The organism is Peribacillus sp. NPDC097284, assembly GCF_044761765.1.
Lineage (GTDB): Bacteria > Bacillota > Bacilli > Bacillales > DSM-1321 > Peribacillus.
Map to the genome: position 1 here is coordinate 1 of NZ_JBIWCZ010000010.1, position 57,671 is coordinate 57,671.

64 protein-coding genes and 1 pseudogene (1 of these 65 running past the window's edge) are annotated in these 57,671 nt (G+C 38.8%); 56 read left to right on the forward strand and 9 right to left on the reverse strand.

Going from position 1 to position 57,671, the window contains the following annotated elements; all coding sequences use genetic code 11:
* The first annotated feature begins 432 nt into the window (after positions 1-432).
* From recA to ACIQXU_RS16110, 7 genes are all read left to right on the forward strand, one after another.
* Complete coding sequence (recA, locus tag ACIQXU_RS16080) at positions 433-1,476, forward strand: recombinase RecA (RefSeq protein WP_402868461.1); 1,044 nt, start codon at positions 433-435, stop codon at positions 1,474-1,476.
* 342 nt (positions 1,477-1,818) lie between these two features.
* On the forward strand, positions 1,819-3,378 hold the full coding sequence (gene rny / locus ACIQXU_RS16085) for a ribonuclease Y (protein ID WP_402868463.1): 1,560 nt from the start codon (positions 1,819-1,821) through the stop codon (positions 3,376-3,378).
* Positions 3,379-3,505: 127 nt separating this feature from the next.
* The gene (locus tag ACIQXU_RS16090; protein ID WP_402956361.1) at positions 3,506-4,303 is read left to right on the forward strand and encodes a TIGR00282 family metallophosphoesterase; all 798 of its coding nucleotides are present in this window, start codon (positions 3,506-3,508) and stop codon (positions 4,301-4,303) included.
* Between the two features lie 247 nt (positions 4,304-4,550).
* Complete coding sequence (gene spoVS, locus ACIQXU_RS16095; protein ID WP_191095538.1) at positions 4,551-4,811, forward strand: stage V sporulation protein SpoVS; 261 nt, start codon at positions 4,551-4,553, stop codon at positions 4,809-4,811.
* A gap of 90 nt (positions 4,812-4,901) precedes the next feature.
* On the forward strand, positions 4,902-5,819 hold the full coding sequence (locus ACIQXU_RS16100) for a dipeptidase (RefSeq protein WP_402990797.1): 918 nt from the start codon (positions 4,902-4,904) through the stop codon (positions 5,817-5,819).
* Positions 5,820-6,051: 232 nt separating this feature from the next.
* The gene (locus ACIQXU_RS16105) at positions 6,052-7,809 is read left to right on the forward strand and encodes a 2-oxoacid:acceptor oxidoreductase subunit alpha (RefSeq protein ID WP_402956365.1); all 1,758 of its coding nucleotides are present in this window, start codon (positions 6,052-6,054) and stop codon (positions 7,807-7,809) included.
* Entirely contained in the window at positions 7,796-8,662 is an 867-nt protein-coding gene (locus ACIQXU_RS16110; RefSeq protein ID WP_402868470.1) for a 2-oxoacid:ferredoxin oxidoreductase subunit beta, read from the forward strand. The genes ACIQXU_RS16105 and ACIQXU_RS16110 overlap by 14 nt, the downstream gene beginning before the upstream one ends.
* A gap of 80 nt (positions 8,663-8,742) precedes the next feature.
* Here the strand turns inward: ACIQXU_RS16110 and ACIQXU_RS16115 are convergent, their stop codons facing one another.
* On the reverse strand, positions 8,743-8,949 hold the full coding sequence (locus tag ACIQXU_RS16115; RefSeq protein ID WP_402990800.1) for a hypothetical protein: 207 nt from the start codon (positions 8,947-8,949) through the stop codon (positions 8,743-8,745).
* A 507-nt stretch (positions 8,950-9,456) separates the two neighbouring features.
* Here ACIQXU_RS16115 and miaB point away from each other — a divergent pair.
* The 6 genes from miaB to ACIQXU_RS16145 all read left to right on the forward strand — a co-directional run bounded on the left by miaB (position 9,457) and on the right by ACIQXU_RS16145 (position 17,614).
* On the forward strand, positions 9,457-11,001 hold the full coding sequence (gene miaB / locus ACIQXU_RS16120) for a tRNA (N6-isopentenyl adenosine(37)-C2)-methylthiotransferase MiaB (RefSeq protein ID WP_402990802.1): 1,545 nt from the start codon (positions 9,457-9,459) through the stop codon (positions 10,999-11,001).
* Between the two features lies 1 nt (position 11,002).
* Entirely contained in the window at positions 11,003-11,431 is a 429-nt protein-coding gene (locus ACIQXU_RS16125; RefSeq protein WP_402868476.1) for a YlbF/YmcA family competence regulator, read from the forward strand.
* Between the two features lie 213 nt (positions 11,432-11,644).
* The gene (locus ACIQXU_RS16130; RefSeq protein ID WP_402868478.1) at positions 11,645-12,184 is read left to right on the forward strand and encodes an outer spore coat protein CotE; all 540 of its coding nucleotides are present in this window, start codon (positions 11,645-11,647) and stop codon (positions 12,182-12,184) included.
* 261 nt (positions 12,185-12,445) lie between these two features.
* Entirely contained in the window at positions 12,446-15,085 is a 2,640-nt protein-coding gene (gene mutS / locus ACIQXU_RS16135) for a DNA mismatch repair protein MutS (RefSeq protein WP_402990805.1), read from the forward strand.
* A 23-nt stretch (positions 15,086-15,108) separates the two neighbouring features.
* The gene (gene mutL / locus ACIQXU_RS16140; RefSeq protein ID WP_402990808.1) at positions 15,109-17,058 is read left to right on the forward strand and encodes a DNA mismatch repair endonuclease MutL; all 1,950 of its coding nucleotides are present in this window, start codon (positions 15,109-15,111) and stop codon (positions 17,056-17,058) included.
* Between the two features lie 91 nt (positions 17,059-17,149).
* On the forward strand, positions 17,150-17,614 hold the full coding sequence (locus tag ACIQXU_RS16145; protein WP_402956377.1) for a GNAT family N-acetyltransferase: 465 nt from the start codon (positions 17,150-17,152) through the stop codon (positions 17,612-17,614).
* Between the two features lie 112 nt (positions 17,615-17,726).
* On the opposite strand, the gene ACIQXU_RS16150 is transcribed toward ACIQXU_RS16145, so the two are convergent.
* The 3 genes from ACIQXU_RS16150 to ACIQXU_RS16160 form a co-directional block, all read right to left on the reverse strand.
* The gene (locus ACIQXU_RS16150; RefSeq protein ID WP_402990811.1) at positions 17,727-17,945 is read right to left on the reverse strand and encodes a DUF3006 domain-containing protein; all 219 of its coding nucleotides are present in this window, start codon (positions 17,943-17,945) and stop codon (positions 17,727-17,729) included.
* Entirely contained in the window at positions 17,946-18,785 is an 840-nt protein-coding gene (locus tag ACIQXU_RS16155) for a ComEC/Rec2 family competence protein (protein WP_402990814.1), read from the reverse strand. It abuts the gene before it with no gap.
* Between the two features lie 201 nt (positions 18,786-18,986).
* The gene (locus tag ACIQXU_RS16160) at positions 18,987-19,607 is read right to left on the reverse strand and encodes a cupin domain-containing protein (RefSeq protein WP_402868490.1); all 621 of its coding nucleotides are present in this window, start codon (positions 19,605-19,607) and stop codon (positions 18,987-18,989) included.
* Between the two features lie 259 nt (positions 19,608-19,866).
* On the opposite strand from ACIQXU_RS16160, the gene ACIQXU_RS16165 reads away from it, so the two are divergent.
* Together ACIQXU_RS16165 and ACIQXU_RS16170 are read left to right on the forward strand one after the other, a co-directional pair.
* Complete coding sequence (locus ACIQXU_RS16165) at positions 19,867-21,759, forward strand: OPT family oligopeptide transporter (RefSeq protein WP_402868492.1); 1,893 nt, start codon at positions 19,867-19,869, stop codon at positions 21,757-21,759.
* Positions 21,749-22,111 carry a PqqD family protein gene (locus tag ACIQXU_RS16170; RefSeq protein ID WP_402868494.1) on the forward strand — a complete coding sequence of 121 codons (363 nt, stop codon included), beginning with the start codon at positions 21,749-21,751 and terminating at the stop codon, positions 22,109-22,111. The genes ACIQXU_RS16165 and ACIQXU_RS16170 overlap by 11 nt, the downstream gene beginning before the upstream one ends.
* Before the next feature lie 474 nt (positions 22,112-22,585).
* Here ACIQXU_RS16170 and ACIQXU_RS16175 read toward each other — a convergent pair whose 3' ends face one another.
* Complete coding sequence (locus ACIQXU_RS16175) at positions 22,586-23,767, reverse strand: NAD(P)/FAD-dependent oxidoreductase (RefSeq protein WP_402875257.1); 1,182 nt, start codon at positions 23,765-23,767, stop codon at positions 22,586-22,588.
* 43 nt (positions 23,768-23,810) lie between these two features.
* Positions 23,811-24,254, reverse strand: coding sequence for a DUF1641 domain-containing protein (locus tag ACIQXU_RS16180; protein ID WP_402875259.1), 444 nt, complete (start codon positions 24,252-24,254; stop codon positions 23,811-23,813).
* A gap of 1,157 nt (positions 24,255-25,411) precedes the next feature.
* On the opposite strand from ACIQXU_RS16180, the gene ACIQXU_RS16185 reads away from it, so the two are divergent.
* From ACIQXU_RS16185 to spoVK, 8 genes are all read left to right on the forward strand, one after another.
* Positions 25,412-27,028: a thiamine pyrophosphate-binding protein gene (locus ACIQXU_RS16185; protein ID WP_402875262.1), complete on the forward strand. Its 1,617-nt coding sequence runs from the start codon at positions 25,412-25,414 to the stop codon at positions 27,026-27,028.
* A gap of 273 nt (positions 27,029-27,301) precedes the next feature.
* Positions 27,302-29,062, forward strand: a complete 1,761-nt coding sequence (locus ACIQXU_RS16190; RefSeq protein ID WP_402875265.1) for a SulP family inorganic anion transporter — start codon at positions 27,302-27,304, stop codon at positions 29,060-29,062.
* A 24-nt stretch (positions 29,063-29,086) separates the two neighbouring features.
* Positions 29,087-29,437, forward strand: a complete 351-nt coding sequence (locus ACIQXU_RS16195; RefSeq protein ID WP_402875268.1) for an ArsR/SmtB family transcription factor — start codon at positions 29,087-29,089, stop codon at positions 29,435-29,437.
* Between the two features lie 417 nt (positions 29,438-29,854).
* On the forward strand, positions 29,855-30,310 hold the full coding sequence (locus tag ACIQXU_RS16200; protein WP_402875271.1) for an SMI1/KNR4 family protein: 456 nt from the start codon (positions 29,855-29,857) through the stop codon (positions 30,308-30,310).
* 269 nt (positions 30,311-30,579) lie between these two features.
* Complete coding sequence (locus ACIQXU_RS16205) at positions 30,580-31,890, forward strand: sensor histidine kinase (RefSeq protein ID WP_402990818.1); 1,311 nt, start codon at positions 30,580-30,582, stop codon at positions 31,888-31,890.
* Between the two features lie 274 nt (positions 31,891-32,164).
* A complete protein-coding gene (gene miaA / locus ACIQXU_RS16210) occupies positions 32,165-33,148 on the forward strand; it encodes a tRNA (adenosine(37)-N6)-dimethylallyltransferase MiaA (RefSeq protein WP_402875277.1) in 984 nt (327 codons plus the stop codon).
* Positions 33,149-33,151: 3 nt separating this feature from the next.
* The gene (hfq, locus tag ACIQXU_RS16215; RefSeq protein ID WP_034313436.1) at positions 33,152-33,385 is read left to right on the forward strand and encodes an RNA chaperone Hfq; all 234 of its coding nucleotides are present in this window, start codon (positions 33,152-33,154) and stop codon (positions 33,383-33,385) included.
* 368 nt (positions 33,386-33,753) lie between these two features.
* Positions 33,754-34,710 carry a stage V sporulation protein K gene (gene spoVK / locus ACIQXU_RS16220; protein WP_402875280.1) on the forward strand — a complete coding sequence of 319 codons (957 nt, stop codon included), beginning with the start codon at positions 33,754-33,756 and terminating at the stop codon, positions 34,708-34,710.
* A gap of 42 nt (positions 34,711-34,752) precedes the next feature.
* Here the strand turns inward: spoVK and ACIQXU_RS16225 are convergent, their stop codons facing one another.
* Positions 34,753-35,361 carry a trimeric intracellular cation channel family protein gene (locus tag ACIQXU_RS16225; protein WP_402875283.1) on the reverse strand — a complete coding sequence of 203 codons (609 nt, stop codon included), beginning with the start codon at positions 35,359-35,361 and terminating at the stop codon, positions 34,753-34,755.
* A 163-nt stretch (positions 35,362-35,524) separates the two neighbouring features.
* Here ACIQXU_RS16225 and hflX point away from each other — a divergent pair, with 163 nt between their 5' ends.
* From hflX to glnA, 4 genes are all read left to right on the forward strand, one after another.
* Complete coding sequence (gene hflX, locus ACIQXU_RS16230) at positions 35,525-36,778, forward strand: GTPase HflX (RefSeq protein WP_402956391.1); 1,254 nt, start codon at positions 35,525-35,527, stop codon at positions 36,776-36,778.
* A gap of 13 nt (positions 36,779-36,791) precedes the next feature.
* Positions 36,792-38,060 carry a methionine gamma-lyase family protein gene (locus tag ACIQXU_RS16235; RefSeq protein ID WP_402990821.1) on the forward strand — a complete coding sequence of 423 codons (1,269 nt, stop codon included), beginning with the start codon at positions 36,792-36,794 and terminating at the stop codon, positions 38,058-38,060.
* Between the two features lie 210 nt (positions 38,061-38,270).
* The gene (locus ACIQXU_RS16240) at positions 38,271-38,675 is read left to right on the forward strand and encodes a MerR family transcriptional regulator (RefSeq protein ID WP_402875291.1); all 405 of its coding nucleotides are present in this window, start codon (positions 38,271-38,273) and stop codon (positions 38,673-38,675) included.
* A gap of 37 nt (positions 38,676-38,712) precedes the next feature.
* Positions 38,713-40,047, forward strand: coding sequence for a type I glutamate--ammonia ligase (glnA, locus tag ACIQXU_RS16245; protein ID WP_402875294.1), 1,335 nt, complete (start codon positions 38,713-38,715; stop codon positions 40,045-40,047).
* A 107-nt stretch (positions 40,048-40,154) separates the two neighbouring features.
* On the opposite strand, the gene ACIQXU_RS16250 is transcribed toward glnA, so the two are convergent.
* Together ACIQXU_RS16250 and ACIQXU_RS16255 are read right to left on the reverse strand one after the other, a co-directional pair.
* Positions 40,155-41,312 (reverse strand): tyrosine-type recombinase/integrase, encoded by a 1,158-nt coding sequence (locus ACIQXU_RS16250; protein WP_402990824.1) that lies wholly within the window; start codon positions 41,310-41,312, stop codon positions 40,155-40,157.
* Positions 41,313-41,389: 77 nt separating this feature from the next.
* Complete coding sequence (locus ACIQXU_RS16255; protein WP_402990826.1) at positions 41,390-42,031, reverse strand: LexA family protein; 642 nt, start codon at positions 42,029-42,031, stop codon at positions 41,390-41,392.
* A gap of 135 nt (positions 42,032-42,166) precedes the next feature.
* Here ACIQXU_RS16255 and ACIQXU_RS16260 point away from each other — a divergent pair, with 135 nt between their 5' ends.
* From ACIQXU_RS16260 to ACIQXU_RS16400, 29 genes and pseudogenes are all read left to right on the forward strand, one after another.
* The gene (locus tag ACIQXU_RS16260; protein WP_402990829.1) at positions 42,167-42,391 is read left to right on the forward strand and encodes a helix-turn-helix transcriptional regulator; all 225 of its coding nucleotides are present in this window, start codon (positions 42,167-42,169) and stop codon (positions 42,389-42,391) included.
* Positions 42,392-42,411: 20 nt separating this feature from the next.
* Entirely contained in the window at positions 42,412-42,681 is a 270-nt protein-coding gene (locus tag ACIQXU_RS16265) for a hypothetical protein (protein WP_402990831.1), read from the forward strand.
* A gap of 14 nt (positions 42,682-42,695) precedes the next feature.
* Positions 42,696-42,818 carry a hypothetical protein gene (locus ACIQXU_RS16270; protein ID WP_402990834.1) on the forward strand — a complete coding sequence of 41 codons (123 nt, stop codon included), beginning with the start codon at positions 42,696-42,698 and terminating at the stop codon, positions 42,816-42,818.
* Positions 42,802-43,017 (forward strand): hypothetical protein, encoded by a 216-nt coding sequence (locus ACIQXU_RS16275; RefSeq protein ID WP_402990837.1) that lies wholly within the window; start codon positions 42,802-42,804, stop codon positions 43,015-43,017. The genes ACIQXU_RS16270 and ACIQXU_RS16275 overlap by 17 nt, the downstream gene beginning before the upstream one ends.
* Positions 43,010-43,237: a YqaI family protein gene (locus ACIQXU_RS16280; RefSeq protein WP_402990841.1), complete on the forward strand. Its 228-nt coding sequence runs from the start codon at positions 43,010-43,012 to the stop codon at positions 43,235-43,237. The genes ACIQXU_RS16275 and ACIQXU_RS16280 overlap by 8 nt, the downstream gene beginning before the upstream one ends.
* A gap of 96 nt (positions 43,238-43,333) precedes the next feature.
* A complete protein-coding gene (locus tag ACIQXU_RS16285; RefSeq protein ID WP_402990846.1) occupies positions 43,334-43,507 on the forward strand; it encodes a hypothetical protein in 174 nt (57 codons plus the stop codon).
* On the forward strand, positions 43,504-44,052 hold the full coding sequence (locus ACIQXU_RS16290; protein ID WP_402990849.1) for a host-nuclease inhibitor Gam family protein: 549 nt from the start codon (positions 43,504-43,506) through the stop codon (positions 44,050-44,052). Before ACIQXU_RS16285 ends, ACIQXU_RS16290 begins: the two co-directional genes overlap by 4 nt.
* Before the next feature lie 3 nt (positions 44,053-44,055).
* On the forward strand, positions 44,056-44,973 hold the full coding sequence (locus ACIQXU_RS16295) for an AAA family ATPase (protein WP_402990852.1): 918 nt from the start codon (positions 44,056-44,058) through the stop codon (positions 44,971-44,973).
* Positions 44,974-44,988: 15 nt separating this feature from the next.
* Entirely contained in the window at positions 44,989-45,423 is a 435-nt protein-coding gene (locus ACIQXU_RS16300; RefSeq protein WP_402990855.1) for a DUF669 domain-containing protein, read from the forward strand.
* Positions 45,424-45,491: 68 nt separating this feature from the next.
* Entirely contained in the window at positions 45,492-47,930 is a 2,439-nt protein-coding gene (locus ACIQXU_RS16305) for a phage/plasmid primase, P4 family (RefSeq protein ID WP_402990857.1), read from the forward strand.
* A gap of 205 nt (positions 47,931-48,135) precedes the next feature.
* On the forward strand, positions 48,136-48,567 hold the full coding sequence (locus tag ACIQXU_RS16310; protein WP_402990859.1) for a hypothetical protein: 432 nt from the start codon (positions 48,136-48,138) through the stop codon (positions 48,565-48,567).
* The gene (locus tag ACIQXU_RS16315) at positions 48,568-49,107 is read left to right on the forward strand and encodes an ERCC4 domain-containing protein (protein WP_402990862.1); all 540 of its coding nucleotides are present in this window, start codon (positions 48,568-48,570) and stop codon (positions 49,105-49,107) included. It abuts the gene before it with no gap.
* Between the two features lie 173 nt (positions 49,108-49,280).
* On the forward strand, positions 49,281-49,442 hold the full coding sequence (locus ACIQXU_RS16320; protein ID WP_402990864.1) for a Fur-regulated basic protein FbpA: 162 nt from the start codon (positions 49,281-49,283) through the stop codon (positions 49,440-49,442).
* Between the two features lie 18 nt (positions 49,443-49,460).
* Positions 49,461-49,685: a hypothetical protein gene (locus ACIQXU_RS16325; RefSeq protein WP_402990867.1), complete on the forward strand. Its 225-nt coding sequence runs from the start codon at positions 49,461-49,463 to the stop codon at positions 49,683-49,685.
* Entirely contained in the window at positions 49,686-49,880 is a 195-nt protein-coding gene (locus tag ACIQXU_RS16330; RefSeq protein ID WP_402990870.1) for a hypothetical protein, read from the forward strand. It begins immediately after the preceding gene.
* Positions 49,881-50,025: 145 nt separating this feature from the next.
* Complete coding sequence (locus tag ACIQXU_RS16335; protein WP_402990873.1) at positions 50,026-50,295, forward strand: hypothetical protein; 270 nt, start codon at positions 50,026-50,028, stop codon at positions 50,293-50,295.
* A gap of 95 nt (positions 50,296-50,390) precedes the next feature.
* Positions 50,391-50,738: an organic solvent tolerance protein OstA gene (locus tag ACIQXU_RS16340; protein WP_402990875.1), complete on the forward strand. Its 348-nt coding sequence runs from the start codon at positions 50,391-50,393 to the stop codon at positions 50,736-50,738.
* A gap of 86 nt (positions 50,739-50,824) precedes the next feature.
* Positions 50,825-51,208, forward strand: a complete 384-nt coding sequence (locus ACIQXU_RS16345) for an ArpU family phage packaging/lysis transcriptional regulator (protein WP_402990878.1) — start codon at positions 50,825-50,827, stop codon at positions 51,206-51,208.
* Positions 51,209-51,570: 362 nt separating this feature from the next.
* Entirely contained in the window at positions 51,571-52,353 is a 783-nt protein-coding gene (locus ACIQXU_RS16350) for a hypothetical protein (RefSeq protein WP_402990881.1), read from the forward strand.
* 38 nt (positions 52,354-52,391) lie between these two features.
* A complete protein-coding gene (locus tag ACIQXU_RS16355) occupies positions 52,392-52,514 on the forward strand; it encodes a hypothetical protein (RefSeq protein ID WP_402990884.1) in 123 nt (40 codons plus the stop codon).
* 191 nt (positions 52,515-52,705) lie between these two features.
* Positions 52,706-52,924, forward strand: a complete 219-nt coding sequence (locus tag ACIQXU_RS16360) for a hypothetical protein (protein ID WP_402990887.1) — start codon at positions 52,706-52,708, stop codon at positions 52,922-52,924.
* A 136-nt stretch (positions 52,925-53,060) separates the two neighbouring features.
* Positions 53,061-53,564: a hypothetical protein gene (locus ACIQXU_RS16365; protein WP_402990890.1), complete on the forward strand. Its 504-nt coding sequence runs from the start codon at positions 53,061-53,063 to the stop codon at positions 53,562-53,564.
* 192 nt (positions 53,565-53,756) lie between these two features.
* Positions 53,757-54,056 (forward strand): HNH endonuclease, encoded by a 300-nt coding sequence (locus ACIQXU_RS16370; protein WP_402990893.1) that lies wholly within the window; start codon positions 53,757-53,759, stop codon positions 54,054-54,056.
* Positions 54,056-54,295, forward strand: coding sequence for a hypothetical protein (locus ACIQXU_RS16375; protein WP_402990896.1), 240 nt, complete (start codon positions 54,056-54,058; stop codon positions 54,293-54,295). Before ACIQXU_RS16370 ends, ACIQXU_RS16375 begins: the two co-directional genes overlap by 1 nt.
* Positions 54,295-54,438: a hypothetical protein gene (locus ACIQXU_RS16380; protein ID WP_402990899.1), complete on the forward strand. Its 144-nt coding sequence runs from the start codon at positions 54,295-54,297 to the stop codon at positions 54,436-54,438. The genes ACIQXU_RS16375 and ACIQXU_RS16380 overlap by 1 nt, the downstream gene beginning before the upstream one ends.
* 98 nt (positions 54,439-54,536) lie before the next feature.
* Positions 54,537-54,902: a hypothetical protein gene (locus ACIQXU_RS16385; RefSeq protein ID WP_402990902.1), complete on the forward strand. Its 366-nt coding sequence runs from the start codon at positions 54,537-54,539 to the stop codon at positions 54,900-54,902.
* The gene (locus ACIQXU_RS16390; RefSeq protein WP_402990905.1) at positions 54,899-56,587 is read left to right on the forward strand and encodes a terminase large subunit; all 1,689 of its coding nucleotides are present in this window, start codon (positions 54,899-54,901) and stop codon (positions 56,585-56,587) included. Before ACIQXU_RS16385 ends, ACIQXU_RS16390 begins: the two co-directional genes overlap by 4 nt.
* 134 nt (positions 56,588-56,721) lie before the next feature.
* Positions 56,722-57,144 (forward strand): annotated as a pseudogene (locus ACIQXU_RS16395) (HIT family protein); the annotation flags it as partial.
* A gap of 127 nt (positions 57,145-57,271) precedes the next feature.
* Positions 57,272-57,671: the beginning of a phage portal protein gene (locus ACIQXU_RS16400; RefSeq protein WP_402990908.1), read on the forward strand. The gene runs 854 nt beyond the window's last position; 400 of the gene's 1,254 nt are visible here — the first part of the coding sequence; the start codon lies at positions 57,272-57,274; the stop codon falls past the right edge of the window.

Here is a 57,671-nt window from a genome sequence, read left to right on the forward strand (position 1 = left end):
GAGACCCAAGCTCTTAATCTTGAGCAAAATTCCAAGAAAATATCAAAAGGGATTCGGAATGAAACCATTCCGAACCCCTTTTGTCTACAAACTGAGCAGAGCTCAAAAGGCTCTGTTTTTTATGTCTTAGAAGTTTTCATTTTGTCGAATTAGGGAAAAGAAGAAAACAGTTTATTCAATAAAAAGGCATTTTATTAGCGGATATCTTATAGAAAAAGATAAAATCACGTAGACAAAATACTTTTTCATGAAGATTTAACCAAAAGAAAAAAACGAATGAATGTTCGACTTTTTGCTTGGCAAAATAGCAAAAAGAGTATATAGTTAAGATAGATTTTGAGACAAGATATTGACCTTGTCCTCAAAGAATGGCTAACGTAAGAACATCTTTAATCGGACTGCCGATTATTTGAATATAGAGGAGGAACTTAAGTGAGTAGTGATCGTCAAGCGGCTTTAGATATGGCGTTAAAACAAATTGAGAAACAATTTGGTAAAGGTTCTGTAATGAAACTTGGAGAACAGTCCGATCGAAGAATCTCAACGATTTCGAGTGGGTCTCTAGCGTTGGATGTAGCATTGGGAGTAGGTGGCTATCCGAGAGGCCGTGTCATTGAGATATACGGACCGGAGAGTTCAGGTAAAACGACTGTTGCCTTGCATGCAATAGCAGAGGTGCAAAAGACTGGCGGAACAGCTGCATTTATTGATGCTGAGCATGCCTTGGATCCAGCATATTCTGAAAAACTTGGCGTGAATATTGATGAATTGTTGCTTTCACAGCCTGATACTGGTGAACAAGCCCTTGAGATTGCGGAAGCGTTAGTGAGAAGTGGTGCGGTGGATATTATTGTTATCGACTCCGTAGCAGCACTTGTTCCTAAAGCGGAAATCGAAGGAGAAATGGGAGATTCCCATATGGGTCTTCAAGCCCGTATGATGTCACAGGCTCTTAGAAAACTTTCTGGTGCTATCAATAAATCAAATACCATTGCGATTTTCATTAACCAGATTCGTGAAAAGATCGGGATTATGTTTGGGAATCCAGAAACGACTCCGGGTGGTCGTGCCTTGAAGTTCTATTCGACTGTTCGTCTTGAAGTGCGTCGTGCTGAACAATTAAAACAAGGTAATGAAATCGTTGGTAATAAAACAAAGATTAAAGTCGTTAAAAATAAAGTAGCTCCACCTTTCCGTCAAGCGGAAGTCGATATCATGTATGGTCAGGGAATCTCACAGGAAGGCGAAATCATTGATATGGGTGCAGACCTGGATATCGTCCTAAAAAGTGGTTCGTGGTATTCATACAATGATGAGCGTGTGGGACAAGGTAGGGAAAATGCGAAATTGTTCTTGAAAGAAAATCAGGACATCGCTAAGGAAATCTCACAAAAAATCAGGGACCATTATAATCTAGATGGAGAGTTTGAGCTCCCGAAAGAGGCTGAAGAGGAGCATCTTGAACTACTTGATTGATGGTAGGAAAGGACCTAAGCTAATTATGCTTAGGCCTTTTCTATATTCCTTAAGATCGTTGAAATGGAAAAATTGCAAAAATTAAAGCGGTTTTGCAGCCCTCAATTATGTTAAACTGATACATAATTGCTATGCATAGTAATAAAACGAGAATAAACCTTGATACATAAGGGACAAAGGCTTGACAATAAAAATTCTCAACTATACAATTAATATGTATATTTTACAATTTTTCAAACTAAAATTTTGAAAATTAAGAGCTGTATATTGAATTTATGTGCAATGTACTTGCCGACAGTTCAACATTTTATGTAAAAGTTCATAGCAAGGGGAGGTGAAACGATGGAACCCATGACAATCATCTTCACTTTGCTTGGCCTAATCGTCGGTGCAGTTGTTGGTTATTTTATTCACAAATCAAAATTTGAGAGTAAAATAGCAGGGGCAAAGGGCTCTGCTGAACATATCCTTGAGGATGCAAAACGTGAAGCGGAAGCGCTTAAAAAAGAAGCCTTGTTGGAAGCAAAAGATGAAATTCACAAGGTTCGTTCTGAGTCCGATCGGGAATCCCGTGAAAGAAGGAACGAATTACAAAAACAAGAAAATCGATTATTGCAAAGAGAAGAGAATCTTGATCGGAAGGATGAAACGTTGGATAAACGTGAAAGCCTTTTAGAGAGAAAAGAGGAGTCTCTTAACCAAAGACAACAGCATATTGAAGAGATGGAAAGCAAAGTGGACGAGACGGTACGTAAGCAACAAACGGAGCTTGAACGTGTCTCTGGTTTGACTCGTGAAGAAGCTAAATCGATCATTATAGATCGAACAGAAAATGAGCTTGCTCATGATGTAGCAGTTATGATTAAAGAAAGTGATACCCGCGCCAAAGAAGAAGCTGATAAAAAGGCGAAAGAAGTCTTATCTCTAGCCATTCAGCGTTGTGCGGCTGATCATGTTGCAGAAACCACCGTTTCTGTAGTGAATCTTCCAAATGATGAAATGAAGGGACGGATAATCGGACGTGAGGGCCGAAATATCCGAACACTCGAAACGCTAACGGGTATTGATCTTATCATTGATGATACTCCTGAGGCAGTCATCCTATCTGGATTTGATCCAATTCGACGGGAAACAGCACGTTTGGCTCTTGAAAAACTAGTTCAGGACGGACGGATTCATCCGGCTCGTATTGAAGAAATGGTTGATAAGGCAAGACGTGAGGTAGATGAACATATTCGTGAAATTGGTGAACAAACAACTTTCGAAGTGGGTGTTCACGGGCTTCATCCAGATCTTATCAAGATTCTTGGTCGTTTGAAGTTCCGTACAAGCTATGGTCAAAACGTACTGAAACATTCTATTGAAGTGGCCCAACTTTCAGGATTATTGGCAGCTGAGCTTGGTGAGGACGAAGTACTTGCCCGCCGTGCCGGTTTATTACATGATATTGGGAAAGCAATTGACCACGAAGTGGAAGGTAGTCACGTTGAAATCGGCGTTGAATTAGCGACTAAGTATAAGGAACATCCAACTGTCATCAACAGCATCGCTTCACATCATGGTGACACAGAGCCAACATCCATTATTTCGGTGCTTGTAGCGGCCGCTGATGCCTTATCAGCTGCAAGACCAGGTGCACGAAGTGAAACGCTGGAAAATTACATTAGAAGACTTGAAAAACTTGAAGAGATATCCGAATCCTATGATGGAGTGGAAAAATCCTTCGCGATTCAAGCCGGACGTGAAGTGCGGATTCTAGTGAAACCAGAACAAATAGATGATCTTTCGGCTCATAAACTTGCTCGTGACATCCGGAAACGGATTGAAGAAGAGCTTGATTACCCAGGTCATATAAAAGTAACAGTAATCCGTGAAACAAGAGCGGTAGAATATGCCAAATGATTTGGCTTGGAAAACGAAGTGGTGAAAACCACTTCGTTTTCATTTTTTGTATGAACTTTTTTGAGGATGTCTGTGCATTCAACAGTTATACCAAACAAGTGAAATGTATATAGGAAAGGGTTTTAGTATGAGATTGTTATTTATAGGAGATGTAGTGGGGGCACCGGGCCGTGGTATGGTTAAAGAATACCTCCCAAGACTTAAAGAAAAATATCAGCCGCACATCACGGTAATAAATGGTGAAAATGCTGCAGGAGGCCGAGGAATTACAGAAAAGATTTACCGCAGTTTTCTGGAGTGGGGCGCGCAGGCCGTAACAATGGGAAATCATACGTGGGATAATCGAGATATTTTTTCGTTTATTGATGAAGCGGAATATCTTGTTCGTCCAGCCAACTTTCCCATGGGTGCCCCGGGTGAGGGTCTGAAGTATATAGCGCTAGATCAACAGGAAGTCGCTATCATCAATCTACAGGCCCGGACATTCATGCCAGCATTGGATTGTCCTTTCCGAAAAGCGGAAGAGCTCGTTCTGGAAGCCCAAAAAAGGACACCTATCATTTTTGTCGACTTCCATGGTGAAGCTACAAGTGAAAAACAGGCGATGGGCTGGTACCTTGATGGGAAGGTGACTGCGGTGGTAGGCACACATACACATGTCCAAACAGCTGATAACCGGGTTTTACCACAAGGTACAGCTTATGTATCGGACGTAGGGATGACAGGGCCTTATGACGGCATTCTGGGAATGGATAGAGAGGCTGTTATCCATAAGTTCTTGACGAGCCTCCCTGTGCGATTTGAAGTACCTAAAGCTGGCCGTTCTTTATTAAGTGCTGTATTAATAGATATTGATGAAAAGTCAGGCAAGGCGGTAAACATTGAGCGAATACTGATAAACGAAGATAACCCGTTTTATAACTAACTTAAATGGACATCAGTCGTGGCTGATTGTCCATTTTTCTTTATAATAGCTACGTGATTTTTACGAGAAAGATTCAATGAGGGAAAAAGTTAAGTAAGGTCTCCTAATAGGGAATCTAAAATCTGTTGTTGGACAATCCTGGTTTTCTTTGTCATACAAGTTTTACTAGCTGAATATAGTAGCAGTGGAAAGTGTTATAACTATTGAGCCAAGTTATAATCGGCAGGGAAAACAAGGAGGACTAGGAATGGAAATATTAAAGGTTTCAGCAAAATCTAATCCTAATTCTGTAGCAGGCGCACTGGCGGGGGTTCTCAGAGAAAGAGGGACCGCAGAAATTCAAGCAATTGGTGCAGGTGCGTTAAATCAAGCCGTTAAGGCAGTAGCAATCGCAAGAGGATTTGTCGCACCTAGTGGAGTCGACTTGATTTGTATTCCTGCCTTTACGGATATTCTCATTGATGGCGAAGAGCGTACGGCAATTAAGCTAATCGTTGAACCAAGATAAATTCATAAGTTTATGCCTGTTTGTCGGATGGCGAGCAGGTTATTTTTTGTATGTGACGAATAAGAAAGGTAGAGAAGGGGGATTGGATGGGTGATTTTTGATGCGCATTGTGATGTTTTGATGAAATTGTTTATAGATCCGGATATTTCCTTTGTGGACAGCGATAAGTTACATATTACAAAGCGTGAACTTATGGATTCAGGTGGAAAGGTCCAATGCTTTGCGATATACATTCCTGAACAAGTCCACTCGGATATGAGATTTCAGGCTGCCTTGGCGATGGTGGAAATTTTTCACAAAAAAGTCCTGGCTGAACCTGAAATAAAATTTATAAGGTCGAAGAAAGATATCGATTCACTGGGGGAAAAAGAGATAGGAGCTTTGCTGACATTAGAAGGCTGTGATTGCATCGGGGATGATGTATTAAAGATGAAAACCCTCCTTCAGTTGGGGGTTACTTCGGTAGGATTAACATGGAATTATGCCAATCTGGTAGCCGACGGAGTTTTAGAAAAAAGAGGAGGCGGGCTAACGCGATTTGGAACGGATGTGGTGGGATTATTGAATGTGCAGTCGATATGGTGCGATCTTTCCCACCTATCGGAATCTGGGTTTTGGGACACCATAGAAATAGCAGACTTTCCGATTGCTTCCCATTCGAACGCCTATCGTTTATGCCCACATCCAAGGAATCTGAAAGACAGCCAAATAAAGGCTCTCCTAAAAAAGAATGGGACTATTGGGGTGACATTTGTTCCTCAATTTTTATCACAAGGTAAATCCGCGTCCATAAAAGACGTTATCAATCATATTGAACATATTTGTAGTTTAGGTGGAGAAAAACAAATTGGTTTTGGATCGGATTTCGATGGCATAGAAGAGATGGTCGATGACTTGGTCTCTTATAGCAATTACCAAAATTTAATTGATGAACTTGATAGGCTCTATTCCACAGAATTCGTAAAAGGCATTCTTTTTGAAAATTTCGTTCGTCATTATCCTCGATAAAAAAGGAGAGGGCGAAATGGTGTTTTTATTCTGATTTTGTAGATAGAATTGAATATTCTGAAAATATAAAAAATAAAAGCAAAAAGGTTGCAATTTATGTATTTAACCGATAGAATTGAAAGCGTTTAGTACACCTTTTCTGTCATAGAACGATTATTTACATATTGAACGTTCTGAAGAGAGGTACAGGTAAATAGCAGTTATATACGAACGTTCTAAAGGAGTGTAAGACATGATCAATCAACTTTCATGGAAAGTTGGCGGACAACAAGGTGAAGGTATTGAAAGTACAGGAGAAATATTCTGTATTGCCCTCAATCGCTTAGGTTATTACTTGTATGGCTACCGTCATTTCTCATCTCGAATAAAGGGAGGACACACGAATAATAAGATTCGTGTAAGTACTTCTGAAACTCGTGCTATCTCAGATGATTTAGACATCTTAGTTGCTTTCGATCAAGAAACAATAGACGTCAATTATAAAGAACTACACGAAGGCGGCATCATTATCGCTGATGCAAAATTTAAACCTGTCTGCCCTGAAGATACAAAGGCAGAGTTATATATAGTCCCATTTACGGAAATCGCATCTGAATTGGGTACTTCTTTAATGAAAAACATGGTGGCAATCGGAGCTACCTGTGCTGTACTTGGCATGGAAATCTCCGTGTTCAATGATGTTGTTGATGAAATCTTCGGCCGTAAAGGTGAAGAAATCGTTAAAAAGAACATGGATGCGATTACTGCTGGTTATAAAGCCATGGAAGTATTGCTTGGTGAAAAAGTGGGCGCTATGGAACTTGAAAAAGCGGATGGTCAAAAACGTTTATTCATGATTGGTAACGACGCAATCGCACTAGGTGCAGTTGCCGGTGGATGTCGATTTATGGCTGCTTATCCGATTACGCCAGCCTCGGAAATCATGGAGTATTTAATCAAGAAACTGCCTAAAGTGGGTGGTACCGTCATTCAGACGGAAGACGAAATCGCTGCAGCTACGATGGCAATCGGGGCTAACTACGGTGGTGTTCGTGCTATTACAGCTTCTGCCGGACCAGGTCTTTCATTGAAAATGGAAGCAATCGGTTTAGCGGGAATCACAGAAACTCCGATTGTTATTGTAGATACACAACGTGGCGGTCCTTCTACCGGACTTCCAACGAAACAAGAACAATCTGACTTAATGGCGATGATTTATGGGACGCACGGAGAAATACCGAAAATCGTCATGGCCCCAAGTACGGTTGAGGAAGCCTTTTATGATACGGCTGAAGCCTTCAATCTTGCTGAGGAATACCAATGTCCGGTTATCATTTTATCCGATTTACAGCTATCATTGGGTAAGCAGACCGTGCAACCGCTAGATTACAGTAAAGTGGAAATCAGACGTGGTAAACTTTTGGACACGGAAATAGAAGGCCCTCAAGAAAAAACATATTTCAAGCGCTATGAAGTAACAGAAGATGGAGTTTCTCCTCGTGTCGTTCCAGGCATGAAAAACGGAATTCACCATGTTACGGGTGTAGAGCATGATGAAACAGGGAAGCCTTCTGAATCAGCTGCAAATCGTGTAGCACAAATGGATAAGAGGATGCGTAAGCTTAGCAATTTAGCGAACACATTCAATACACCCGTTTACAAAAATGCACCACACGCAGAGGCTGACTTGTTAATCCTAGGGTTTAACTCTACCCGGGGAACGATAGATGAAGCTATCGGCCGTTTGGAAACGGATGGAATAAAAGTGAATCATGCGCAAGTTCGTTTGATTCATCCATTCCCTGCTGATGAAGTTCTTTCTTTAGTGCAATCAGCTAAGAAAGTAGTAGTAATTGAAAATAATGCGACTGGACAATTGGCTAATATTATCAAGATGAATGTCGGGCATGTAAATAAAATTAAAAGCATCCTAAAATATGACGGCAACCCATTCCTCCCGCATGAAATTCACACACAATGCAAGGAGATGTTCGAATATGGCAACATTTAAAGAATTTCGAAATGATGTAAAACCTAATTGGTGTCCTGGTTGTGGGGATTTCTCCGTTCAGGCTGCCATGCAGCGTGCAGCAGCCAACGTAGGCTTAGAACCGGAAAACTTAGCTGTGGTTTCTGGAATCGGCTGTTCAGGTCGGATTTCAGGCTACATCAAATCTTATGGTTTCCATGGCATTCATGGTCGTTCGCTACCGATTGCCCAAGGATTGAAAATGGCTAACCGCGAGTTGACCGTTATAGCTTCCGGTGGTGACGGAGATGGTTTTGCAATCGGGATGGGACATACCATTCATGCCATTCGTCGTAATATCGATATTACGTATATTGTCATGGATAACCAAATTTATGGTTTAACAAAAGGACAGACTTCCCCACGTTCAGCTGCTGGGTTTAAAACAAAATCCACGCCTGAAGGATCAATTGAGAGGGCTGTCTCTCCGATGGAATTAGCTTTATCGGCTGGTGCTACTTTTGTCGCCCAAAGCTTTTCGACGGATTTAAAAGACTTAACTGCAATCATTGAAGCAGGAATCAATCATAAAGGATTCTCCTTTATTAATGTTTTCTCTCCATGCGTAACGTATAACAAAATCAATACCTATGATTGGTTCAAACAAAATCTAACAAAATTAAGCATGATTGAAGGATATGATTCTACAAATAAAGAACAAGCCATGCAAACGTTGATGAAGCATGACAGTCTTGTGACTGGGATCATTTATCAAGATTCTTCACGTTCTTCTTATCAAGAATTAATTCCAGGTTATGCAGAAGAAGCATTGAATAAGTCTGATTTAACTCTAGATCAAGCTCATTTTGATAAACTTGTTGAAGAATTTATGTAAGGATGAAAAGGTTCACCCCAAATTTGGGGTGAACCTTTTTTGTGGTTAATAACCAAGCGTTCTAATGAGGAGACAGCACGCTAGAAGATGGTGCTACCTAAATAGTAGGGCTTAGAAGAAACCGTTATTGCATCCGCAGCGGTTTCCTCGGTTACAGCATCCGAAAGAGAAGAAATTACAACGATTTCTTCTACAACAACAGTTGTTGTTATTGTTGTTATTGTTGTTATGATGATGGTGGTGGTGATGGTGATTGTTGTTGTCGTTGTGGCGGTCGTCGCGGTCATTGTCGCGTCTTTGACAACCCCTCACCGCACGACAGAAATCTCTTTCGATTCTGCTATTATCGTCGTTATTACGATGATGATCGTGATTATTATTGTTATTTCCAGAACATGACATATAAGTCACTCCTTAAATTGTTTTTGTTGTACGAGATATCTTATTCAAGAGCGGACAGGATGTTATAGGACTATGTCCTATATAATGAAAATGTACGATAGACCTAGACTGTCGATAGTAGTGAAAAAGTTTTGGGTAATAAATTCAGGGTTTATCTTTATTATTTTATTACCTTTTTTGTGAATTTTTTCTAACAAGTGCTTAAGGAGCGACAGAATGATTGTTTCTTCCAGGTAAAAGCTTTATACTATGTTAATGTGGATATATCACACTTAAAAGCAAATATTTACTGGTAATTTTAAAGGTGAATTGGACAAAAATCATTGTAAATATGATGGGTCTGGAAATAGTTAGGATGATAAATAAACTAACTATTTTGAAAGGAGATTAACATGAACGAGAAACAAAGATTAGAATTACAACAAGTACAGAATGAAAATCCAGCGGACAAAAAATCCGAAAAGGATTACAGTAAGTACTTTCAGGCAGTCTATATCCCGCCTTCCTTGAAGGATGCTAAAAAACGAGGAAAAGAAAATGTAGAATACCATGATGACTTTGCTATTCCTGAACAATTCCGAGGAATGGGAGAAGGTAAGAAATTTCTTATTCGTACATACGGTTGCCAAATGAATGAGCACGATACTGAAGTCATGGCGGGTATCTTTACGGCACTCGGATATCAACCGACCACTACAGTCGACGATGCGAATGTCATTTTACTGAACACTTGCGCAATAAGGGAAAATGCAGAGAATAAAGTATTCGGGGAACTAGGGCATTTAAAATCACTTAAATTGGAAAAACCAGATTTGCTTTTGGGCGTCTGCGGCTGTATGTCCCAGGAAGAATCGGTCGTTAAAAGAATTCTTGAGAAACATCATTTTGTCGATATGATCTTTGGTACACATAACATCCACCGACTACCACAAATCCTAAATGAGGCGTATCTTTCAAAAGAGATGGTCATTGAAGTTTGGTCCAAAGAAGGGGATGTAATCGAAAATCTTCCTAAAGTACGTAAAGGGAAAACAAAAGCATGGGTCAATATTATGTACGGCTGTGATAAATTCTGTACGTATTGCATCGTGCCTTTTACACGAGGTAAAGAAAGGAGTCGCCGTCCCGAAGACATCATTCAGGAAGTTCGTCATCTTGCAGCACAGGGCTACAAGGAAGTCACCCTCCTCGGTCAAAATGTGAATGCATATGGGAAAGACTTTACAGACATGGAGTATCGCCTTGGTGACTTGATGGATGAAATCCGTAAAATAGATATCCCGCGGATTCGCTTTACTACTAGTCATCCCCGGGACTTCGATGATCATTTGATTGAAGTTCTTGCTAAAGGCGGTAACCTAGTGGATCATATCCATCTTCCTGTTCAATCGGGAAGTACGGAAACGCTTAAAATCATGGCGCGTAAATATACGCGTGAACAATATTTAGAGCTTGTTAGAAAAATTAGGGAAGCAATTCCGAGTGCATCTTTAACGACGGATATTATTGTCGGTTATCCAAATGAAACGGAAGAACATTTCGAGGAAACGATGTCTTTATACCGGGAAGTTGGATTTGATGCTGCTTATACGTATATTTACTCTCCACGAGAAGGAACGCCTGCAGCAAAAATGCAGGATAATGTCCCGATGGAAGTGAAAAAAGAACGTCTGCAACGCTTGAATGCCCTTGTGAACGAAACATGTGCCCTGAAAATGAAAGAGTACAATGGGCAAATTGTAGAAGTTCTCGTGGAAGGTGAAAGTAAGAAAAATCCAGATGTATTAGCAGGGTATACTACGAAAAATAAGCTAGTGAACTTCAAAGGACCAAAGTCCGCGATTGGCCAAATCGTCAAGGTGAAAATCACCGACACGAAAACATGGTCATTGAATGGGGATATGGTTGAAGAAGCGACAGCGATAGAGGTGGAGTAAAATGACAAAATATACAAAAGACGATATCTTAACAAAAGCGGCAGAGCTAGCTGAAATGATTGCCAGCACGGAAGAAGTGGATTTCTTTAAACGGGCTGAGGCTCATATTAATGAAAATCAAAAAATCCGTGAAATGATTGCCAGTATCAAAAGCTTACAAAAACAAGCTGTGAACTTCCAACATTATGGAAAAGAAAAAGCATACGGGCAAGTTCAGGCAAAAATCGATGCCCTTGAAAAGCAGTTAGATGAGCTTCCAATCGTCCAGGAGTTCAAGCAATCCCAAGTCGATGTCAACGACCTTCTTCAAATGGTTTCTTCGCAAGTATCCAATAAGGTGACGGATTTGATAATTGAATCAACTGAAGGTGATATCCTTCGTGGTGAGACAGGATCAAAGGTACAGGCTGGTGGCGGAGGTTGTTCATAATATTTTCGGAAAGCCCTTCTGGATGCAGAAGGGCTTTTTTATGTTTCAAAAACCCTTATACAGCGCCCATTCGTGACACATATCCCAAAACTGGTGCATAAAATAACCTAGATTTAAACATTACAGCAGTTTTCAGATATTAAAAATTCTACGCACACTAGACTTTTACCACGCATAGGATGAATGGAAACTGTATGAGGAGGGTTCGCTAGCATGTCACAATATAGAGAGATAATAACTAAAGCGGTGGTGGCCAAGGGACGTAAATTCACAAAGTCCTCACACACCATTTGCCCGGCTCATCATCCTTCTAGCATTCTAGGTTGTTGGATCATCAACCATAAATACGATGCCAAGAAAGTCGGCAAAAAGGTAGAAATTCACGGCAGCTACGAAATCAACGTTTGGTATTCATATAACCATAATTCAAAGACGGAAGTTGTCACTGAAAAAGTACAATATACCGACGTGATTTCGCTAAAATACCGTGATCCAGATTGTCATGATGACCATGAAATCGTAGCACAAGCTGTCCAACAGCCGAATTGTTTAGAAGCATCCATCTCCCCATGTGGACAAAAGATCATTGTTCATGTGGAAAGAGAATTCTTTGTGGAGGTCGTTGGCGAAACGAAAATTTGCGTCGCTGTAAGCCCAGATGGCCGCTGTGAAGATGACTGGGGCTCAGATTTTGATGATGATGAGTTCGAAGATTTAGATCCGGATTTCCTTGATGAATTCGAAGATGAGTAAAATACTTTAATATAGTCAATACCGGATGACATTCCCTTCATCCGGTCTTATTTACGTTAAAAGAAGGGCAGGCCAAATTAGTAGAGTATTTTATTACCCGCATAAGCTCCTCGGCGTCCTAAATCCCCTTATAAAAAGGAAAAAAACAGTGTATTATGCATGTTTTCTTGTAATAGCGAATACAGGAAAGGTGCTATCCCGTATGGTATAATAAATGACATATATAAATAACAGATTATAGTTTGGAAAGGTTTTGAAAGAATGGCTGGATATACACCAATGATTCAACAATATTTAAAAATCAAGGCAGAGTATCAGGATGCCTTTTTATTTTTCCGTTTAGGGGATTTTTATGAAATGTTTTTTGAGGATGCATTGAATGCCTCACAGGAACTGGAGATTACATTAACGAGCCGGGAGGGTGGCACGGAAAATCGAATTCCCATGTGTGGCATTCCCTATCACTCGGCTCCCAATTATATTGATATTTTGATAGAAAAAGGCTTTAAGGTAGCCATTTGTGAACAGACAGAGGATCCTAAACAAGCAAAAGGGGTCGTCCGCCGGGAAGTTGTCCAGCTGATTACACCGGGAACCAAAATGGATAGTAAGGGACTTCGGGAAAAAGAAAATAATTACATTGCATCCATCACGTCCTTTACAGATGGGCAATTCGGTTTTGCTTACAACGATTTGTCGACAGGTGAAAACAAGGTCACGTTGATTGAAAGTTTTGAAGAGGTATTGAATGAGTTTGCAAACCTTGGTGCCAGCGAAGTTGTCATTGCAACGGATTTTAACGATGAATGGAAAAAGCAATTGCAGGAACGGGGTGCCGCAGCACTTTCCCTTGAGGATAACTTAGAGCAAAGTGAGTCGTTCGTTTCTTTGTTTCGACTGTTGAAAGAAGATAAGCAAGCTCAAACGACTGCGCGTTTATTGAATTATTTATACCGAACCCAAAAAAGAAGCCTAGATCACCTGCAGCCAGTATTTGCATATGAAACGTCCCATTATATGAAAATCGACTATTATAGCAAGCGTAATTTGGAGTTGACGGAAACCATCCGTTCCAAAGGAAAAAAAGGGTCGTTATTATGGCTTTTGGATGAGACGAAGACAGCGATGGGAGGCAGGATGCTTAAGCAATGGATTGATCGTCCACTCATCAATCGACTGCAAATCGAACGTAGACAAAACCTTGTGGAAATATTGAAGGATCACTACTTCGAACGTCAAGATTTGCGCGAGCGCTTGAAGGAAGTATATGATTTAGAGCGTCTTGCGGGCAGGGTGGCGTTTGGAAATGTCAATGCACGTGATTTAATTCAATTGAAACGTTCACTCCAACAAGTACCCATCATTCGTGAAATCGTCCAATCCTTGGGCTCCAATGGCGATATAACAGCTCTCGCCGAAAAGCTGGATCCCTGTGAGGAAGTGACCGATTTACTTGAAACGGCATTAGTGGAAAATCCACCGTTATCCGTTAAGGAAGGGAACATTATCCAAGATGGTTTCCACTCGGAACTGGATACATATCGAGATGCCAGCCGAAACGGAAAAACGTGGATCGCTCAGCTGGAACGGGAGGAACGGGAACGTACCGGAATACGATCATTGAAAATCGGCTATAACCGAGTATTTGGTTATTATATTGAAGTGACTCGCGCCAATTTGCATTTACTTGAAGAGGGACGGTATGAACGGAAGCAAACCTTGACCAATGCTGAAAGATATATCACACCTGAACTAAAAGAAAAGGAAGCCTTGATTTTACAAGCCGAAGAGAAAAGCATCGGTCTTGAATATGATCTGTTCCTCAGCCTCCGTGAACAGGTGAAAAGCTATATCCCACGTTTACAAGAGCTTGCTAAAGGCATCAGTGAACTTGATGTTCTCCAATGCTTTGCAACGATCAGTGAAGAGCGTCATTATGTAAAGCCGGTCTTTTCTGAAAATCGTAAAATAGCCTTACAGGAAGGACGCCACCCTGTTGTCGAAAAAGTACTGCATTCTCAAGAGTATGTTCCAAATGACTGTTTTATGGATAGCGACCGTGAGCTACTTTTGATTACAGGACCTAATATGTCGGGTAAAAGTACGTATATGCGTCAGATTGCGTTGACATCCATTTTGGCCCAAATCGGTTGTTTTGTATCGGCGACCTCAGCGGAACTGCCGATTTTCGATAAAGTGTTCACTCGAATTGGTGCAGCGGATGATCTCATTTCGGGGCAAAGTACTTTCATGGTCGAGATGCTCGAAGCAAAAAATGCCATCATGAATGCTACGGAAAACAGCTTGATTTTATTCGATGAAATCGGACGAGGAACTTCCACTTACGATGGTATGGCGTTAGCGCAGGCAATCATTGAATATATTCATGGAGAAATCGGTGCAAAGACACTCTTTTCTACACATTATCATGAATTGACCGTGCTATCAGAGGAACTTCCTAAACTGAAAAATATCCACGTAAGTGCAATCGAACAGAATGGGAATGTCGTTTTCCTTCATAAAATAAAAGAGGGACCAGCCGATAAAAGTTATGGTATTCATGTTGCCAAGCTTGCCAACCTTCCAAAACAGTTAATTGACCGGGCAGCTGCCATTTTAGCGCAACTTGAAAGTGATAATGAACAAGTGACGCAAACACCTTCACAGTCAGCTGTTGTAGTAGATATAGATGTTCCTAAAGGATCTGAAGAAAAGGATGGTACGGTTGTAAATGAAGCGTCGCAACTTTCCTTTTTCGGAGAAGAAGTTCCAAGGGAAAAAACCAGTTCATCAGCTAAGGAAAAAAAAGTGCTTGATGATATCAAATCGCTCGATATCCTAGAAATGACACCACTGGATGCGATGAATATACTCTATAAATTGCATAAGAAATTGAAATAAATAATTGAAGCGAGGCGATAAAAGTGGGGAAAATCATACAGCTCGACGAGTCTTTATCGAATAAAATAGCAGCTGGCGAAGTGGTTGAACGTCCTGCCTCAGTCGTGAAGGAGCTAGTGGAGAACGCCATAGATGCCAACAGTACCATCATTGAAATTGAATTGGTGGAGGCCGGTCTTGGGTCCATCAGGATCATAGACAATGGAGATGGTATGACGGCCGACGATGTAGAAGCGGCGTTTAAACGTCATGCCACAAGTAAAATAAAAGATGAAAATGACTTGTTTCGGATTCGGACGCTCGGGTTCCGTGGTGAAGCCATGCCAAGTATCGCATCAGTTTCCCATTTTGAAATGAAAAGCAGCACGGGAGAGGGATCAGGAACCCGAATTCTGCTTGAAGGGGGAATCATTCGTGAATTGGAGGCTTCATCAAGCCGAAAAGGAACGGACATCACGGTCTCCGAGCTTTTCTATAATACACCGGCACGATTGAAGTATTTAAAAACGATTCATACGGAGCTAGGAAACATTACGGATGTCACGAACAGGCTGGCTTTGTCACACCCTGACGTTTCGATACGCCTTACGCATAATGAGAAGCGTATTTTGCATACGAATGGTAATGGAGATGTCCGGCAAGTACTGGCCGCAATATACGGAATGAATATCGCCAAAAAGATGATTCCGATAGAGACGAGGTCTTTGGACTTCACTATAACCGGATATATCGTAATGCCCGAGGTCACCCGTGCCTCCAGAAATTACATTTCGACGATGATTAACGGTAGATTTATAAAAAACTATGTTCTTGTTAAGGCAATCCTGGAGGGATACCACACACTCCTTCCTATTGGACGTTTCCCAATTGCTTTGTTGAATATTGAAATGGATCCAATCTTGGTCGATGTTAATGTACATCCGTCCAAATTAGAGGTGCGACTTAGTAAGGAACAAGAGTTATATGCCTTAGTATCGGAAACGATTAAATCAGCTTTCAAGAAACTTTCCTTGATTCCAAGCGGTTTCACGCCGTCACAAAAGAAAGAGGAGCCTAAAAGCGAGCAGACGTCTCTCAGCTTAGACCATGTCGTAGAAAGAGGAAGGCAAGTTCTTGAAGAAGCAAAAAAAGAAGCATCCCTGCTAAAAAATACCTTGATACGAGAAAAGCAACAGCAAGAAGTTCCAGTGGAATCTATCGATGATAACCAGGATATTGATACCATGCATGAATTAATATATAGCAGTGAAGATGGAATGCAAATGGGAGAGGCCTCTATCCCTGTCATACCTCCAGAAGAAAAAAGGTCCTTGTTCGAATCCGCTGAAGGGTATACAACATATACAGTCGAAGAGGATGAGGAAGAAATAGAGGAGGAAGATGCTTTAAGCCGCATACCTCCTATGTATCCAATTGGACAAATGCATGGCACCTATATTTTCGCCCAAAACGAAAAAGGTTTGTATATCATCGATCAGCATGCTGCACAGGAACGGATTAAATATGAATATTTCAAAGAAAAGGTTGGTCGTGTCGAAAATGAGCTACAGGATATGCTCGTTCCAATCACGTTAGAATTTTCGACCGATCAATCAATTCGAATCAATGAATACAAGGATGAGCTAGAAAAGGTCGGCGTCTTTTTAGAGGAATTCGGTTACAATTCCTTTATCGTCCGGTCCCATCCACAATGGTTCCCTAAAGGAATTGAACAGGAAATCCTTGAAGACATGATTGAACAATTATTGTCGATGAAAAAGGTGGACATAAAAAAACTGCGTGAAGCGGCGGCCATCATGATGAGCTGCAAAGCCTCCATTAAAGCCAACCGCCACCTCCGTAACGATGAAATACAAGCTCTTCTTGATGAATTAAGGCGAACAACCGATCCATTCACCTGTCCGCATGGAAGACCCATCATCATCTCCTATTCAATTTACGAAATGGAAAAGATGTTTAAAAGGGTGATGTGAAAATGAAAAGAGAACCCCTTGTTATTAAGGGGTTCTCTTTGGGATAGGTACCAACATAATACGTAATATGTATGCTAAGGGAGGAGTTTCTTTGCATTTTGAACCGATTGATGTAACGAAGCATAGAACATTCATTATTCGATTTCGTAGGGACTCTTTCATCATAAGCTTTGGTTCTGATAAGGATCTTGGAAACGTAGAGGAATATCTGGATTGGGTAAAAATAAAATCGAACCGATATCCAGGTGGATTTGTCTTGGTTATGGAAGATGATGTGCCCATCGGTCAACTTGAACTTACAATTAAAGAATATAAGGGTAGTAAAGTAGGCTACGTAAATCTTTATTATCTCATTCCTGAAAAACGTGGAATGGGGTTAGGGAAGGAACTTCACCGATATGCTCTTCATTTCTTTAAAAAATATGGGGTAAAGGAATATCATCTACGCGTTTCTCCTACTAATAGAAACGCATTGTCTTTTTATCGTAAAAATGGAATGCAGGAAGTAGGGTTTGAATTAGAGGGAAAAGTGATAAGAATGAAAGGGAACGTGTAAGTTAAAAAATATACCTCCAGGGTAAGTTCATGTTTCTCAGCTAGTTCATTATTATTAAGGTAAAAGATGTAGAAAAAATCCCCTTCTCATTTTGAGAAGGGGATAGTCGTAGTCAATCTTCAAACAACTCATCCATCAAGTCATCAATTTCTTTTTTTAACTTTCTTGTTCCTTCTTTGGAGACAGTAATTGTATCACCATCGATAATCAGCATATCTCCGACCTTGGCCCCTTTTGGAAGGGAGCTTTGCGGAAAATCCTTCATATCGCCACCATCGATTTCCACGACAGCTATTTTACCTTCAAAGCGATCAATTATTCCTTGCTTCATTTATTTCACCGTCTTTACAGTAAGTTTCGTACCTGTAGAAGTAAAAATAATGTTTCCAGATTTGTCTGTACGATAGATTTTAGCTTTTATGGAATTCAAGCGTTTTACAACGGTAGAAGTAGGATGCCCATAGCTATTTTTTCCTACACTTATTATAGCGTATTTTGGTTTTGCTTTCTTAATAAAAGCTGAACTAGAAGATGTTTTTGCCCCGTGGTGCCCAACTTTAAGGACATCCACGCTTGGTACTACCTTTTTGGCAAGCATGTCTTTTTCGGATTTTTCTTCAGCATCGCCAGTGAACAAGAACGATTTTTTATTGTGTTTAAGTAAAAGGACGGCACTCCAGTTATTTAAGTCCGTCTTATAGTCCTTGACTGGAGCAAGGAATTTCAATGACGTATTCTTTGCCTTCGTCGTGATAACTATCCCGGTCTTGGCTTTCTTGATTTTTAGCCCTTTTTTCTTAACCGCTTTTAAAAAGTCTGTGTAAGCTTGTGTGCTATGAGCAACTTTCGGTGCGTACACAGCTTTGACTTTCAGATTATTGATTACATAGGCCAGTCCACCGATATGATCGGCATCCGGATGCGTCGAGACAACCGCATTCAACGTTTTTACCTTTTGTTTTTTCAGATAGGCAACGACATCATCGCCTTTTCCTTTTCCACCAGCATCAATTAAAATGTTTTCATTACCGGTTTGAATCAGGATGGAATCGCCTTGGCCCACATTGATAAAGTGTACCTTCACATTGGAAGCAGCAGCTTCAGTTGACTGGATTCCAGTAAATAAAGTTAAACATAGAACAGCCACTAATATTACTTTAAGTTTTTTCATCATTATATCACCCTAGCATATCTTATCATGGTTATTAAGAGAAAAGTGAGATAATAAATATTTTAAAATAGTATTTTTTCATTCGTATAGATATTTATCTGTTATTTTATGCATGAATTAATTAAAATATACCATTAATATAAATATAAGGATAATATTTTAGTTATTTATGGGATTTTATATTATTTTATTAAAATAATACTAATAATATGGTAAAGCTGATGGATTTTGATTGTAGTATGGGCTACCGTACCATTGGTTTAGATAGTGCCATGATTGATTGGAATGATTATTCCCATTTCTGTTATAGGTTACGGGTGGGCCAATGAAAGTCGAGGGCTGAACGGGTGACACCGTTTTTTTCCATTGGTTTTCATCTATGGAATAAGTGTGGGCCATGATATCCGCTGGCGTTAATTTCAAGATATCCGATCCAAGAATGACTTCAGGGATAGGTGCATTAAAAATAGCAAGTAAATGTGTTTGGTCCATGGTAGCCACTTCATAATGCCACCAGCCTTGTGGGACGTTCGCTACTTGGCCGGGAGTAATGGGGTAGTTCTGAATGAGCTTTGTATATGGATTCAGAATGGATACTGTAGCGGCCCCGGAGATGCAATAAACTAGCTCAGCTGCATTTTGATGGTAATGAGGTTCGATGATATTATTGGCACTTAAGAATATATCGAGTAAAGAAGTATTCTCCAGGGTGTTCAACTGTGAAATGCCCAATACATTTATATAGTTCAGATTATCTTTTTTTACTAAAGTACTTTTATTTACATCGAAGGTAAATAGAGTCGAAGGTGATGCATAATCCATAGGTATCCTTCCTTTACGATAGTGTTGGTTTGAGCAGGATATGTGGTTTACCATTAGAATGTGCAAATGCCCATGATAAAGATTGTAGTTAGAAACCAAAGTCTTTCAAAATAATATTCTTATAAAATATCATTTAACTGAATTTTCCCTATTGTCTTATTTAAGAATAAGCAGAATTTTCCCATTGCATGAATAGAAATTACAGTGATATAATAATTCCTGTGTTTTTAAAGTTAAAAAGATATAGGAAGTGTCTAAATTGTCTAACAATTCGAAAGAGAGCAAATTCGTCCCGTACGTTTCTGCTTCGAAATCTTTACCCGAATTAACTGTCACTGCAATTATTCTAGGTATAATTCTTGCCATCGTTTTTGGAGCAGCTAATGCATATTTAGGTCTCCTTATTGGATTGACGGTTTCCGCATCTATACCCGCGGCGGTAATTTCAATGGCAATCCTGAGAGGGATTTTTCGACGAGATTCCATCTTAGAAAACAACATTGTGCAAACGATGACAACAGCAGGTGAGGCCATTGGGGCCGGAGCCGTTTTTACTATCCCAGCATTATTTATGTGGGGGATGGATGTTAGTCAAGCGTTAATCCTATTCATTGTTTTAACTGGTGGATTCCTTGGGGTCTTCATGATGGTCCCCCTTCGTCAGCTTTTAATAGTAAGGGAGCACGAAACATTACCTTATCCTGAGGGTACGGCATGTGCCGAGGTATTGAAATCAGGAGAAAAAGGCGGTTCTAGCGCTAAATTAATCGGAGTCGGTTTAGTAATCGGTGGTGTGGTTAAAGCGCTTGGAGATGGATTCAAGCTATTTAAAACGGAAGTGGAAACAGGTATCACTGGTTTTAAAAATGCAGTAGTCGGCCTTGATGCATTTCCTTCTCTATTGGGTGTCGGGTATATCATCGGTCCACGTGTTGCGGGTCAAATGATCGGTGGGGGTCTATTGGCTTGGGTCGTCCTTATACCGGCCATTAGCTTCTTTGGTAGTGGTAGCTCTACACCTATATTCCCGTCAGAAGTTCCTATCGGTGAACTGGACGCTTGGGGAATTTGGGATAATTATATTCGGTACATCGGAGCTGGAGCAGTTGCGACTGGGGGCTTAATCACACTGATTAAGACATTGCCCACTCTATTCAGTTCTGCTTTTGCAACGCTGAGAGGCGTGCAAGCGAATAAAGGTCAGCTTAAAGCCGGGCTAATTCGTACTGAAAAAGACATTCCTGCTAAATTCGTGTGGTTAGGGATGCTTATTGTTCTTTTGATCATTGCCTTTGCACCTGTAACGGAAGTAGGTATCATAGGCGCAGTTGCAATCGGTATTTTTGGGTTCTTATTCGTGACGGTCGCTTCAAGGATTGTTGGGATTGTCGGAAGCTCTTCATCCCCTACATCTGGGATGACCATTGCGACACTACTAATTGTAGCGCTTATTTATAAGGCAACAGGCTTCACTGGCATGGATGGCATGATAGCTGTAGTAACGGTTGCTGCAATCGTTTGTACGGCACTTGCAGTGTCAGGTGACGTTTCTCAAGATTTGAAAACAGGTTATATTGTCGGTGGTACGCCATGGAAACAACAAGTTGCGATGATGATTGGTGTCGTTGCATCTGCAGCTGTCATTGGCTTTACCTTAGTGTTAATGGATAATGCTTATACAATGGGTTCTGCAGAACTTCCTGCACCTAAAGCGGCCTTGATGAAAATTCTTGCTGAAGGTGTTCTTGGAGGAGACTTACCTTGGACCCTTATCTTCATCGGAACGGCGATTGCCATTACTCTAGAGTTCTTCGGTTTGAATTCACTTAGTGTGGCAGTTGGGATTTACTTGCCAGTTCATACGAGTGCGCCAATCATGATCGGTGGATTTGTACGTTACTTCGTTGAACGTTTTTCTAAATCTAAAGAAGCACGTAAAGCAAGAGTAGATAGAGGAACATTGTTCGCGTCCGGTTTAATCGCCGGTGAATCATTGATTGGAGTGCTTATTGCAGTCTTAATTGCAGTGGGAGTAAAAGTTCCAGCCGTAGCGGTGATAGCGAGCAACCTAATACCATTCTTACTTTTCCTTGCTTTAGCTGGAGTACTTTGGTTTGTATCTAGCAAAAGGAATAAAGAAGATGTTTCGTAAAAAGCAAAAATCAAAGAGGAACCTGTTAACTATGGTTCCTCTTTTGGAAAGTCGTGTCACCCTAGAAATGGATTCTTCTTCGGACTTAGGATTTTTGATTATCCAGAGAACTAACTTCATCGAGAGACTGACGATTCGTTTCTTGAAGCAAAGGGCATTTCGTAAAATCAAGCTAGATAAGTTTGGGAGATTTGCCATTGAACAAATGGCATATCGCAAGAATGTTCAAGCGATTTCGGAAGCGATGATTGAACACTTTGGGGAAGAAGCCGAACCGGCCTTACCACGACTTGTGAAATTTTTTGAAATCCTTGAAGTTCATGAATGGATCATTTGGGAAGAAGAAAAATAAAAAACAAGCTGAAGCATGCAAATCGCGCTTCAGCTTGTTTTTTTGCTTTTTCATGAATGAGGGGTAGCGAAATCAATAGCTAAAGGTAATTCGAAAAAATTTCTTAATAACGGCAGAGAGTAGGTTGTAGGGCTGATCGTCATGTTTGGTATTTGTAAAAGGAGCATATTCTGTAAATGTTAACGTATATGATTTCATTCTTGATGGGTTTGTATGGGAAATGTAACAGGGACGCTAAAGAGGGTGGCACCAGGCCTGAATTTAAGGTCCGGCAAAAATGCCCTCAGTCTATACTTATTGTATTGCCTTGCCATACTACGGAGGAGGGGACCATGTTCTATCATTTATTAATTCGTCAATAGATTCCTAATCTATCAATTGGTGGAATTGAAAAATCCAGTTTCCGTCTAAGGACAGAAACTGGATTTTTCTCAGCGTCTACTTATTTACAAATGATTAAGTTCAGTGTTGAACTTAATAGACCAAATTGTAAAGCGCTTTGATATGAGTAAGATAACGGATGTTACTAGCTTCCTTCATTAAAGTGGCAGGTAAGCCTTTAAGTTCAGTGTTGTTAGCCCCAACTGTTGCTACACCATCTTTACGACCTAAGCTGGCAAGTGTTCCAGAATTGATAGGTGCGAATTTTTCTAGTGTTTTACCTTCAAATGCTGCATATAGGTTGTAACCGACTAGTTCGCCCATTTGCCAAGCGTTTTGTGCGGTTGGTGCGTATGGACGTCCACCTTCTGGAGGGAAGGCAACGGCACTATCGCCAACAACGAATACGTCATTATGAGACTTGGATTGAAGATATTCATTGACAGTTGCTTTACCACGGTCCACTTCAAGACCTGATTCCCCAACGATAGGAAGAGCAGCGACCCCACCAGTCCAAACAAGTGTATTAGCCGTGATGGTTTGTCCATCTTTCAATTCGATAACATTGCCTTTGACACCTGTTACAGGAAGGCTAGTTAAGAATTCGACCCCACGTTTTTGTAGACTTGTCATTGCGCGTTCAATTAATGAATCCGGTAATACAGGAAGAATCTTTGGACCAGCCTCGATAAGCTTGATTTTCAAGTCTTTGTAGTCTACGCCAAATTGTTTTGCAATTTTAGGGAAATGATCTACGATTTCACCGATTAATTCAACGCCAGTTAATCCACCGCCGCCGATTACAATCGTTGCGTCCGCTTCATTTTTCGTAATGGAATATTCACGAATGCGATCTTCGATATGTTTGTAAACTTTGTTTGCATCATGTACAGATTTTAATACCATGCTGTTTTCTTCAAGTCCTGGAATGCCGAAGAATCCTGTTTGGCTTCCTAAAGCAACAACTAAAGCATCGTAAGTTAGAGTAGAACCATTAGCAAGTTTAACTTGTTTTTTATCCACTGAGAAAGATTCAGCTTTGGAAATGACAAGGTCGATGTCTTTTCCTTTGAAAAGTTTTTCTAACGGAATGGCAACAGCTTGTTCAGAAACTGATCCTCCTGCTAGACGATGAAGTTCTGTGATAATTTGGTGTGTTGGGTATTGGTTAACCACTGTAACTTGTGCTTCATCTTTATTTAAGTATTTTCGAACCGTTAATGCAGATAGTAATCCGCCGTATCCTGCACCTAAGATGACGATATGTTTTGACATTTGTTAATCCCCCGTCCTAACTGGTTGAATGATAATAATAGAATTAGTTTTGGTTCTTACGTTCTGCAGAGATTTCAAGGAACGCACTTGCGAAACGGAAAAGTTTTTGCGCTTGTGGATCTTTCATCATACGTAGTAAACCGAAAAGACCAATGACTTCCGTACTTTCTTCAGCCCGGTCCTTTGCTTCGATTGCATTCGCAGCAAGGCCCTTTACAGAAGATACAACTGGTGTTGCCATTTCTGAAATAGCACTGACTGTATCATTTTTCAATACTTCATCAGTTGCAACAGATTGAGCAAAATCATATGACTTTGTCAAAATATTAACCAATTCCGTTAATTTTGGTAATTGTTCTACTAAATTATTCAGTGATTGTTGAACCTCAGGGTTTAAAAGTTGATCTAGGATATCTCTTTGTTCCTGGCTTGCAGAGATATTAAGTGTTTCGTTTTCAGGTTTTGATTTTGAGACTACATCTGCCATATCTATTTCCCCTTTGCGTTGAACTTAATTTGCTAATTAGGATGCAAAGTCACATTACTATCGAAGTCAGAAACTATAACTTTGAAAATCTCTTTAAAAAGTTATCGCTACTAGAGGCCCATACTGATATGTAGTTCCTTTGATAGAACCTATTAACTTACTGAACTCACGTGTCTCTATCCTAACACTCCTAATCATACGTCTACCGACTGTTAATTTCAAATAGTTTTTTACAATATGAATATAACTTAAAGTTATTATTTATGTTCGTGTAAGCCAGGGGACATTTTTCGTGGTATCATCGGGAAACTTGAATATCTTCTATATTCTCCATTTTTATGGTTTTTTTGAGAATTCACCTTAGAAATAGGCTTCATTCCTATAAAATACCTATAATTTTCTTACTTTTTTGTATTTCTTTTAGTTTTTACGAATAAACTCTCTAAAATCAGGGTATAAGATATTACTTGTATTGGAGATGATGCCTTTGATCAAACGTCGATTATTAAAAGTTCATGGAGAAATGATTCAGATTTCCTCCAGATATTCTAAAAAGCATAACAAATGGAATTGTACGGCCAAACTTCCCAATAGTTCGCTTATCGCATATTGTCGAGATAAAAACAGGATACGTGCAGAAACTGTGTCCATGAGTAGGTTAATAATTACTTATGATGATTATAAAATCATATAATCAGGATGAACGTACTTTATAAATAGTAAAAGGGCACTCAATCATTTTTGATTGGGTGCCCTGGCCTGCCCTTTTTAATTAACGCTTTATCTTGTAATTCCTTAAATGTTCATTTCCATCATGAAATGATGTTGTTTTTCCATACATAATACAAGCGGGGATCACTGGATAAAAAATACATGGCTATCTTTCGTATATCCTCAATATTAATTATTTCATGCATTATCAGTATCCTTTTTTTAAAAAATATTTTGTATGTTGCTATAGTGATATACGTAATAGAAAGATGATGAGAAATCCATACAAGTATAAAAGCTATCTGTTAATGCTCAGATGGCTTTTTTGATAGAACTAACTATAAAAAAAATAAAATTCAATACATTTGTTTAAAAGAAAGGAGATTAGTGTAAAAAATAATAGGATAAATTAACGCAAGTAATAAAAACGAGAGGGTTGAAGGATTTTGGAGCATTCTAAGAATACAGTTGCCGAGTTAATCATTCAACAATTACAACTCATGAATGTGAAAAGAATTTATGGAGTGGTGGGAGATACGATAATTGGACTGATTGATGCACTGTCGAATCAAGAAAATATTAAATTCATTGCTGTTAAGCATGAATCGGTAGCCGCTTTAATGGCTTCGGCGGAGGCCAAGTTAACAGGGGGATTGGGTGTGTGTACCGCGACCATGGGACCTGGGGTCACTAATTTGCTTAATGGACTTGGTGATGCCTATTCCGATAAAGCACCGGTGTTGGCCATAACAGGGCAGGCTCCGAGTGATAAAATAGGAACGGATTTTCAACAATATGTGAATCAACAGGAACTTGTGAAGCCGTTTGCTTCTTATAGTGTGAATTTGACCAGCCCGGATGCCATTATTGAAGTGATGCACAAAGCGGCCCAAAAATCGCTTGGCCAGAGAGGGGTTACTCACCTTTCCATACCCAAGGATTTTTTCGATAAAAAAACGGAAGTGCGACCAAGGCGTTTACCTTTACTTGTTAAAAGTACTTCCTCGCTGGAAGAAGAAAGCAAGAATCGGATTCTTGAGGTAATGAAAACAGCGAGACAACCTATGATACTGGCTGGAGCCGGTGCCCGTGGTGCTTCAGAAGCGATTGAGATGCTTGCGGATACGTGGGGTGCTGCCATTCTTACTAGCCTTGGGGGTAAGGGCGCTTTCGAGGCAAACTCTCCAAATCTTTTACAAGGCATCGGGGAAGGCGGCAATCCATATGCGAAGAGCGCCTTCCTGGAGGCTGACGTCGTATTGCTTGCCGGTGTTACTTGGTGGCCCGAAGGATATGTGCCAACCGATGCGAAGATTATACAGATAGACAGTAATTTTGACAAGATCGAAAAAAGCATACCCGTAGAAATCGGTATTAAAGGTAATACTGAAGAGGTTATTCCTCAATTGAATCTTGGATTAAAAGGGCACAACAAGAATGATGAGTGGGTCGGTCGTTGCCGGGAAGTGAAAGAATTATGGTCAGCGCAATTGGAACAGGAAGGCAATAGCGAAGGTTCTCCTATACACCCAGCAAGGATTATTCGAGCGATTGAAAGGACGATAGATCCAGATGCGATCCTGGCAATCGATACTGGGGATGTAACTGTTTGGACGAATAGAATCTTGCGCCAACAAAACCAAAGGGTTCTATTTTCAGGATATTGGAGAACGATGGGGTTTGGTCTTCCAGCTGCAATGGCTGCCAAATTAGCCGAACCGGAAAAACAAGTAGTAGCCGTTGTCGGTGACGGAGGCCTTCAGATGACACTTGCTGACTTACTGACAGCCAAACGATACGGCATTAAGATTACCATCTTCGTACTCAATAATGAATCACTACAAATGGAACGGGATAAAATTAAAGCTGAGGGAGGGGATGAAGTGGGCGTGGGTCTGACAAATCCTGATTTCGTAAAGGTAGCAGAAGCCTGTGGATGGAAGGGTGTGCATGTCGAAGAGGATAACTCCTTGGAAGCATCCATCACAGAAGCTTTGCAGTCAGAGTTACCCGCTTTAGTCGATATCCGTACAGCTCAAATCTTTTTCCCTGAAACAGAATGAAAGGACAATTACGTACAGGGAAAATATATAGTGGAAGGAAGTTAGTAAAAAGAGGCATTTGACCAATGGGTTAAGTGCTTCTTTTTTTGCCAAATATATATAGAAAGGACCCATTAAAAGGTACTGTATCAAAAATAAATGATTCACGCTTCCTACTGAATTACCCCCTTCTTTAAAATGACCTTTGACAAAAAGAAGAGAAAGGGTTAAATTCTAATAATCGTATATTCAAATAATCAGATATACAAAAATAAAAAAAGGAAGTGCTTTTTTATGAAGCGAAATTGGCTTATTGATGGAAGATACAAAGATTATTCTTTTCAATCTTTACAAAAAGATTTTATAGCTGGACTCGTAGTCGGTGTAATTGCCATTCCATTAGGCATGGCATTTGCTATAGCTTCAGGTGTAAAACCTGAATATGGGATATACACGACAATCATTGCCGGAGTATTGATTTCCCTATTAGGGGGTTCGAAATTTCAAATAGGTGGGCCAACAGGTGCGTTTATCCCGATTTTATTTGGGATTGTAATGACATATGGGTTTGAAAACTTATTAATTGCTGGATTTTTAGCAGGAATCATCCTAACCTTAATGGGGATTTTTAAATTAGGCTCATTAATTAAGTTTATTCCCAAACCTGTAACGATTGGGTTTACCGCTGGGATTGCTGTCATCATATTTGTGGGCCAGGTTCCGAACTTTCTGGGATTGTCTGGTGTGGAGAAACACGAAGAATTCATTAATAATGTAAAGGAAATATTCATGCATATTCAAAGCATGAACATGTACAGCGTATTAACCGCAGGTATTTGTTTAATGGCTGTTTTAGGCACACCTAGGTTCTTTCCAAAGATTCCAGGGCCACTAATCGGCATTATCTGTTCGACATTGGTTGCCACTTTCTTATTTCCGGGTCAAGTAGCAACGATTGGTTCAACATATGGGGAAATTCCAAATAATTTGCCACAGTTCAAATTTCCTGAGATTACTTTAGATCGCATTCAACTTTTAATTAGACCCGCGCTTGTCATAGCCATGCTAGGAGCAATAGAATCATTATTATCAGCAGTCGTGGCAGACGGGATGTCCGGTAGTAAGCATAATAGTAATAAGGAATTGATTGGTCAAGGCGTTGCTAATATAATTACGCCTCTATTCGGTGGAATCCCAGCGACAGGTGCAATCGCAAGAACGGCTACCAATATTAAAAACGGGGCTGTTTCCCCGGTATCCGGTGTGGTTCATGGCATAGTCGTCCTCTTGGTTTTAGTGCTGTTTGCACCGTACGCCTCAAAGGTGCCGTTGGCAAGTATGGCTCCGATATTGATGGTGGTTGCTTGGAATATGAGTGAGAGGCATCTTTTCTTTAATATGGTCAAAATCAAAACGACAGATTCACTCATTCTAGTTATAACATTCTTATTGACGGTATTTGAAAATTTAACCAGCGCCGTAGAAGTGGGGCTTATTTTAGCCGTCCTTTTATTTATAAAACGAATGAGTGATACAATAGTAACTGAAAAAGTATTGCCTAATCCCAATAATAAACATCAACAGGTTGATAGCCGAGTAGTTACATCTACGCATGATTGTCCACAGATTAGTATATATAATGTGGAAGGGCCACTCTTTTTCGGTGCAGCCCAAACTTTTGAACAGTCTATTATTGGGACAACCCATTCCAAACCAAAGGTACTGCTTTTAAGAATGGGACAAGTCCCATTGTTGGATACCACTGGTGAGTCTTATCTTTCTAACATCGTTCATCATTTTTCTAAACACGGTCTCGTTTTGATTTCTGGAATCAAACCACAACCTAAAACGCTTCTGATCAAAACTGGCTTATATGAAGTAATTGGGAAAGATCATTTTTTTGATCATACAGGAGTAGCGATTGATTACGCTCTTGAACAGTTAAATAGGAATAAGTGTCTTGGCTGCAAGCACTTTGCCTTTAGAGAATGTTCGGCTTTATCAGGGGATCTCACCAAAGGTATTGAGGAAAGAAGACGGGCCTTTTCCAGTTAATTAAATTGAAGAGGAGAATTATCATTGAATCTTGAGATGCAACAATTTAAAGCGGAGTTTTTTAAGGCACTTGCACATCCCTTGAGAATAAAAATTCTCGAGTTATTGTCAGAAGGAGATAAAAACGTAAATGAAATCCAAAATCTCATTGGTAGTGAAGGATCCGCAGTTTCCCAGCAGCTAACCGTTTTACGAGCGAAAAATATTGTCGTAGGAACGAAAGATGGAAATCGCGTGGTCTATTCACTAAGAGACCCCATGATTGTGGAACTTCTTTCAATAGCACGTCAAATATTTAATAATCACTTGGTAGATACGATTTCAATGCTAGATAAAATAAGTGAAAATGAGGAAAAGAATAGAAATAAGTTGTAACTGAGGCTGGGGGATGTTGACATAGCAACGTAAAGATGAACTATGTCAACACCTTTATTTTTCCTTTTTATTTGCAGAAAATACTGAAAAAAACAAACGAAATTATGTTAATATATTTTAAGAAAGTGGTATAGGATAAATATGGGGAATAATAGTTATAGTGAAGTTTTCTTTTACAAGCAACGAGTGGGAAATTTGATGAAAACGTACTATTTCCCCAAGAATTATGAAAATCTACATGGTATAGTACAATTATAATTAGAAATTGTTATTTATTGTAAAAAGAGATATTAAAGGGGCTATTGAAAGACAACTGCAATCAACATATATCTTCGGAGTTATCCCCTGGTTACATTTAAGTTTAGGCATATAGGTGGCTAATGTAGTTTTTTATTAAAACGAACTGGAGTTGATAGGATGAGGAAAATCACTGGATACGGCAAAGCAACACAGGAAGCGGTCAATAACTTTGAGAGGTATGTCGGTTTCGAGATTCCGGCTGATTATAAACATTTCCTCCTTGAATATAACGGAGGGACCACTACCGTTCAAAATGGTAAGTTTTATGTAGAGGCATTGGACACACTTGTATCGTTAGACGTGTTATATGGGTTGGATATCGATAGTGAACAGCTTGATTTACAAAAGTTGCATGAAAATAATAAAGATGGTTTACATACAAATTGCATTATAATCGGCAACGATACCTGTGCAGGAAAAATCCTGTTGATAAACAATGATGAAGAACAAGGAATCTTCTTTTGGGATCAGGGGTGGTACGCAGATCCCTCCAGTCAGGATGAAAATATTTATAAAGTGGCAGAAAGTTTCAAATCCTTTATCGAGGGACTAAAAATCCCTGAGGAAATTTAAATGAAATCAATTAATAAAGCATGATAGTCGAAAAAAGGACCCTGGACCATTAAAGATTAATGGTCCAGGGTCCTTTCACACTTGTTGAAGTCTAGAAAAAGGAATATTTAGAACGTTGTGTCATTATCTTATTTATTCATTTTGTGATTAAATATACCTATGATAATCGATATAAAATAAGTTTACTATATTTCTTTCTCTGTAATTATAGTAAAATTATAGTATAATATCCGATTTTCAACTTCAAGAGATGGGGTATATAGAATTTTATGAAAAATAAAAAGGTAAAAGCATTCATTATAATGATATTCCTATTGTTACTTGGATTTGTCCTTCTTAATATGTTTACTTCTTATTTAAATATCAAAAATACTGTTCAAAGGTCTGTGGCCAATCAAAATCTCTTGGTTGCTAAGTCTGTTGCTAGTACGTTGGATATAGAAGCCTATAAACGCTTTCTTAAAAACCCAGTAAAGAGCCAAGAATATGAGGATATTAAAGCCTATTTAGAGAATGTCCGTGAAAATGTTGGCGTTGTACACATCTATACTTTAAAAGTGGAAAACCCCCAAGAGTCAAGGACCATGATTGCAGGTCTCCCAGAAAACGTTAAAAGAGAACCTGAAATTGGGGAACTATGCACGGTCCCCGAACGCCAGGTCAGACAGGCTTATAAGGGAGAAAACTTCATCACGGATATTCTGGATGACCCCATATATGGGAAGTATATGACTGTAGGAGTTCCCATAAAGGATAAGGAAGGCTCCGTAATTGGTTTTTTAGGAGTGGATGCGAGTGCTGAAGATATTCACGCAATAAGCGATGAGGTTATCAATAGCAGCATTTTTAATCTGATTTATTCGGGCGCTTTTGTCATTATCCTGGCCATTGCTTTTACAATCATGCAAAGATGGTATCGAAAAGAGTTGATACGAGAGGTAGGGGATACTGAGGATACGTACAGGGCGGAGTTTCAATCTCTTATGGCATCTGTTCGTTCCCTAAGGCATGACTTCTCCAATCACATTCAGGTCGTACACGGTCTTTTAAAACTTGGAGAAAAAGATAAAGCATTAGAATACTTAACAGGTCTCTCTAAGGAGATCCATACCATAGAATCCATGGAAATGGACGTTACACACCCTGGGTTATCGGTGCTGTTGGAAACGAAAAGGCTGTCTGCCCAAAACTATAATATTGATATAAGCCTTGATATTTCTCCGGATTCTTTCGATACGATTAAGACGATAGATTTAATTAAATTGTTATCAAATATAATAGATAATGCCATAGAAGCTACGATTGAAATACCTGAGCAAGAGCGGCGTATGAATATCATTTGTAAAAAGGATAAAGGAAAATATAGATTCACCGTTACGAATTCAGGACAGATGATTAGTAGGGGGGATCTGGAAAAGATTTATATAAGTGGATTTTCCACTAAAAAGAAAGAAAAAGGAAAAGAGCGTGGTCAAGGTCTGTTTATCGTTAAGGATCTAGTAAGAAGATACAACGGTGAGATATCAGTAGATTCGAATGAAGTAGAAACGACTGTAACGGTCTTAATACCTGTGGAATGAAGTTTTTACAAATAGACCGCCCAAAAAGTGAGATGCTTTATTTTGTTAGGGATGTTTAGGGGCATGAACCCGTTTATGGGATCATGCCCTTAGTCATGTGGATTTACAGACAGTACTCCAAGCGTTGAATCAGAACCTTCGCTAACTTGTTAAGGAGATATATTCGCCGATGTGAATAAATGAGTAAGGAATGGATATAATGGTTAGATGTTTAACTGCTTTTGTGGCGTTTTGTGATAAGATAAAAAAAAATCATATAAGGCAGTGAATAAAGTTGACACAACAAAAAGGAAAACTTCTAGTCATTATTGGACCGACGGCAGTAGGCAAGACGAAACTGAGCATTGAGTTGGCCAAGCGATTTAATGGAGAAATAATCAGTGGGGATTCCATGCAGGTTTATAAGGGAATGGATATTGGAACTGCAAAGATCACAAGAGAAGAGATGGAAGGCATTCCCCATTATCTACTTGATATAAAGGGGCCGGATGAACCATTCAGTGCAGCTGAGTTTCAGAAGCGGGCAAATGCTTGCATTGAGGATATTCAGGGCAGAGGCAAACTCCCTATCATAGTAGGAGGCACGGGTTTATATATTCAATCGGTAATCTATGATTATCATTTCTCTGAAGCGCCATCCGATCCTCTATATAGGGAACAGCTCGAAAAACAAGTCAACGAAGCAGGAATTGATCCTGTTTTTGACCAATTGCGGAGTGTGGACCCAGAAAGTGCTAAAAGAATACACCCTAATAATGTAAGAAGGGTGATTCGTGCACTTGAGATTTACCACTGTACAGGAAAAACAATGAGTGAGCAGATGAATCAACAACCCACGGAAATGAAATATGATACATGCATAATAGGACTGACAATGGATCGGGACAAGTTATATGAACGTATTGACCAACGAGTTGATGGAATGGTGGAAGCCGGATTGATTGAAGAGGTACAATCTTTTTATGATCAAGGATTGAGGGATTGCCAATCGATACAGGCAATTGGTTACAAAGAGATATACGACTACTTTGAAGACCGGGCTTCGGTGGAAGAAGCGATCGATTCTTTGAAGCAAAACTCACGCCGATATGCAAAACGTCAATTGACCTGGTTCCGAAATAAAATGGATGTAATCTGGTTTAATATGACGGACATCGAAGGGTTTACAAAAAAAATAAATGAAATATCTGGATTTGTAGCAGGAAAGCTTTTCAAAGAAGGCGAATACATAAATTTAGAGAGAAAAGAGGAGGACTAAATCATGAAGCAATCCGTAAATATTCAAGACCAATTTCTTAATCAATTACGAAAAGATGGGACGTATGTGACGGTTTTCTTATTAAATGGTTTCCAAATCAGGGGCCAGGTTAAAGGGTTTGATAATTTCACTGTGTTATTCGAATCCGAAGGTAAGCAGCAATTGGTATACAAACATGCTATATCCACATTCGCTCCACAGCGTAATGTTCAAATTGATTACGAAGTGAAGGAATAACCATATACATGATAGCAAAATGACAGGCGGCCCACAGGGCGGCCTGTTTTTTTGTGCTAAGAGCTTGTATCTTTTTCAAGGATTCGATTATTTTACTTGTTCGTTTTGAATATATATATGGAAGGAAGAATCATTTCTCGGGAAAGCGCAGGAAATGACATGAATGAAAGAAATGATGAATAGGAGATAAATTGTCGAAAGCCCCTTTATAGACAAGAAAGCTAACTGAAAAACCCAATATTTACAAAAGTAAATTAGACGGAGATATTGGCGAAGGGAAAACATAAAATGACCCGAAAGGTCCGTGTGTGTTTCATGTTAAATGAATGGTTTAAAAGTTTAGGGTCCAAGATGGAGAGGTGAAGACATTGGAACAACCGATCCGTATGAAAAATAACGGGCAAATCAATATCGTTTTTAATGCGGAAAATAGAAAATCACTACAGAAAGATTTGCCGGTCAAAGAAGTGTTGGTCCAAGAAATTCCCCAACAACATGTGGCTTTGAAGGAAATAGAAGACGAACTGAAGGCACTGGTTGGAATGGATGAGATGAAACGCATGATAAAGGAAATATACGCTTGGATTTACATAAACAAACAACGTGAGACCAGAGGGCTGAAGACTGGTCAGCAAGCACTTCACATGATGTTTAAAGGGAATCCAGGAACAGGTAAGACTACCGTTGCCCGATTGATTGGTAAGTTGTTTCAAAAGATGAATGTCCTTTCTAAAGGGCATTTGATTGAAGCGGAACGCGCCGATTTGGTCGGTGAATATATTGGTCATACAGCCCAAAAAACACGTGATCTGATTAAAAAGGCAATAGGTGGCATATTATTTATCGATGAGGCCTACTCTTTGGGAAGAGGTGGAGAGAAGGATTTTGGCAAAGAAGCGATAGATACGCTTGTCAAGCATATGGAAGATCGCCAACACGAATTCATCTTAATCTTAGCAGGTTATTCTCGTGAAATGGACTATTTCCTAAGTCTCAATCCAGGGCTTTATTCGAGGTTTCCACTAGTCGTCGATTTTCCGGACTATACAATCGATCAGTTAATGGAGATAGCTGGCCTCATGTTGCAAGAGCGTGAATATATTATGAGCCGGGATGCCGAAAGGAAGTTAAAGGAACATTTGATTGTATTACGTTCCGATCGTGGAGTGGTGTCGTTTTCTAATGGACGTTATATTCGGAATGTACTTGAAAAATCGATAAGGGCGCAGGCCATGCGCCTATTAATAGAAGATACGTTTGAAAAGGTCGACCTGCTTACACTGACCAGTCAAGATCTCGTTTTTGAGGATGATGAGAAGGAGTGACAACAGAAAGGCCCGCCATTAAACGTGGCTGGCCTTTCGCATTTATATTTTCGGGACCCATTTTTTATTAGGAAGGTGCCAATTGTAGGTGTAAGATAGCACGCGGAATAAAGTGACGAAAATAAAGAGTGTGTATAAATGCCATGCTTGTGAGAAAAGTCCACTGCCTAGAGCCAAACCTGCGATGATTGCCCAAACGGCATAGATTTCTTTTCTAAAGACTAACGGTTTTCTCCCGGCAAGTACATCCCTGATTATTCCCCCACCACAACCGGTTAGTGCCGCGGACACGATAATGGCGCTAATTGGATGATTTAGTTCCACTGCATACATGGCACCTTGGATAGCAAACGCAGAGAGTCCAATGGCATCACTGAAGTTTCCCCATCTGTCCCAATGCCTTGATAGATTGGTAGGGAAAAGAAAAACGATGGTGATTGAGACCAGGGCGACGGTGAAATAGAGGCTTTGATCCCAAAGCGCAGATACAGGCACGCCGATTAAAAGGTTTCGAATCGCGCCTCCCCCGAAAGCCGTAACAATTCCTAAAATATATACTCCTAAAATATCATACTCTTCTTCCATTGCAATGATGGTTCCACTTATGGCAAATGCAATTGTACCAATGAAGGTTAATACTTCCCACGTCATATCCTTTTCCCTCTATGTCATTTCAGATTTATGGTAAAGCCAAACTTGATTTTAGCATGTTACGGGTGATATTAATATGGTTACTGGCCCTGTTTTCAGGAAAATTTTATATGTGGCCATTTATTTGGTATGATGGATGAAAATTGTTTAGGTGGTGTGTGAATTGGAACAGGCAATAAGGGAAACCGCTGTATTGATTGGTTGTCAAACGACAGAGGATGAGGAGCATTTCCGCTATTCACTGGAGGAGCTGGCGTCGTTAGCTAAGACAGCAAATGGCGAGGTATTGATGACCATTACACAAAAAAGAGAACGGGTTCATCCGTCTACATATATAGGCAAAGGGAAAATAGAAGAACTACAAAACCTGGAAGCGGAATTGGAGCCTGATTTATTCATTTTCAATGATGAATTATCACCGAGTCAAATCCGGAACCTTTCTAAATTCCTCGAGGCGAGGGTGATTGACAGGACTCAGCTTATACTGGACATTTTTGCTCAGCGAGCCAGGTCGAGGGAAGGTAAGCTCCAGGTGGAACTTGCCCAGCTCCAATATTTAATGCCCCGTTTAGCCGGGCAGGGTACAGCCATGTCCAGATTAGGAGGCGGAATCGGTACGCGGGGACCGGGAGAGACGAAGCTCGAAAGTGACCGCCGTCACATTCGAGGGAAAATTGATGAAATCAAGCAACAACTAAGTGGAATCGTGAAGCATCGTGAGAGGTATCGTGAAAGGAGAAAACGAAATAAGGCGTTTCAGGTTGCTCTGGTTGGTTACACGAACGCTGGTAAATCAACCTTGTTCAACCGTTTGACAGAAGCGGATTCTTTTGAAGAAAACCTGTTATTCGCCACTCTCGATCCAATGACGCGAAAAGCGATTCTTCCTAGCGGCTTCACTGTACTAATGACCGATACCGTCGGTTTCATTCAGGATTTGCCGACTTCCCTGATTGCAGCCTTTCGCTCGACATTAGAGGAAGTGAAGGAAGCGGACTTGTTGCTCCACGTTGTCGATTCGTCTAGCTCGGATTATTTTAATCATGAGAAAACGGTTCACAACCTATTAAATGACTTAGATGTCTCTTCCATTCCCCAGCTAACGTTGTATAATAAGAAGGATAGGGTTCACGTCGACTTTTTAAGGTCTTCCAGTAATGATTCGTTATTAATCAGTGCCTATGACCAAAAAGACCTGGAAACAATCATGGAAGAAATTGAAAAGTACGTCATTGAGAAAATGATACCGTATAATGTTTTCTTACCTTCCAGTGAGGGTAAACTACTATCACAGCTGAAAAATGAAACCATTTTGCGCACTCTCTCCTTTAATGAAGAATCGGAAAGATATGAATGCAAAGGTTTTTGTCTAGCTGATCATTCAATAATTGGACAGCTAGAGAAATACTCATTATAAAAGGGGAATTTGGATGTATCAGCAGTTAAAGCATGGAGAAGTCTTAAAAACAATCGCCCAAGAAGTCGAAGCGACGATTTTTCCATTACATAAGCAAGTAGATGAAAGAATCGAGACCAATCAATTTCGCGTATTGCAAAGCTATCAGAAGCACCGTGTGAGTGATTCGCATTTTAACCCAACAACAGGATATGGATATGATGATATCGGACGTGATACGCTCGAATTAATATATGCCGATGTTTTTGGTGCGGAAGCAGGACTGGTTCGTGCTCAAATCATTTCAGGTACACACGCCATATCCACTGCCTTATTTGGGATTTTACGTCCAGGCGATGAATTGCTATACATAACTGGAAAGCCATACGATACATTAGAAGAAATTGTCGGGATCAGGGGTTCTGGAATTGGGTCCTTACGCGATTTTCAAATAGGTTATGATGCGGTACCGTTAATGGAATCGGGAAGTGTGGATTTTGAAGCCGTCAGACAAGCGATCAATCCGAAAACGAAAATGATAGGCATCCAACGCTCAAAGGGCTATGCGACTCGTCCTTCCTTTACAATCGATGAAATAAAGGAAATGATTTCTTTCGTAAAGGAAATCAATCCAGAAATCGTTGTTTTCGTGGATAATTGCTACGGCGAATTTGTGGAAACGGAAGAGCCTTGTCATGTCGGGGCAGATCTTATGGCGGGTTCTCTCATTAAAAATCCAGGTGGCGGAATTGTGAAGACTGGCGGATACATTGTCGGTAAAAAAGATTTAGTTGAAGCGTGTTCCTATCGTTTGACGTCCCCAGGTATTGGAGCGGAGGCAGGGGCTTCACTATATAGCCTACAGGAAATGTACCAAGGATTCTTCCTTGCCCCACATGTCGTCGGGCAAGCGATAAAAGGTGCGATGTTCACAGCAGCCTTTTTAGAAAAAATCGGGATGAATACATACCCTCGTTGGGATGCAAAACGTACCGATTTAATTCAGTCTGTCCAATTCGATGATAAAGATAAAATGGTGGCTTTTTGCCAGGCAATTCAATATGCATCCCCAATTAATTCACATGTTACTCCATACCCTGCTTATATGCCAGGGTATGAAGATGATGTAATCATGGCTGCAGGAACATTCATCCAAGGAGCTAGCATTGAACTGACGGCAGATGGACCGACAAGGCCTCCTTATGTTGCCTATGTTCAAGGTGGCTTAACATATGCCCATGTAAAAATGGCTGTATTGACCGCGGTGAACTCGTTAATGGAGAAAGAATTGATACATTTGTAACGTGAGATGGTAGCCGTTAGTTTAAGAAATACACTTCGTGAGAACCCAGCATGTCTGGATTCTCATGAAGAAAAATAGTCATAATATTCAATGGGTTACAAATCATTCAATTTTTATGAATAATTTATGTCATAAAAGGTAACATCACCTTGACATATTAAATACCATATACTATGATTATATCAAGATAAACAAAGGAGGATGCAAAGAATGAGCGGCAACAACATTCGGCGTTCTATGCCTCTTTTTTCCATCGGAATTGTGATGCAGCTGACTGATTTGTCTGCACGTCAAATTCGATATTACGAAGAGCATCAATTAATTACTCCTATGAGAACAGACGGAAACCGGCGCGTTTTTTCTTTAAACGATATTGATAGACTCCTTGAGATTAAAGACTTGATCGAACAAGGCGTCAATCTCGCTGGCATTAAGAAGATATTTACTGTAAAAGAACAAAATTTACCGAAATCACAAGATCTTGAACAGGCGGAGAAAATAAGACGTGACTTAAGTGATGACGAATTGCGTAAGCTTTTACGAGCAGAGCTTCTCCAAGGCACTAGAAATCGCACATCTCTCCGACAAGGTGATATGTCGCGTTTTTTCAAATGAAATATCAATATGAACTATTATTTAGGGGGAATTGAAAATGGCAAAGTTTACACGTGAAGATATTACTCGTTTAGCAAAAGAAGAAAATGTAAAGTACATTCGTTTGCAATTCACTGATATCCTAGGAACAATCAAAAATGTAGAAATTCCAGTTAGTCAATTGGAAAAAGCACTTGATAATAAAATGATGTTTGATGGATCTTCCATTGAAGGTTTCGTACGCATCGAAGAATCAGATATGTATTTGTACCCTGATTTAGATACATGGGTGGTTTTCCCTTGGACATCAGAAAAAGGTAAAGTTGCTCGTCTGATTTGCGATATCTACAATACAGATGGAACACCTTTTGATGGGGACCCTCGTGCTAACCTAAAACGAATTCTCGCTGAAGCAAGAGAAATGGGCTTCACGAACTTTAACTTAGGACCTGAACCTGAATTCTTCTTATTCAAACTAGATGCTCAAGGCGAACCAACTCTAGAATTAAATGATAAAGGTGGATACTTTGACCTTGCACCTACTGACTTAGGGGAAAACTGCCGTCGCGATATCGTTCTTGAACTGGAAGAAATGGGCTTTGAAATTGAAGCATCGCATCACGAAGTTGCCCCAGGACAACACGAAATCGATTGGAAATATGCAGACGCTGTATCAGCTTGTGATAACATCCAAACATTCAAATTGGTCGTTAAAACGATTGCCCGTAAACATGGTTTACATGCAACGTTCATGCCAAAACCACTATTCGGTGTGAATGGTTCAGGTATGCACTGTAACGTATCTCTATTTAAGGGAAGCGAAAATGCTTTCTACGATAAAGAAGGTAAATTAGAATTAAGCAAAACAGCTGAACAATTTATCGCGGGTATCATCAAACATGCACCAAACTTTACAGCGGTAACTAACCCAACTGTTAACTCATACAAACGTTTAGTACCTGGTTATGAAGCACCTTGCTATGTTGCTTGGTCCGCTAAAAACCGTAGCCCATTAATCCGTATCCCGGCTTCACGTGGAGTAAGTACTCGTGTTGAGGTACGTAGTGTCGATCCAGCAGCAAACCCATACCTTGCACTTGCGGTCATCCTAAAAGCGGGTCTAGACGGAATCGCAAATAACCTGACTCCTCCAGCTCCAGTGGACCGTAACATCTATGTCATGAACAAAGAAGAACGTGAAGCAGAAGGCATCATCGATCTTCCATCTACTTTATACGCTGCATTAGAAACATTAAAAGCGGATAAAGTCATCAAGGATGCTCTAGGTGACCATTTACTTGAACACTTCATCGAAGCAAAAGAAATCGAGTGGGATATGTTCCGCACACAAGTTCACCCTTGGGAACGCGAACAATATATGTCTACTTATTAATAGTACAAACCCTTGGCCCCTCTGGTGTCAGGGGTTTTTCTTTTATGGGCAGTTTATTAAATTTGTTGGGTTGATAATTACTGCCCATGAAATGCCCATAAATGTTTTTATTCGAGGACATTCTTCATGTGCTCTTCGAATTTGTTCATTGCATCTTTTTCAAGCTTTTTACTTATGTGCGAATATACATCAGAAGTGATCTGCATACTGCCGTGGCCTAGTCGTTCTTGTACATATTTCATACTCGCTCCTGCTTCCAATTGTAAAACAGCATGTGTGTGTCGCAATGAATGTATGGGTAAGGATGGAAGGTTAGCTTGTTTTAATATGCGAGCAAAAGAATTAAAGAGACTTGATTTCGGTAAATAACTTCCGTCGTTTCTACAAAAGACCAAATTAAGATCATGCTGATACATTTGGTTTAATGCAATTTTATTTTGATTTTGGTATTTTTTGTGGAAATGTAAATCATTAGCGAATCCATGACTTATAGTGATGATGCGCTTCGAACTGAAATTTTTTGTATCTCCAAATATCTTACTTTGATCTTTACTTGCTTCTTTGAAATCAAGTGATTTATTAATGTTAATTGTTTTCTCTTTCAAGTTTATATCTGTCCACTGGAGCGCAGCTGCTTCACCTTTTCTTAAACCCGTTTCAATGAGTGCTTTATAAAATAGCCAATAAGAATAATCATACTTATAAGCAATCTGTAAAAATTCAGCTATATGTTCTGACTCGATAAATTGTATTTCCCTCTTTTTTTTCTCTCCTCTTATTTCGACCCCAGCACATGGGTTTTTTTTAACTTTTTCGAGAACAATAGCTTTTTCAAAAGAGTTAAACATAGTTTGGTGTATAATTTCAATTGTCCGTCTACTATAACCTTTTTGTGCAAGTTGATTGATAAACTTCTGATACAAAATAGGTCTAACATCTTTTAAAAGTACGTTTTTGAAATAAGGAATGATATGATTTTTAATGTTTTGCTCATGCAATTCAAACGTGTTTTTAGCTACCGATCCTTTTTTATATTCCTCTAACCATGTGTGTAAGTATAACTTCAAAGATTCATCTGTTTGTTCATAACCTTCACGAATCAATCTTTCTGCTTCTTCAGCTGCTAGTTTAGCCTCTGTCTTACCAGTAAAACCTTTCTTTGACTTTTCTTTAAACTTTTGAGTTAGTGAATCTTTATATACAATTCGATATTCCCAAAAATCTTTATTAGAACCTTTCTTTTTATATTTATGAAAACTAGCCAACTAAAAACCTCCTTTTTAAAGAGGAGGGCCGTCGCCCACCTTTGTTGATTAAATTGCTAACGTTAGAAATTTAATACTCAATCGTACATTTTTATTGCTTGTACCACTTTTCCTAATATTCGAACATGGTCTTTTTCAATGTTATAAGTTTTTTCTTCATAAAAAGGATCGGTACTGGAAGGGATTAGTGTGATGTTATCTTTATCAATATTAACTTTTTTAACTGTAGCGTCATAACCGTTAACTAAAACTACACCAATCTTACCGTTCTCAAGATAATTAGTTTTTTCAACGAGGATAAGTGAGCCGTCACTGAATTCTTTATTCATGCTGTTACCATTGACTTTAAGATAAAAATATTCTTTGTTTTTATCAACCATCGAATGTAATGTAGGCATATAGGCTTCTATATATTCCTGGGCAAAATTAGGCTCTCCAGCCGGGATATTCCCATATACACCAATTAATCTAACTTTATTTTCATTTGAAAATTCAAAGGATACTTCATCCGTTTCTTTTGAGGATGAATCTTCGATTAGTTCAGATAATGGGATATTAAAGCAAGTAGCCATTAAGCTTAATTTATCCATTAAGGGTTTGTTTCGACCAGATTCCCAAGCTGAAACTGACGTTGGAGCTACTTTTAAAATCCTCGCTAGTTCTTCTTGTGTCATTCTACGTTCTTTCCGAAACTTTTTAATTCGTTCCCCAATGTGCATTTTTTTTCACCTCCTCCTCATAATATACACTATGAGTGAACACGAGTAAACTTAAAGTGAATATTAATTCCAAAAAATAGTTGTTAACTACACTTCAAGTGTGTTATTCTATTTTTAGACAGGAGGTGACAAGATATGACAAACATTAAATTCACTATTAAACAGGCAAGAAAGTATAAAGGTTTCACTCAAGAAGAAATGGCAAAAGTCTTGAGAATGACAAAAAGAACCTATATTGATTATGAACAATATAAAATTCCTTTACGTATTGATAAGGCTTTTTTGTTTGCGGAGTGTGTAGGATTCTCAATTGACGATATAATTTTTTTTGATCCTCAACTACACTTCAAGTGTAGTTAGGTGCAGGGAGGGGGAAGAAAATGTTAAGTATCCAGCTTAATGAACAAATGATTGAACAACGGTTTATAGATGAGTTGCAAAAACATCTCGAACAGATTGAACAGCGCCGTATTTTATGGGATATGAAGGAACTTTGTCGCCAAACATGTATGAGTGAAAACAATATCAAAGAAAAGTTCTTTTATGATGAAAGGTTCCCAAAGAGAAAAATAGGGGGAAAGTGGTATTTCCCTGCCATTGCAACTGAGAGATTTCTTTTATCGTGGATTACAGAGCAACCAAATAATTAAAGGAGGACAAATCATTGGGCGAATACATGATTTACGGTTTCTTCATTTCACTGGTCTTTTTAATTGGATGCATGTGCGGTAGCTCATTAACTGAAGGTCGATTGAAAGGAGGTGAAATTGATGGAAAGAACAATTAAATCATTCGAAGTGGCTGCAGGGAACCTCATTTATACATTTGCAGTTGGGAAATTATTTGCTGGTGATATTGTGGATGACATTATCGAACACAATGGATTATACCTATTGTTTAATCGCAAGGATGAGCTTATCACAGAAATACATTTACCTGTTGTTGGTGTGAAGTACGAGTATAGGGGAGGCAAATTAAGTGCCTAAAGAGGAAATCGAACATCCTGACATCTCACAAACTATTAAAACTGGATATCCCAACTTAGTAGCACAGCCAGAGCATGCAGGCATTGATTTTTATGGGCATGAAATCTTAATAGGCGATTCGATTGTAATGGATCCGTCCACAGGGGAGATTGTGCTGAAAGAAAATCTAGAGAGTTATTTAAGTGAGGTATATGGCTTTTCTTTTACGTCAGCCGAATAAAAAAAGACTCCTGTTAGAGCAGGAGCCAGTAACAAATAACTAATCATTTACATCTTATATGATTTTTAAACAAATATGCAACAGGAGGATTAATAAATGTATTTCGAAACGAAGAAAAATACCGTTTTTAGTCCTGATAATTCTAAATTAGAAAATCTTTATAAATTGCTAGAAAAACATGAAGCTGCATTAGGTGGAAGTCATTTTTACGATGACTTAATAGAAGTTTATGAATCTCTTGAAAACGAATTGAAGGAGGAAAACGAATGAATGCATTACAACAGATCGAACTTATGGAAGTTGAAGAAATCCAATCACAGGAAACTAATTTTGAGATTACGGATATCAACAGCCTAAACTGGGCATTCCGTAAATTGACTGCTCTTAAGTCAAAGGAAAAGGAAATTAAGCAGCTGGCAAATGTGGAACGGGACCGTATAGCTGAATGGGAAAAAGGTGAACTTTCATCGATAACCAACAGCACTAGTTTTTTCGAGTCACTTATTACTCTGTATCATGCTAAACAATTGGCAGATGATCCAAAAGCAAAAACGATTAGTACACCTTATGGTAAGTCGAAAACACGTAAGTCGAAGGAATCTCCAGAAAAAGAAAATGAGGATGTAATCCTTCAATACGTTATTGAAAACGAAATGGATGATTTTATAAAGAATAGTGTGAAATGGGCTGACTTGAAAAAGTCATTAAAGATTGTGGAAATATCCGGTGAAAAGGTTGTAGTTGATGAAAATGGGCAACTTGTTCCTGGTGTAGTCGTTAAGCCAGAATCCATTTCTTATAGTGTGGAGGTTTAAATCATGTTTCAAGTCACAGAAGCTGAACGCGAAAAGGAAAAAGCAGTCGTTGGCTTCATCGGCTGCAGTGGTTCAGGAAAAACGGTAAGTGCCCTAATGGTTGCTTACGGAATGATGAAAGAAGCTTACCCAGAAGCCAGTGAGTCTGAACTATGGCTGAAAATCGGTGTGGTTGATACCGAACACAGAAGATCAAAGTTATATGCCAATTTACAAATAGGAGATATTCGTATCGGTAAATTCCGGCACATCGATTTTACACCACCATTCACAACAGACCGATATCAAATGGCTGTTCAAACAATAAAGGCAGCTGGAGCAGAAGTAGTGATTGTTGATTCCATTTCTCACAATTGGATGGGTGAGGGTGGCATTGTTGAAACTCATGGCCAAATGTCCGGAAACTCATTTCAAAACTGGGGCAAGCTTGCACCGGAAACGACAAAGTTGATTAAGACTCTTACTCAAAATAATGTTCATATCTTGGCTACCTTTCGTACCAAAACAGAGTATGTGGTGGAGCCGAATAATGATGGCAAAATGGCACCAAGAAAAGTCGGTACCAAGCCTGTCCAAAAGGAAGAAATGGAATATGAGTTCATGCTCAACTTTGTAATTGATATTGATCATGTAGCTGACATTTCTAAAGATAACACTCAAATGTTCGAAGGTAAGCCACAGAAGATTACTGTTGATGTTGGCCGTAAGCTCTATCAATGGCTCGAGCTTGGTATTGATGTGAAAGCCGAAGAAGACAACAGAAGGAAAAGTCTTATTGAACAAGTGAAGGCTATTGCATCTAGTAATCCGGAAGCACAGAAAAAAGTAGAGGAATTTGAATTTAAGGCAAATATAAACCTTGCTGATTTTTCTATCAAACTTGCAAGTACAGCACTCGATAGATTAGCAGAATTTAAATAATAGGAGGAATTATAAATGTTTAAAGTAGACCATACAAAAGGTGAATCAACATTCGAACAAATCAAGCCAGGTGAATATGAGGCAACCGTGGTGAATTATGAACAAAAGGTATCTTCAACTGGAAAGAACATGGTTGTTGTAGATTATGAAATTCGTTCTGATGTAGATCAACCTTGTCAGGGACAAAAAATCTTATTTGATAACTTTGTTGTTGCAGATAATACGTTGTGGAGATTCCAGCAAGCTTCAAAAGCTGCACAATTTCCAGATGGTATGGAGTTCTCAAACTACAAAGAATGGGCTGATGCTTTCTTAAATAAGCCTGTCCGTTTAGTTGTGGGAGAAAGAGAATATAACGGCAAAAAATTTGCAGAAGTAAAGTCACTTAAAGTTTCGGAAGCTTCAGCACCAACTGAAATTAAAATTTCTGATGATGATGTTCCATTTTAATAATCCAATTAATAAATTCAGTGAATAGGAGGGGGCGCTAAGCTCCCTTTTCAAAAGGGAGTAATCGAATGACACATCAATTTCACAATATACCAACTGAGCTTAAAAACACTCCTCATTGGATCCTATGGCGTTCTGAACTGCGTGAAGGTAAAAAGACGAAGGTTCCGTATCAAATTAATGGGGAGATGGCTCAATCAAATAATAAACGCAGCTGGTCAACTTTTCCTACAGCTATCAAATTTTTTGAAAAAGGTGGATATGACGGTATTGGCTTTATGTTCTCCAAGGACGACCCATTCATCGGCATCGATATTGATCATTGCGTTAATGAAGGAGCCCTTACAGAACTGGCAGAGGATGTTATTGAAACCATTCAAAGCTATACAGAATACTCTCCAAGTGGTGAGGGAATCCACATCATTGCAAAAGGTACATTGCCACTCAAAGGACCAGGTACAGGAAAAAAGAATCCCAAGCTTGGATTAGAGATTTATAGACATGGCAGATACTTTACTTTCACAGGGGAGAGCCTGGGAGAAGTTCCAATAGTGGACCGTTCGGATGAGTTGAAAATTCTCTTTGATAAATACCTTCAAGAAAAACCAAAAGCCCTAGCAAAGAATAAGACAGAGCCACGTGAAAAAGAGGACTTCAGCAGCCTTTCTAATTCTGATTTGTGGGAAAGAATGTTCAATAGTAAGAACGGTGGAAATATAAAGGATCTTTTTCAAGGCCTTCTCATAAACGGGGATCATTCTTCCACAGATATGGCTTTATGTAATCACTTAGCTTTCTGGACGGACAAAGACGCATCAAAAATGGATTCAATGTTCCGGGAATCAAGTCTTCTTCGTGAAAAGTGGGATAAGCAACATTCAGGAGACGGTCGTACATATGGACAAATGACGATTGAAACGGCCATTCTCGCTACTCCTTCAACCATATCGGACTTTGAACCACCAGAGGAAAAGAAATATGAATTCTATTTTTCAGATGAGCAGCAAGAAATTGAAGATACCGAGGAAATCATTGATAAGGTCCCTAATTTTCATTTAACTGAGTTAGGAAATGCAGAGAGAATCGTTTATTACCATGGCGACAACATCCGGTACTGTAATGAACTGGAATGGCTCATTTGGAATGGGAAACAGTGGCAGGAGGATAGTAAGAGGAATATCGAGGCACTTGCTGCTAAAACACTAAGAGGGCTATATACAGAGTCAAAGTCTGAAGAAGATAGATATCGTGCAAAACAGCTTAATGATTGGGCAAAGAAGTGTGAAAAGCGTGCTATTCGAATAAATAGCATTTTGGATGTACGGCCAATGGTTTCTATACGAAAGAAAGAGCTAGACGCTCATAAATTTCTTTTTAATTGTGATAACGGAGTGATTGACCTGAGAACAGGTGAATTAAGTCCGCATGATAGAGACTTACTTTTTACAAAGATTTCTCCTATCGAATATAAAAAAGATGCTAAATGTCCGAATTGGCTGGCTTTCTTAGAAAGTATTTTTCTAACGCCAGAAGGAAAACCGGATCATGAGCTCATTGAGTTTTTACAAAAAGCCATTGGTTATTCATTTACTGGTGTTACTAAAGAGCAAATCATGTTTTTCCTTTTCGGTAATGGCCGGAATGGTAAATCAACTTTCATAAATACAATCCAGGACCTCCTTGGCGATTACGGTAGGCAGACAAACAGTGACACTTTTCTAAAGAAGAAAAATGACAGTGGAATCAATAATGATGTTGCTCGATTGGATGGTGCTCGTTTTGTCTCCGCAGTCGAGAGTGAGGAAGGGCAGCAGCTGTCTGAATCATTGGTTAAACAAATAACCGGTGGAGAGAAAATGTCAGCTCGATTCCTTCGACAAGAATATTTTGAGTTTACACCTGAGTTTAAAGTTTTCTTTACGACAAACCATAAGCCAATTATCAAAGGATCTGATGAAGGTATCTGGAGACGGATTAAGTTAATTCCTTTTACCGTTACCATTCCTAAAGACCAAATTGACTATGATCTACCGGAAAAGTTAGCAAAGGAAATGCCAGGCATTCTCCGTTGGGCTGTGGAAGGCTGCTTGAAGTGGCAGGCTGATGGACTGGGAGAGCCGCAAGCTGTTAGAGAAGCAACCGCAAGTTATCGTGAGGATATGGATATCTTAGGCCCATTCTTGGAAGAGAATTGTACTCTTCATAAAAGTTTGCAAATTGAAGCTAAATCTTTATACGAAAACTACACGAAATGGTGCTATTCGAATAATGAAATGGAACTAAAAAATCGTTCATTCTATCGTCAAATGGAAATACGAGGTTTTAAGAAAGAGAAAGGAAATAGAAATAAAGTATTTATCCAAGGGTTAACACTAAATCAATTTGCAGGTGCTGGATTTTTTACAGAAGAAGATGAAGGTGTTATCGAAAAAGGAAAAAGTGTTATCGAAGCAAATCAAGATAAGGAGTTAAATAACACTATTCCCTTTAACAGAAAGAAGCTGTAAGCCTTGATAAATAAAGATTTCTTACTTTAGTAAATTTATATTTTTTGTTTATGTGTTATTAAAGTTATTGAATTTCCTAGTTCCATTCCCACGAAAAATAAATAAATAAAAATAATATATATATAAGAGAGTTAATAGATTTCCCGTTAACTTCGATAACTTAGTAACACTTCGATAACACCAGTTAGAAAAAAAGAGGTGTTTTATGCATCCAAAACAGATAATTGAGGATTTCAAATCAATGGGTTCTCCATTAGTTCTGGACGGTGATGAATTGTATATAGACAATCCAGAAAATATCTATCCAGAACTAGAGGAGTTAGCCAAATCATTTAAAGCTAGAATTGTTGCTTTTCTCAAAGGTAATTATTCTGACCAGGATCATGCCGTTAAGCAAACAATGGATAAAGTAATTAACTTCTATCGTGGAATTGACCAAGCTATGAACGAAAAAATAAATGATTGGCTAAATAATGATGCTGCAGGTACAGCAGCCGTTATGCAATTGATGATTGATTTGAATAATAACGGTTGGGATAAGGTCACTGAGCCTATATGTAATTATGAAAATGATGTGACGGATAAGCTGTCCAAAGAAATATTTGATCGTGCTATGTCGTACTTTAGGGGGCAGTAAATGTCGGCCATACATTATAGATATTCCGACAAGGAATTAGAACAGATCCTGGGAACACTTGAAATTATTGTGGACACCAGGGAACAAAAAAACCAACATGTACTCGATTATTTCAGAAAGAAAAACGTTCCTTTCAAATTAAGGACCATGAAGACCGCCGATTACTCAGCGATGATTCCTAAAAATCCTGAAATGGGTATCACCAGGGATATTTACTTAGCTGCTGGCATTGAACGGAAAAATGGTGTTGATGAGCTGGTTGAATCAATCAAGGACCGCAACCGTTTTGAAAATGAGTTGATTCGTGCTTCCAAAAATCCATTTGTTCTGATTTGTGAGGATCTAGAGGGATACTCGAAAATACTAAACGGATTGTATCGGAGTAAATATAAACCTAAATCACTGCTAGGCAGCTTAAAAACATTTGAGGTCCGTTATGACTTCTCAACTGTTTTTCTTGCTCCTAGTGCTACCGGTAATTACATTTACCATCACTTTTACTATATGACTCGTGAACTACTGAAAAAAGGATTTATTTAAAACTATTGGGAAGGATGTCAACTTGTGAACGGGGTAATTTATAAAGCTTTCTGTCCATCTTGTAAGTATGTTGTGTACTCGGGAAAACGCCAAAGGCTGAATCTATATAAATTTGTCTGTACATGTGGTTGCCATTTTTCCCTGGATATTCAGTTTGCAAGAAAGGATAAATTATGATCTTACGTCAGAGAGTAGAACTGGAAAAGGATTTTTATAAAAATGAACTACTGAAAATGGGATATTTCAAAACGCCTGAAGGTTTACAACTTTATGAGTTAACTTTGAGTAATCTCGAAGAAATTTACAAAGCTGAAAAAGCGAAGACAGGCAATTAGGACAAAGGGGATGGGATGATGGGCAAGCAAATTCAGCCGGTTATTATTCGAAGGCAAAGAAAGCATGAAGCTGAGCAAGCTATCAAGGATTTAATAGTTAGGGGATTCGAGATTATTTCTCCTCTTAAACAAGAAGGCCAGCAATCTGAAGTCCTTAATCATTATTCATTTGAGCAAAAGCGATATCAGGTAGTAGACTTTTCTTCTCCTTGGATTGCTAAGCTTCGGAGAGTCGTGGAATGAATGGCTAACTATAATAAATCACTTTTACTAAAAGAAGCAGCAAAAATAGGATCATTACCTGCTGATACACCTTTACCGAAAATGCCAGGTTGGACACCTAATCATATTAGGTCTGGTCGTGACTGGATGGGGAGAAGTCCATTACTAGAGAAATATCTTAATGCTTATCTTAAAAGAAAATACCACAATAAGTAATTTCGACGCTATTCGACACGAAAACGATCTACAGAATAGGGGTAAATTAGCTTTATTTTTTATAACTAGATCAATTAGTCTAGTGAATAATGAAATGTCTTAGAACGCGCTTAAATAACAAATAAAGAGAGGGTGGTATTTCCGAATGGGTTATTCACGAGATGAGCAAGAAACTTCATTGGTTTTTGACAATAGTACAGGTGATTGGACCGTTTACTCTACTGTTCCTAAACACATACGAAAACTCTCTAATTTAATAGAGTTATTCGTCATAGAATCGGAGGATGATAGGCCGATAGCTGTTAGGGGAACTTTGACAGAAAAACAAGTCAGTATGAAAAAGGAACGGGTCTATACAGATGAACAAAGGGAAAGAGCAGCTGAAAGACTTTCTAAGGCTAGAAACGCTTTATAAATAAAAGAAAACTTTCATTAACTCTTTATATAGGAGCAATTAGTCTACTTATATATTCAAATAAAAATAACACTTATTAATAGGAGGATTAATCAATGGCTAAAGTACAACTTAATCAAAAGGAACAACATTACGCAGATACACGTGAACAGGCGGAGGAAATTGTTTCAGCTGCTAAAGAAAATGACAACCTTCAAATGCACAAAATCACAGAGAAATATAATAAGTACGGTCAGTATTTTTTAATCGATCTAACATACGCATATCAAACTCCTAAAGAGGTAATGGAGAGTCAACCAGATAAAGATAATACACCAGAAGGACAAATGAGCACAGAGGATTTTGAGGATCCGCATGAAGGTGTGGAATACACCATCGATAAGGATGGTTCAGCAAGTATTAATCCGGATCAAATGAAGATGGATGAAGAATTGACTAACTAAGAAATTTAGGCATAAAAAAGACCAGGATTTCTCCCGGCCGCGGTATATGTTTTTGGATGAAATATTATACCATAGGGGGAGAATGAATGGGCACGCAATTAGCTTTCTTTCCAGACGTTGATGAAAAGAAAATTAGGTCTATAGTTGTTAAAGAATTAAAGAAATACAAGGCTCTGAAGGTCCAGCAACAAAACAAGTTAGAACAGTGTGAAAAAGGTATCGAGGGACGTTTGTTTCCCAAACTACTAGAAAATGATGTGGAGAATGAATTAAAAGTAATCCAAATAGAAAGAGCTTTAAAATATAGTCTTGATTCCATAGAAAGAGAAATCATTGAAATGAAGTATCTCAGTTTGGAACGGCAAAACGATTTAAACATTTATCTGGATCTTGGCTTACAAAAGAAGCCGTATTATGAAAAGAAGAAAACAGCTATTTTTATGATTGCTTCCTCTTTAGGAATAATATAGGGACAAAAGTGATACCAAAATATATACAAAACATATGACAAAAGGGCTACCAAACTTGGTGCCTTTTTTTTATGCCTATTTTTATAAGATTATCTCAGGAAGTAATTCCTGGGAGACGTACATATCCCTTATCAAAGTGCATTACTCGAGTAGTCAAACAGGCATGAACTCTATGCTGAAGCACTTTGTTTGCGGTGGCTACTGGCGGGGCAAGGGGGTAAGAGCCCTCCAAAAATATTATTATATTAAGCAGTTAGCATAATGAGGTGGTATTAGTTTAAATGTCACAATTTGACGAACGATTGTAGTTGTTAATTATCTTATTTTCCCTAATAATTGTAGGTCAAAAGGGGTGGGTAACAATGGCTAAAAACAAGCAAATTGAAGCAGACATAACGCAGGAAAATTTACTTGTACTTATTGAAAGTCGTACAATGCGGGATCAACATGTTTACCGCGATGAGGTATTAGAAAAAGTAAAAGGTGTTGCGTATTTAACTGAAGATTTTGAGGTTACAATTCAAATGGCTGCGGATTATTATGAAGTTCCTTTTGATGCAATTAAGTCATTGATCAGAAGAAATCGTGATGAATTTAATGTATACGGTGAAATGAGACTCCTCAAAGGTAAGGTTTTGAAAGATTTTAAAGCTCAGGTCCAGCTTGACCCCGACCTTAAAACAGCTCCTTCATTAACTTTAGTTAATAGAAGAGGATTATTGAGGATGGGAATGTTACTAACGGAATCAGAAGTTGCTAAAGCTATTAGAAATTACCTATTAAACATTGAAGAGGTTTCTGATAGTGAGCAAAAGCGTTGGGCAATTGAGAGAGAAATTAGCAAGCGTGATAGAAGACAGTTAACTGATGCTATTAAAGATTTCTATGAAGGTAACTTTAAAGATGGTCAGCAATATGCTGCTTTTACCAATTTGGTTTATGCAACGCTTTTTGACATGACGGCTAATGAACTGAAAGCTATGTATGAAATTGAAAAAAACGAAGCTTTACGAGATTCATTTACTACAGAAGATTTAAGAAAGGTAGTAAAAGTAGAGAAAGTCATTTCTGTCTTACTTCAGTTAGGAAAGAACTACCAAGAAATTAGAATGGAATTATTTCAGAACCGTGCAAATTTCCTATAATTGAGTGTTTTAATATATTCAGAGAGGAGGTAATTAATATGTTAGATCGAGGATTGATTAGTAGCGAAACTCTTGACCCAGGTGGTTTAGGTAGCAGACTATTAAACCTTGACCCAGGAACAGTAGGTACAAAAAACTTAGATCCAGGCACAATGGGATAAAAAAATTACAAGCCAGGTAATGTTGGACCTATAAACTTGTTTTGGATTCAGGCACACTTGGTAAGAAAACTAATGGTCTATAATTGTCCAAATTAAGGCGCTCAGTCATCTGAGTGCTTTTTTATTCCATTACTTTGTCACAAGGACCAAAAACCTAAATGCCGAATTTCTCTATCAAAGGGGGAATTTAAATGATATTTAAGTTTTATTGTGATGGTGAATTGATATTAGAAGACGAAGTAAAAAGGCTGCCAGCTTATCCTGAACTTGAAAATTATGTGGTACCGCCACCTGGGTCACGTATATATGTTAACGATCAGTTATATGATGTCGACGAGTGCAACTATGATTTGTCAGGTAAAAAACCGGTGGTAGTTATGAACTTAGTTAAATTTTTTGTAACACATTAATATTCAATGCTTGTTTCTTACTGAAATTCCTATGGGTCGAATTAAGTAAGATACTCAAGTTATATTATTAAAATCAGAAGGATATTTGCCAAACGATAAAGAATTTAATAAATACAGGAAAGGGGATCGATATATTATGACGAAAATTTCTTTAAATGGCGTTGTTGTTGATGCTTATGATTTTAGTGACGACTTAATACCTAATGAATTTAATGGAAATATAGAGGTAAGAACTCTTCAGTTTTATTTTAATGTTTACGGGCTACAAAATTTTAATTTATATTCTAATTTAGTAGGAAACAGTGAAATAAATATTAAGAGCGAAGAATTAAATATTGATGAAAAATTCAATATAAAAAATCATATGTCTAGATATACTGGTGAATTAGATGAAGATACTCTAATAACTTTTAAACTAGAACTTACAGAAATCGTTGAATTAGAAGATGAACCCAACATCTTTGTGAATCTGGGACAAGAGATAGTGTATAACAGAATTAGAGTTAGAGCATTGACAGATTTACTTATCGAAAACGATTTAATTAGTAAAGAAGAGTACCTTGAAAAAATCGATTTAGTAGAAAAAGAAAATTTTGAGATATTTAAAAAAGAATTACTTTATGGTATAAACCAAGACTAAAAGAAGATAAAAGACATCCTCTCAGGGTGTCTTTTTATTTTGCGGATAGAGGGGTATTTTTGAATCAATTCATACATGACATGATACATATGACTGAAGGAGAGAAGTTTATACATTATTGGTGGTTGTGGCCACTTATATGTCTAATAGTTATAGCCGTATATTGGATGGTTGAAAGGTTAGGTAAGTAATATGAAACCATACGCCAAGAAGTTTTATAAGTCCAAGACATGGAGAGATTGCCGGAACTCATACTTCCAGAGTAAGTATGGCTTATGTGAACGGTGTGCTGGGCCAGGGGAGATAGTCCATCATAAGAAGTACATCACACCTAATAACATTGATAATCCTAACATCACCTTGAATCATAGCAACCTAGAGTTAGTATGCAGACCATGCCATAACAAGGAACACTTTGGTGGTGGCGGTGGTGTTACTGCAGCAGGCGTAATGTTCGATAGTAATGGTGACTTGATAAGGAGGGATAGGTAATGGCTAAAGGTAAAGTAAGTATCGATGTTGATATGCATACTGATAAGTTACAGCTTAAACTCAGGGCTATATCCAAACATACTGCTGCATTAGCTGATGAGCTGGATGAGATTGATAAGTCTATCTGTCCAGAGTGCGGTGATCTTATGGAAAGGACAACCTTTTATGAAGATAAGAAAGTATTTCATTCAACATCTATTTGTTCTAATTGTATTGAAAATACGAGGAGTGAGATGTAATGGAGAAGACAATTCAAGAAGCTGCAAAAGAAAAGGTTATTGGATTACTTGCAGACTACGATGTTGCTTACATTGATTACGATGCGAGGGAGGACGATTACACTATTAGAATCGAGAAAAAGAAAACAAATGAAGATGAGTAAGCCCCCCATTTGAAAAACCATTAGCAACTATCTAGGGACCGATGTGGGAGCTTCGAATAATACACAGGCCATTTTCGTATGAGGGGGGGTTACTGATTATGGCGAAGCTTAGTAAACAATCACAAGACGAATTAATAGATTTGGAAATCAAGAGGTTTGACAACATTTTTAAATATTTATCGGAGGATAAAAAGCAGGTGGCTCAGCGTTTGATTGAGCGAGTGGCCTTCATGACAGTTACCCTTCAGATTCTCGAAGATGCCATAAAAACAAAGGGTCCTGTTTATTTATTTAAACAAGGTTCCCAGCAAATGATTGTAGAAAACCCGGCTCAAAAATCTTACAATGCGATGATCAATCGCTATACGTCTGCTTACGAGAAACTATTCAATCTTCTGCCTAAAGAAGGACTTACTGTAGAAGATGAGGATGACGGGTTTGATGACTTTGTGATGAATAAATGAAGCAGAGAAGACATTACCCTCTTACATATAATCCGATTATTGAATATTACAATCGCATTGAGTCCGGCGATGAAATAGTTGGTGATAAAGTAAGACGTATTTATAAAAAGCTTGTGGATGATATTTATGACACAGAATCCGTTTATGAATATGATTCAAAAAGAGCAAATCATGCAATTGAATTCATAGAAAATTATTGTAAGCATTCTAAAGGGAAATGGGCTGGCAAGCCGATAGAACTAGAGCTTTGGCAAAAAGCCTTTCTTGCTGCAACTTTTGGTTTTATTCATAAAATAGATGGCACACGAAAATATCGTGAGGTCTTTTTAGTAGTTGCGCGGAAAAATGGGAAGTCAACTCTTTCTTCAGGTATCTGCTTATATCTCCAGGTAGCGGATGGAGAAGGTGGGGCCGAAGTTTACGCAGTTGCAACTAAGGAGCAACAGGCTAAGATTGTTTGGTCAGAATCAAAAAGAATGGTTAAAAAATCTCCTGTTCTTTCAAAGAGAATAAAAGCTCTGGTTAAAGAATTAAATGCTGATTTTAACGATAGCACGTTTAAGCCGGTAGGTAGTGATAGTGACACACTGGATGGATTGAACGTCCATGGGGCTTCACTTGATGAAATTCATGCATGGAAAGATAAGAATTTATATGATGTCATTGTGGACGGCACCTCATCACGGGAGCAGCCACTCATCGTCATGATCACCACGGCCGGAACTGTCCGAGAATCCGTCTATGATATGAAGTATGATGAGTCGAAAATGCTTCTAGATGGATTTGATGACCCGGCCGGATATAAAGATGATCGGTTTCTTCCTGTCATTTATGAATTAGACAACAGAAAAGAATGGACCAACCCTGTTACTTGGAAAAAGGCCAATCCAGGTTTAGGAACAATTAAGAAAATCGATAACCTAGAAACAAAAGTAAATAAGGCTAAAGCCAATTCTTTACTTGTTAAAAACCTATTAACAAAGGATTTTAATATCAGAGAAAGCTCGTTGGATTCTTGGCTTTCGTTTGAAGATGTAAACAATGAGGCGGTTTATGATTTAGAATTCTTGAGGGATAGTTATGCAGTAGCTGGGGTTGATTTATCTTCCACAACAGATTTAACCTGTGCTACGATCATTATTATGAAACCGGATAGTGATGAGAAATATGTTATTCAGAAATATTTCATTCCTGACGATTTAATTGAAAAGAAAGTTCATGAGGATAATATTCCATATGACTCTTGGAAAGATAAAGGATTTGTTATCGGTACTGATGGTCAAAAGGTTGATTACACGAAAGTCACAGAATGGTTTCTTCATATGGTGAATGAATATGATATTCGTCCTCTCTGGGTAGGCTATGATAGTTGGAATTCACAATATTGGACACGCGAAATGGAAGACGCAGGATTTACAATGAAAGAAGTAAGGCAAGGTGCGAAAACCATGTCGCAACCAATGAAATTATTGGGTGCTGATTTGAAGGAAAACAAAATCAACTATAACAAAAATCCTATTTTAAAGTGGTGTTTGACTAATACTTCAATTAAGACTGATGAAAATGAAAACATAAGGCCTGTGAAGGGGCTTAGTCAAAAGATGCGTATAGATGGAGCTGTAAGCTTACTCATCGCTTATGTTGTCTTACAAGAAAACTACAGTGATTATATGGCTATGGTGTAAGCATTCCGAACAGGGTGCTTATTTTTTATGACTAGGCTCTGTAAAAGATGTAGTTGATTTTCTTTTTGAACTAACGGGGCAGGATAGTTCCATAAGAAAATAGAAATGATTCTTATGTAGGAAAAAGGAGGGTTAAAATGGGGACTTGTATCTTTTGTGAGATAGTCCATAAAAAAGCTGAAGCATACATAATATATGAAAATGAGTTGGTGTGTTGCTTTTTAGATAAATTTCCAATAAACAAAGGGCACGTTTTAGTTGTTCCCAAAACACATTATCAAGAATTCAGTGAAGTTGATGGAAATAGTTTAAATGAAGTAATCCTTATATCTCAAAAAATAGCTATTTCACTTGAAAACCTACTCAATACTGATGGAATAACCATTATGCAAGAGAATGGAATCTTTAAAGATGTTGAACACTATCATATGCATATAATACCAAGGTTTAAAGGTGATGGTTTTTCTTGGATCGAACCTGAAATTAACGTGAATCAAGTTGATTTTATGGATTTAAAAACAAGTTTGCAGTGCTATCTGAGTAAAAATTTTATTTAAGCTTAATGAACTAACTAGGGCGTTAGTTCCATAGTAAGCACTAATGGAGACCACTTTTTAAGTGGCCTTTTTATTTTTTCGAAAATCAACCTTAATCATTAACAAAGCCTATAAAGGGGGTGAGATATTGAAATATGAAAAAAGGAATCTTTGGGACCGATTGTTAGGTAAGCAGGATATAAAACCATTACCTGGAGAGACAAGCTTTCAAATGATGTCGGGATATACACCAGTATTTAGAGCATTCGGCAACGATCCATATGCTTCAGATGTTGTTCGAAGTGCCATTCACGCCATCGCTACCAACGCAGCCAAACTAAAACCAAAGCATATCCGCCGGACCAAGGATGGAATCACTCATGTGAACGGACCTCTTGAAAAACTACTTTCCTTAAGACCAAATGAGCTTATGTCTACATTCGATTTTATTTACAAGATCGTAACTCAGTTGTATTTGAATAATAATGCTTTTGTATTTATCAAATACGGTCCAACTGGTCAGGTAGAAGCTTTTTATCCTGTGGAAG

Bases quoted from the DNA above. Each gene is read 5' to 3' on its own strand.
- rny (WP_402868463.1), top strand. From the start codon at position 1,819: ATGGAACCCATGACAATCATCTTCACTTTGCTTGGCCTAATCGTCGGT.
- ACIQXU_RS16090 (WP_402956361.1), top strand. From the start codon at position 3,506: ATGAGATTGTTATTTATAGGAGATGTAGTGGGGGCACCGGGCCGTGGT.
- spoVS (WP_191095538.1), top strand. From the start codon at position 4,551: ATGGAAATATTAAAGGTTTCAGCAAAATCTAATCCTAATTCTGTAGCA.
- ACIQXU_RS16105 (WP_402956365.1), top strand. From the start codon at position 6,052: ATGATCAATCAACTTTCATGGAAAGTTGGCGGACAACAAGGTGAAGGT.
- ACIQXU_RS16110 (WP_402868470.1), top strand. From the start codon at position 7,796: ATGGCAACATTTAAAGAATTTCGAAATGATGTAAAACCTAATTGGTGT.
- ACIQXU_RS16115 (WP_402990800.1), bottom strand. From the start codon at position 8,949: ATGACCGCGACGACCGCCACAACGACAACAACAATCACCATCACCACC.
- miaB (WP_402990802.1), top strand. From the start codon at position 9,457: ATGAACGAGAAACAAAGATTAGAATTACAACAAGTACAGAATGAAAAT.
- ACIQXU_RS16125 (WP_402868476.1), top strand. From the start codon at position 11,003: ATGACAAAATATACAAAAGACGATATCTTAACAAAAGCGGCAGAGCTA.
- ACIQXU_RS16130 (WP_402868478.1), top strand. From the start codon at position 11,645: ATGTCACAATATAGAGAGATAATAACTAAAGCGGTGGTGGCCAAGGGA.
- mutS (WP_402990805.1), top strand. From the start codon at position 12,446: ATGGCTGGATATACACCAATGATTCAACAATATTTAAAAATCAAGGCA.
- ACIQXU_RS16150 (WP_402990811.1), bottom strand. From the start codon at position 17,945: ATGAAGCAAGGAATAATTGATCGCTTTGAAGGTAAAATAGCTGTCGTG.
- ACIQXU_RS16155 (WP_402990814.1), bottom strand. From the start codon at position 18,785: ATGAAAAAACTTAAAGTAATATTAGTGGCTGTTCTATGTTTAACTTTA.
- ACIQXU_RS16160 (WP_402868490.1), bottom strand. From the start codon at position 19,607: ATGGATTATGCATCACCTTCGACTCTATTTACCTTCGATGTAAATAAA.
- ACIQXU_RS16170 (WP_402868494.1), top strand. From the start codon at position 21,749: ATGTTTCGTAAAAAGCAAAAATCAAAGAGGAACCTGTTAACTATGGTT.
- ACIQXU_RS16175 (WP_402875257.1), bottom strand. From the start codon at position 23,767: ATGTCAAAACATATCGTCATCTTAGGTGCAGGATACGGCGGATTACTA.
- ACIQXU_RS16180 (WP_402875259.1), bottom strand. From the start codon at position 24,254: ATGGCAGATGTAGTCTCAAAATCAAAACCTGAAAACGAAACACTTAAT.
- ACIQXU_RS16190 (WP_402875265.1), top strand. From the start codon at position 27,302: ATGAAGCGAAATTGGCTTATTGATGGAAGATACAAAGATTATTCTTTT.
- ACIQXU_RS16200 (WP_402875271.1), top strand. From the start codon at position 29,855: ATGAGGAAAATCACTGGATACGGCAAAGCAACACAGGAAGCGGTCAAT.
- ACIQXU_RS16205 (WP_402990818.1), top strand. From the start codon at position 30,580: ATGAAAAATAAAAAGGTAAAAGCATTCATTATAATGATATTCCTATTG.
- hfq (WP_034313436.1), top strand. From the start codon at position 33,152: ATGAAGCAATCCGTAAATATTCAAGACCAATTTCTTAATCAATTACGA.
- ACIQXU_RS16225 (WP_402875283.1), bottom strand. From the start codon at position 35,361: ATGACGTGGGAAGTATTAACCTTCATTGGTACAATTGCATTTGCCATA.
- ACIQXU_RS16235 (WP_402990821.1), top strand. From the start codon at position 36,792: ATGTATCAGCAGTTAAAGCATGGAGAAGTCTTAAAAACAATCGCCCAA.
- ACIQXU_RS16240 (WP_402875291.1), top strand. From the start codon at position 38,271: ATGAGCGGCAACAACATTCGGCGTTCTATGCCTCTTTTTTCCATCGGA.
- glnA (WP_402875294.1), top strand. From the start codon at position 38,713: ATGGCAAAGTTTACACGTGAAGATATTACTCGTTTAGCAAAAGAAGAA.
- ACIQXU_RS16255 (WP_402990826.1), bottom strand. From the start codon at position 42,031: ATGCACATTGGGGAACGAATTAAAAAGTTTCGGAAAGAACGTAGAATG.
- ACIQXU_RS16260 (WP_402990829.1), top strand. From the start codon at position 42,167: ATGACAAACATTAAATTCACTATTAAACAGGCAAGAAAGTATAAAGGT.
- ACIQXU_RS16265 (WP_402990831.1), top strand. From the start codon at position 42,412: ATGTTAAGTATCCAGCTTAATGAACAAATGATTGAACAACGGTTTATA.
- ACIQXU_RS16275 (WP_402990837.1), top strand. From the start codon at position 42,802: ATGGAAAGAACAATTAAATCATTCGAAGTGGCTGCAGGGAACCTCATT.
- ACIQXU_RS16285 (WP_402990846.1), top strand. From the start codon at position 43,334: ATGTATTTCGAAACGAAGAAAAATACCGTTTTTAGTCCTGATAATTCT.
- ACIQXU_RS16290 (WP_402990849.1), top strand. From the start codon at position 43,504: ATGAATGCATTACAACAGATCGAACTTATGGAAGTTGAAGAAATCCAA.
- ACIQXU_RS16295 (WP_402990852.1), top strand. From the start codon at position 44,056: ATGTTTCAAGTCACAGAAGCTGAACGCGAAAAGGAAAAAGCAGTCGTT.
- ACIQXU_RS16300 (WP_402990855.1), top strand. From the start codon at position 44,989: ATGTTTAAAGTAGACCATACAAAAGGTGAATCAACATTCGAACAAATC.
- ACIQXU_RS16305 (WP_402990857.1), top strand. From the start codon at position 45,492: ATGACACATCAATTTCACAATATACCAACTGAGCTTAAAAACACTCCT.
- ACIQXU_RS16310 (WP_402990859.1), top strand. From the start codon at position 48,136: ATGCATCCAAAACAGATAATTGAGGATTTCAAATCAATGGGTTCTCCA.
- ACIQXU_RS16315 (WP_402990862.1), top strand. From the start codon at position 48,568: ATGTCGGCCATACATTATAGATATTCCGACAAGGAATTAGAACAGATC.
- ACIQXU_RS16320 (WP_402990864.1), top strand. From the start codon at position 49,281: ATGATCTTACGTCAGAGAGTAGAACTGGAAAAGGATTTTTATAAAAAT.
- ACIQXU_RS16325 (WP_402990867.1), top strand. From the start codon at position 49,461: ATGGGCAAGCAAATTCAGCCGGTTATTATTCGAAGGCAAAGAAAGCAT.
- ACIQXU_RS16330 (WP_402990870.1), top strand. From the start codon at position 49,686: ATGGCTAACTATAATAAATCACTTTTACTAAAAGAAGCAGCAAAAATA.
- ACIQXU_RS16335 (WP_402990873.1), top strand. From the start codon at position 50,026: ATGGGTTATTCACGAGATGAGCAAGAAACTTCATTGGTTTTTGACAAT.
- ACIQXU_RS16340 (WP_402990875.1), top strand. From the start codon at position 50,391: ATGGCTAAAGTACAACTTAATCAAAAGGAACAACATTACGCAGATACA.
- ACIQXU_RS16345 (WP_402990878.1), top strand. From the start codon at position 50,825: ATGGGCACGCAATTAGCTTTCTTTCCAGACGTTGATGAAAAGAAAATT.
- ACIQXU_RS16350 (WP_402990881.1), top strand. From the start codon at position 51,571: ATGGCTAAAAACAAGCAAATTGAAGCAGACATAACGCAGGAAAATTTA.
- ACIQXU_RS16355 (WP_402990884.1), top strand. From the start codon at position 52,392: ATGTTAGATCGAGGATTGATTAGTAGCGAAACTCTTGACCCAGGTGGT.
- ACIQXU_RS16360 (WP_402990887.1), top strand. From the start codon at position 52,706: ATGATATTTAAGTTTTATTGTGATGGTGAATTGATATTAGAAGACGAA.
- ACIQXU_RS16365 (WP_402990890.1), top strand. From the start codon at position 53,061: ATGACGAAAATTTCTTTAAATGGCGTTGTTGTTGATGCTTATGATTTT.
- ACIQXU_RS16370 (WP_402990893.1), top strand. From the start codon at position 53,757: ATGAAACCATACGCCAAGAAGTTTTATAAGTCCAAGACATGGAGAGAT.
- ACIQXU_RS16375 (WP_402990896.1), top strand. From the start codon at position 54,056: ATGGCTAAAGGTAAAGTAAGTATCGATGTTGATATGCATACTGATAAG.
- ACIQXU_RS16380 (WP_402990899.1), top strand. From the start codon at position 54,295: ATGGAGAAGACAATTCAAGAAGCTGCAAAAGAAAAGGTTATTGGATTA.
- ACIQXU_RS16385 (WP_402990902.1), top strand. From the start codon at position 54,537: ATGGCGAAGCTTAGTAAACAATCACAAGACGAATTAATAGATTTGGAA.
- ACIQXU_RS16390 (WP_402990905.1), top strand. From the start codon at position 54,899: ATGAAGCAGAGAAGACATTACCCTCTTACATATAATCCGATTATTGAA.